Raw genomic sequence first — 56,974 nt, 5'->3', positions numbered from 1 at the left:
CGATATGCTCGGGCAGCGCGTCTTCCAGTTCGTTATGGCTGATGCCGTCCTTGCAGGGCACGAAGATCATGCCGGCCGGCGCGCGCCGCGCGACGTAGACCGCGTCGTGGCCCGCGCCGCTGACCACGTCCATGTGTGGCAGCCCAAGCATGGCCGCCGCGCGCCGCACGCTGTGGACGCATGCAGGCGCGAACTCGCACGGCGCGAACTTGACCACCTGGCGGCTCCCGACCTCGACGCCGCCGGCCGCGGCGATGTCTTCGAAGGCAGCGTGCATGGCCGCATCCATGCGATCGAGCCCGGCCTGCGACAGGTTGCGGAAATCCACTGAAAATTCGACGCGGCCCGGGATCACGTTGCGCGAGTTCGGCGTTACCTGGAGGTAGCCGACGGTGCCGCGCCCGTGCGGCGCCTCGTCGCGCGCGATCTGGTTGACCGCGTCGACCATGCGCGCGGCGGCCAGCATGGCGTCGTGGCGCAGCGCCAGCGGCGTGGGGCCGGCGTGCGCGTCCATGCCGGTCACGGTCACGTCGTACCACTGCTGCCCGAGCGCGCCGGTGACCACGCCGATCGGCAGCCCGGCTGCCTCCAGCACCGGCCCCTGCTCGATATGCGCTTCGAAGTACGCCGCGAACATGCCGCCCGGCACGTCGCCGGCCGGGTGCGCGCCGCGGTAGCCGATGGCCTGCAGCGCGTCGCCCACGCTGACGCCATCGAGATCGGTCTGCGCGCGCGCAAAGCCGGCATCGAACTCGCCGGCGAAGACGCCAGAGCCCATCATCACCGGCGTAAAGCGCGTGCCTTCCTCATTGGTCCAGAACACGACCTCCAGCGGCGCGCGCGTGGCGATGCCCAGGTCATTGAGCGTGCGCATGACCTCCAGGCCCGCCATCACGCCGAAGTTGCCATCGAACTTGCCGCCCGACGGCTGCGTGTCGATATGGCTGCCGGTGGCCACGGCGGGCGCGGCCGGGTCGGTGCCGGCACGCCGTGCAAACACGTTGCCGATCTCGTCGACGCGCACGTCGAGGCCGGCCTCGCGGCACCACTGCACCACCAGGTCGCGCCCTTTGCGGTCGGCGTCGGTCAGCGCGATGCGGCACACGCCGCCCTTGGGCGTGGCGCCAATCGCGGCGAGGTCCATCAGCGATTGCCACAGGCGGGCGCCATTGATGCGGGGAAGTTGAATCGGTTCCATGTCTGCTTGTTGGTGGGGGATGAAGTTTGCCGATTGATGAGGTCTCGGCCGGCGAATCAGCAAGAACAGCAAGAAGCAGGCCATCGCACACAGCAGCGCCACGGCCACAGGCGCAGCCGCCGCAGTGGCACATGACTTGCTTTGCCAACCTGCGTCCCTTCACTCGTGACCTCACGCCAAACCAGGAGCAAGCCTGTGCACCACGTCCCCTCCCCTCTCGCGAAAGGCCTCAAGTCCGCCGCTTCCCTGATGAGCGCCGCCGCGCTGACGCTGCTCGCAATGCCGGGCGCCGCGCATGCCGACAAGGTGCTGCGCATCGGCATGACCGCGGCCGATATCCCGCGCACGCTGGGCCAGCCCGACCAGGGCTTCGAAGGCAACCGCTTCTCCGGCATCCCCATGTACGACGGCCTGACGCAATGGGACCTGTCCAAGGGCAACGGCCCCAGCCTGCTGATCCCGGGCCTGGCCAGCGAATGGAAGGTCGATGCCAAGGACAAGACCAGGTGGGTGTTCAAGCTGCGCCCCGGCGTCAAATTCCATGACGGCACCCCGTTCAACGCCGACGCCGTGGTGTGGAACGTCGGCAAGGTCCTGGACAAGGCCGCGAAGCAGTTCGACCCGAGCCAGGTCGGGGTGACCGCGTCGCGCATGCCGACGCTGCGCTCGGCGAAGAAGATCGACGACCTCACGGTGGAACTGGTCACGTCCGAGCCGGACTCCTTCCTGCCTTACAACCTGACCAACCTGTTCATGGCCTCGCCCACGCAGTGGGAGAAGAAGTTCGCCGCGGTGCCGGCCTCGGTCACCGATCCGGTGGAGCGCTCCAAGCAGGCGTGGGTCGCCTTCGCCGCCGACGCCGCCGGCACCGGCCCGTTCAAGATGAGCCGCTTCATCCCGCGCGAGCGCCTGGAAGTGGTGCGCAATGCGCAATACTGGGACGCAAGGCGCGTGCCGAAGATCGACAAGGTGGTGATGGTGCCGATGCCAGAGGCCAACGCCCGCACCGCCGCGCTGCTGTCCGGCCAGGTCGACTGGATCGAGGCGCCCGCGCCCGACGCCATCGCCCAGATCAAGAGCCGCGGCTTCCAGGTCTATGCCAACACGCAGCCGCATATGTGGCCGTGGCAGCTGTCGTTTGCGCCCGGCTCGCCATGGCTGGACAAGCGCGTGCGCCAGGCCGCCAACCTGTGCGTCAACCGCGGCGGGCTGAAGACGCTGCTGGGCGGCTACATGGCCGAGGCCAAGGGCATCGTCGAGGCCGGCAACCCGTGGTGGGGCAATCCGAAGTTCGATATCAAGCACGACCCGGCCGCCGCGCGCAAGCTGATGCAGGAGGCCGGCTACTCGGCCGCCAAGCCGGTCAAGGTGAAGGTGCAGGTGTCGGCGTCGGGCTCCGGCCAGATGCAGCCGCTGCCGATGAACGAATACGTGCAGCAGAACCTGAAGGAATGCTTCATCGACGTCGATTTCGACGTGGTCGAGTGGAACACGCTCTTCACCAACTGGCGCGTCGGCGCCAAGGACGCCAGCGCACACGGCGCCAACGCCATCAACGTCAGCTTCGCGGCGATGGACCCGTTCTTTGCAATGGTGCGCTTCGTCAGCACGAAGACGCAGCCGCCGGTTTCCAACAACTGGGGCTACTTCGGCAATGCCGAGTTCGACAAGCTGATCGAGGACGCCCGCACTTCGTTCGACGAGAAATCGCGCGACGCGGCGCTGGCCAGGCTGCATGCACGCATCGTCGAGGAGTCGCCATTCGTGCTGATCGCGCATGACGTCGGCCCGCGCGCGATCTCGAAGAAGGTCAAGGGCGTGGTGCAGCCACAAAGCTGGTTTATCGACATCGCGACGATGTCGATGGACTGATCCACTTGCCGCCTGCACCGTCGTTCCCGCCTGCGCGGGAATGACGGAGCTTCCTCCGCAGCTTGCTTCGCCTGGATACCGCCAGCCATGCAATACCTGTTCCGCCGCATCCTCTATGCCATCCCGATCCTGCTCGGGGTGGCGCTGCTGTGCTTCTCGCTGGTCCACATCGCGCCGGGCGACCCGCTGGTGTCGGTGCTGCCGCCCGATGCATCCGAAGAACTGCGCCGCCAGCTCACCGCGCTCTATGGCTTCGACCAGCCTTTCCTGGAGCAATTCGCGCACTGGCTCTGGCGCGCTCTGCAGGGTGACCTGGGCACCTCGATCGCCACCAGCCGCCCGGTGATGGCTGAAGTCGGCAACGCCGTGGTCAATTCACTGCGGTTGGCGACCATTGCCACGCTGATCGGCTTCAGCTTCGGCTGCCTGTTCGGCTTCGTGGCGGGCTACCTGCGCGACTCGATCGCCGACCGCACCGCGTCGCTGCTGTCGGTGCTGGGCGTCAGCATCCCGCACTACTGGCTCGGCATGGTGCTGGTGATCGCGTTCTCGGTGCTGCTGGGCTGGCTGCCGGCCACTGGCGCGGGCCCGGGCGGGTCCGGCGACTGGACGTGGGACTGGGAGCACATGCAGTACATGCTGCTGCCGGCGGTGACCATGTCGGTGATCCCGATGGGCATCGTCGCGCGCACCGTGCGCGCGCTGGTGGCGGAAATCCTGTCCAACGAGTTCATCGTCGGCCTGCGGGCAAGAGGGCTTTCGGACCTGGCCGTATTCCGCCACGTGCTGAAGAACGTCGCGCCGACCGCGCTGTCGGTGATGGGCCTGCAGCTGGGCTACCTGCTTGGCGGCTCCATCCTGATCGAGACAGTGTTCTCGTGGCCGGGCACCGGCTTCCTGCTCAATTCCGCCATCTTCCAGCGTGACTTCCCGCTGCTGCAAGGCACGATCCTCGTGCTGGCGGTGTTCTTCGTGCTGCTCAACCTGCTGGTCGACACGCTACAGACGCTGTTCGACCCGCGCATCCAGCGCAGCTAGCGCGAGGGAGACCGCCATGCAAATGACGCTAGACCACACGCAAGCCGCGCCGGCGGTGCAGCGCTCGCCGGGCTACTGGGCCACGGTGGGCCGCCGCCTGTTGCGCAACAAGCTCGCCATGCTGGCCGCGCTGGTACTGCTGGCGCTGGTGCTGATGGCGCTGTTAGCGCCGATGCTGATGCCGGCCGACCCGTATGCCTCGTCCATCCTCAAGCGCCTGAAGCCCATCGGCACCGAGCATTTCCCGCTCGGTACCGATGAACTGGGCCGCGACATGCTGTCGCGCCTGATGCTGGGCGCAAGGCTGTCGCTGTTCATGGGCATCACGCCGGTGCTGCTGGCCTTTGTCATCGGCAGCGGGCTCGGCATCGTCGCCGGCTATGCCGGCGGCTGGACCAACACCGTGATCATGCGCGTCACCGACATCCTCTATGCCTTCCCGTCGGTGCTGCTGGCGATCGCGCTGTCCGGCACGCTGGGCGCCGGCGTGGGCAACGCGCTGCTGTCGCTGACCATCGTCTTCATCCCGCAGATCGTGCGCGTGGCGGAAAGCGTGACCACGCAGGTACGCAACCGCGAGTTCGTCGACGCGGCGCGTGCCTCGGGCGCCTCGTCGCTGGCGATCGTGCGCGCGCACGTGCTCAACAACGTGCTGGGGCCGATCTTCGTCTATGCCACCAGCCTGATCTCGGTGTCGATGATCCTGGCCTCCGGGCTGTCCTTCCTCGGCCTTGGCGTGAAGCCGCCCGAGCCCGAGTGGGGCCTGATGCTCAACACGCTGCGCACCGCGATCTACACCCAACCGTGGGTGGCCGCGCTGCCCGGCGCGATGATCTTCCTGACCTCGGTCTCGTTCAACCTGCTGGCCGACGGCATCCGCTCGGCCATGGAAATCAAGGACTGAACCATGCCAGCACTGATGCAGGCCCCTTCCCCCACTACTGCGACGCGCGACATCGGCGGCCCGGCCCAGCCGCTGGTGATCGCCCACCGGCTGGTCAAGCACTTCCCGATCAAAGCCGGCATACCCGGCCTGCGCTCGCGCGCGGCCGCGGTGCGCGCGGTCGACGGCGTCAGCTTCGACGTGCTCAAGGGCGAGACGCTTGGCGTGGTCGGCGAGTCCGGCTGCGGCAAATCCACCACCGCGCGGCTGCTGATGCAACTGACCGGGCAGGACAGCGGCGAGCTGATCTTCGACGCGCAAGGCGTCGGCTCGGCGCAGTTGCCGATGAAGCAGTTCCGCAGCCAGGTGCAGATGGTGTTCCAGGACAGCTATTCGTCGCTGAACCCGCGCCTCACCATCGAAGAGTCGATCGCCTTTACGCCGCGCGTGCACGGCGTGCCCGCGCGCGAGGCCACCGAGCGCGCGCGCTTCCTGCTGCAGCGCGTCGGGCTGGAGCCGGTGCGCTTTGCCGGGCGCTATCCGCACGAACTGTCGGGCGGCCAGCGCCAGCGCGTCAATATCGCCCGCGCGCTGGCCTTGCGCCCGCGGCTGGTGATCCTGGACGAGGCCGTGTCGGCGCTGGACAAATCCGTCGAGGCGCAGGTGCTGAACCTGTTGCTCGAACTGAAGGCCGAGTTCGATCTGACCTACGTCTTCATCAGCCACGACCTCAACGTGGTGCGCTATCTGTGCGACCGCGTGATGGTGATGTACCTGGGCAAGGTGGTGGAAATCGGCGACACCGAGACCCTCTACCGCAACCCCGCGCACCCCTACACGCGCGCGCTGCTGGCGTCGATGCCGTCGATGGATCCGGACCGCCGCACCGAGACCGCGCCGCTGGCCGGCGACCCGCCCAACCCGATCGACCCGCCTCCCGGCTGCAGTTTTCACCCGCGCTGCGCCATGGCGCAGGACGCCTGCGCGCGCAGGGAACCGCAGCTTGCCGAACTGGCGCCAGGCCATTCGGCGGCTTGCCTGCTGGCCACGGCGTCCTGAGGACTCCGATATGACTGCGACCCCACAACAAGCTTCCCTCGGCGCACCCATGGTCTCGGTGCGGGACCTCCACATCACCTTCTCCGGCGGCGGCAAGACTATCCGTGCGGTCAACGGTGTCTCGCTCGACGTCGGCGCCGGCGAGGCTGTGGCACTGATCGGCGAGTCGGGCTCGGGCAAGAGCGTCACGCTGCGCGCGCTGATGCGGCTGCACCCGCCGCGGCGCACCCGCATGGAAGGCGACATCCGCATCGACGGCGCCAACGTGATGGCGTTGGACAAGCGGGCGCTGGCACGCCTGCGCGGCGGCACCGTGGCGATGGTGTTCCAGGAACCGCTGCTGGCGCTGGATCCGGTCTACACGGTCGGCCAGCAGATCGTCGAGTGCATCCGCGCCCACGGCAAGGTTTCAGCCGCCGAGGCGCAAGAACGCGCGCTCAAGGCGCTCGAGGCAGTGCGCATCCCCAGCCCGGAGCGGCGCCTGGCCGCCTACCCGCACGAGATGTCAGGCGGCATGCGCCAGCGCGCGATGATCGCGCTGGCGCTGTCGGCACGCCCCAAGATCCTGCTGGCGGACGAGCCCACCACGGCGCTGGACGCCACCGTGCAGATCCAGGTGCTGATCCTGCTGCGCGAACTGCAGCGCGAGCTGGGCCTGTCGATCGTCTTTGTCACCCATGACATCGGCGCCGCGGTGGAAATTGCCGATCGCGTCGCGGTGATGTACGGCGGCCGCATCGTCGAGGAAGGCCCGATCCGCACGCTGCTGCGCGAGGCACGGCACCCGTACACCATTGCCCTGCTGCAAAGCCGCCAGCACGGCATGGCGCGCGGCCAGCAACTGCAGGCCATCGGCGGCGCCCCGCCCGACCTGGCGGCCCTGCCGCCCGGCTGCACCTTCGCGCCGCGCTGCCCGCATGCACGCCCGGCCTGCCTGGCCGCGGTGCCGGCACCGGTCAGCGTCGGCACCGGGCACCGCGTCAGCTGTGTGCTCGCTGCCGAGCCAGCCGTTGCCACTGCGGCGTAATCCCGTTGTCGCCAACCTCCCAAGAGATCATTCATGACGCTTGCCACCCATCCCGCCCGCGCCTTCATGCCATATCCGGACGTTGCCGTGCCCCATGCCGCCAGCGGTCCGCTTCAAGGGCTCACCTTTGCCGTCAAGGATCTGTTCGACGTGGCGGGTTATCCCACCGGCGGCGGCAATCCGCATGTGCTGGCGCGCTCGGGCATCAAGGCCACCACGGCGCCGGCAGTGCAGCGCCTGCTCGATGCCGGTGCCACCTTCGTCGGCAAGACCCATACCGACGAACTCGCGTTCTCGATGAACGGGCAGAACGCCCATTACGGCCGGCCGGTCAACGGCGCGGCGCCGGACCGGATCACCGGCGGCTCGTCGTCGGGCTCGGCGTCGGCGGTTTCCAACGGCCTGTGCGATTTCGCGCTCGGCTCCGATACCGGCGGCTCGGTGCGCGCGCCGGCCAGCCACTGCGGGCTGTATGGCATCCGGCCCACGCACGGCCGCATTTCGCTGGCACGCTGCCTGCCGCTGTCCGAGAGCCTGGATACCTGCGGCTTCTTCGCGCGGGACGCGGGCGCCTTTGCGCGCGTTGCCGAGGTGATGTTCGGCGCCGATCGCAAGCCGCTGCCTGCCTTGCCCCGCCTGCTGCTTGCGGCTGACTTGTTCACGCTTCCTACCCCCGAGGCCCGCGCCGCGCTGTCGCCGGCCATTGCCACGATCGAGGCAGCGCTGGGCAAGGCATCACCCGTGACGGTGGCCGACCGGCCCTTGTCCGAACTGTGGTGGGCCTTCCGCTACATCCAGGGTTGGGAAGCGTGGCAGAGCGACGGCGCGCTGATCGAGCAGTATGGGCTGGAGCTGGGTGCCGACGTGGCCGCGCGCTTCGCGTTCTCGAAGGGCGTGACGCGCTCACAGTTCGATGAGGCCAGCGCGGTGCGGCGCGACTTTACCGCGCATCTCGCCAGCCTGCTCGGCGACGACGGCGTGCTGGTGCTGCCGACCATGCCCGACATCGCCCCGCTGCGCGCCACGCCGATCGAAGCGCTGGAAAGCTACCGCAACCTGGCGTCGCACACGCTGTGCCTGACGCCGCTGAGCGGCTTCCCGCAGATCAGCCTGCCGCTGGCCAGCCGCGACGGCGCGCCGCTCGGCATTTCGCTGCTGGGGCCGGCCGGCAGCGACCGCAGCCTGGTCGCGCTGGCAGAGCGGATCGACGCCACGCCGGCCTGAGGCCGGCCGCCGCGGCCTGTCAGACTGCCAGCGCCCCAACCCCTGCTTCGGGCCGCCTGATGCGGAACCACGCCGCATACAGCGCCGGCAGGAACAGCAGCGTCAGCACGGTGGCGATGATCAGCCCGCCCATGATCGCCACCGCCATCGGCCCCCAGAACATCGAGCGCGACAGCGGGATCATCGCCAGCACCGCCGCGGCGGCGGTCAGGATGATCGGGCGGAAGCGGCGGACCGCGGCCTCGACGATGGCGGTCCAGGGCGGCACGCCCGCGCTGATGTCCTGCTCGATCTGGTCGACCAGGATCACCGAGTTGCGGATGATCATGCCCAGCAGCGCGGTAATGCCCAGCTGCGCCACAAACCCCATCGGCGCGCGCAGCAGCAACAGCGTCGCGGCGGCGCCGATCAGGCCCAGCGGGCCGGTCAGGAACACCATCAGCGCGCGCGAGAAGCTGTGCAGCTGCAGCATCAGCAGCGTAAAGATCAGGAAGATGCACAGCGGCAGCTGCGCGGCGATCGAGGCACCGGCCTTGCCGCTTTCTTCTTCCGCGCCGGCCACGGCGATGCGGTAGCCCGCCGGCAGCTGCGCGCGCAGCTTGTCCAGCTGCGGGTTGATCTGCGCGGTCACGGTCGGGCCCTGGATGCCGTCGACAACGTCCGCCTGCACGGTCACGCCGAAGTCGCGGTTCTCGCGCCAGACCACGCCGGGCTCGGACTTCAATGCCACGCGTGCCACCTGGGTCAACGGCACGGTGCGGCCGGCATTGGTCGGCACCAGCACGTTGTTCAGGTCGGAAATGGCGTCGCGCTCGCTGCGTGGCGTGCGCATCGAAATCTCGATCAGCTTGTCGCCGTCGCGGTACTGGCCTACCGGCACGCCGGTCAGCACGGTCTGCGTCACGCGCGCGATCGCGCTGGTGGACACGCCCAGCGCGCGCGCCTTGTCCTGGTCGATCTCCAGGCGCAGCATCTTGACGTTCTCGTTCCAGTTATCGTTGACGCCGACCGTGTTCGGGTTCGCGCGCATCACGGCCTTGACCTGGTCGGCCAGCTGGCGCACCGCGCCCGCCTCCGGACCGATTACGCGGAACTGGACCGGATACGCCACCGGCGGGCCGTTCGGCAGCAGCTTGACGCGGCCGCGCAGGTATGGGAATTCGGTGTCGAGCAGCGCGATGATGCGACGGCGCAACGCATCGCGCACCTCGGTACTGACCGGCATCACGATCACCTGCGCCACGTTGCTTTGCGGGAAGATCTGGTCGAGCGGCAGGTAGAAGCGCGGCGCGCCGGTGCCGACGAAGGTGGTCAGGCTTTCCACCTGCTTGTCCTTGCCCACCAGCCGCTCGAAGCGCTTGGCTTCGGCTTCCATCTGGGCAAAGCTGGTGCCTTCCGGCATCCACAGCTCCACCATCAGCTCGGGCCGGCTGGAGTCGGGGAAGAATTGCTTCTCGACGAACTTGAAGGCATAGATGCCCAGCACGAATGTCACCAGCGTGATGGCGATCACAGTCTTGCGCCAGGCCACGCACCAGTCCACCAGCCGGCGGAAGCGCGCGTAGAACGGCGTATCGAACACCTCATGATGCTCACCCGCGCCCGCGCCGTGCGTCTTGAGCAGCAGATAGCCGAGGTAAGGCGTGAAATACACCGCAGCCAGCCATGACAGCACCAGCGCCAGCGCGGTCACGGCAAAGATGGCGAAGGTGTACTCGCCCACCGTCGAGCGCGCCAGCCCAACCGGCAGGAAGCCCGCCGCCGTGATCAGCGTGCCGGTCAGCATCGGCATCGCCGTCGAGGTATAGGCAAAGGTGGCCGCCTCCATCTTGGAGAAGCCCTCTTCCAGCTTGCGCACCATCATTTCGACCGCGATGATGGCGTCGTCGACCAGCAGGCCCAGCGCCACGATCAGCGCGCCCAGCGAGATCTTGTGCAGGCCGATGCCGAAGATGTGCATGAACAGGAAGGTCACCGCCAGCACCAGCGGAATCGTCAGCGCCACCACCAGTCCGGGCCGCATATCCAGCCGGAGCGGCCGCGTATGCAAACCCAGCGCGACAAAACTGACCGCCAGCACGATCACCACGGCCTCGATCAGCACGCGCACGAACTCGCCCACCGATTGCCTGACCGCCTTGGGCTGGTCCTGGACCTGGTCCATCTCGATGCCGACCGGTAGCTGCCCGCGCAGCTTCTCGAAAGCCGCACGCAGGTCCTTGCCGAGCTGGATGATGTCTCCGCCCTTCTGCATCGAGATGCCCAGCCCGATCACGTCCTTGCCGTTGAAGCGCATCCGCGTCTGGGTCGGGTCGACATAGCCGCGGTACACGTGCGCGATGTCGCCGAGACGGATATTGGCGATGCCGTTGGGCCCGCGCAGCACCAGGTTCTCCAGGTCCTCGACGCTGGCGAACTGGCCAGACAGGCGTACCTGCAGGTTGTCGCTCGGCGTGACCAACACGCCGCTGCCGGTCAGGTTGTTCTGCTGCGAGATCTGTTCGGCGATGGCATTGATGTCCAGCCCGAGCTGGGCAAAGCGCGCCTGGTTGAATTCGATATAGACCTTCTCGTCCTGCAGCCCGATCAGCGACACCTTGGCCACCGACGGCACGCGCAGCAGTTCCTGCCGCACCAGGTCGGCGTACTCGCGCAGCTCCTTGTAGTTGAAGCCGTCGGCGGACAGCGCATAGATAGTGCCGTAGACGTCGCCGAACTCATCGTTGAAGAACGGCCCGCGCACGCCCGCTGGCAGCGTGTGCTGGATATCGCCGATCTTCTTGCGCACGGTGTACCAGATCTGCGCCGTCTCCTTCGCCGGCGAGGTGTCCTTGAGCTGAAAGATCACCGTGGTTTCGCCGGGCTTGGAGAAGCTGCGGATCTTGTCGGCGTAAGGCACTTCCTGCAGCTGGCGTTCGATCTTGTCAGTCACCTGCACCGCGATCTGCTCGGCGGTGGCACCCGGCCAGAACGCCTGCACCACCATCACGCGGAAGGTAAAGGGCGGGTCCTCGTCCTGGCCCAGCTGGAAGAACGCCAGCAGGCCACCCAGCAGCAGCACTACCAGCAGGTAGCGGGTCAGCGGCTGGTGCTCGAGCGCCCAGCGCGACAGGTTGAAGCGGGAATGATCCATGCCGCCCTCAGCCCTGCTTAGGCGTCGGGGCCGGGGCGGAAGCGGGCGCGACGGCCTGCAGCGGCCGCACCTTCTGGCCCGGGCGCAGCAGGTGCACGCCTGCGGTGACGATGGTCTGGCCCGGCGCCAGGCCCTGGCGCACCTCTACCTCGTTGCCGACCGCGTCGCCCAGCATCACCGTGACCGGCTTGACCGTGCCGGCGGCCGCGTCGTAGATCCACACCTGGTTGCGGCCCTGTTCCTGCAGCAGCGCTGTCAGCGGCACGCGGATCGCGGGGGTGGCCCCGGTCCGCACGAACGTCACCACGGCAGTCATGCCGAGCTTGAGGTCGGCGGGCGGATTGGGAATGGTGACGCGGGTGGCATAGGTGCGGGTGACGGGATCGGCAGCCGCGGCAATCTCCCGCACCCGGCCGGGCAGCGCGCGCTGCGGCTCGGCCCAGGTATGGATACTGACGTCGGTAATGCCGCGCAGCAGGTCGACCTGGTCTTCCGGCAGGCCGATCGCCACTTCCTTCTCCGCGGTCTGGGCCACGCGCACCACCGGCTGGCCGGGGGTGACGACCTGGCCCACCTCGGCGTCGATGGCCGTGACCACGCCGTCGGCGTCGGCATGTAGCACGGCGTAGGCGGTCTGGTTGGACTGGCTGCGCAGGCCGGCCTGGGCCTGGCGCAGGCGCGAGTCGGCCGCCTCGAAATTGGCCTGGCGCCGGTGCTGTTCGGCGGCGCTGATAAAGCCCTTGGCGAACAGGTCGTTGTAGCGCTTCAGGTCCGACGCGGCGAGGTCGCGGTCGGTCTTCGCGGCCTCGAACTGGGCGCGCGAACCGGCTTCGGCAAGGGACAGGTCAGTCGGATCCAGCCGGGCCAGTGGCTGGCCCCTGGTGACAACGTTACCCACGTCTACCAGGCGGGCCGCGATCTTGCCGCCCACGCGGAACCCCAACCTCGATTCGACGCGCGGGCGCACATCTCCGGAAAACTCGAAGGCGGTCTTGCCGCTGTGCTGGCTGAGGTGCATCAGGCGCACCGGACGGACCTCGGGCGCCGGCTCCGCCTTCTTGCCGCAGCCCGCGAGCGCGATGGCGGCGGCGGCCACCAGCGCGGCAACCCGTCCCGAACGCCCGAAACGCCCGAAACGCGCGCGGCGTAACGATTTTGTGTCAAAAAGAGTCGCTGCGGCCGCAACTTCCGGCACTGGGCAATGCACTGGCATCGGTAAGCTAGGAGTCGGATGGAACAGCTGGCAAGGCAGGCCGTCGGCCGCGGAGGCCAGTGCGGGGCAATAAATAACTGGCCGGTCAGTAATATAGCGAGCCCATGGGGGTGCGTCAAACGGCAGGCGACGAAACGTCTGGAATGCCCCCTCAGGTGCCGTTCCCGGCGGATGAGCTGTGATGAAATGTCTGTCACCCGGCCATCCGGCAGTGTCCGGCTGGCCGGATCGGCGATGCTACAATCGGCGCCCCGCGCTTCCCCCACCCCATCTTCAGACCGAGACCGGCGTGACGCCCGATCAGTATTGCCAAGAAAAAGTCGCCCAGAGCGGCTCCAGCTTCTATTACAGCTTCCTGTTCCTGCCGGCAGAGCGCCGGCGCGCCATCACTGCGCTGTACGCCTGGTGCCGCGAAGTCGACGACGTGGTCGACGATACGCATGATACGAGCCTGGCGCACCAGCAGCTGGACTGGTGGCGCGCGGAATTGCGGCGGCTGTTCGACGGCGCGCCCACGCACCCGACCACCCAGGCACTGCAGCCGCATATTGCCGGCGCCGGCCTGCCGCAGGTCGAAATGACCGAAGTGCTCGAAGGCATGGAGATGGACCTCACGCAGACGCGCTACCTGGATGAAGCCGGCCTGAACCGCTACTGCCATTGCGTGGCCGGCGTGGTCGGCACGCTCAGCGCTCGGCTGTTCGGCTACACCGACCCGAAGACGCTGGAATTTGCCGAGAAGCTCGGGCTGTCGCTGCAACTGGTCAATATCCTGCGCGACGTGGGCGAGGATGCCCGGCGCGGCCGCATCTACCTGCCCGTCGATACGCTGCAGCAGTTCCAGGTGCCGGCTTCCGAAATCCTCAAGGGCCAGCATTCCGAGCGCTTCGTCGCACTGATGCAATACCATGCCGAACGCGCCCGCAAGCTGTACCGCGAAGCGCTGGCGGCCCTGCCGCGCCAGGACCGCCGTGCCCAGCGCGCCGGCTTGCTGATGGGGGCGATCTACCATGCGCTGCTCGATGAGCTGGAAGCCAGCCAGTTTCAGGTCCTCAGCCAGCGGATCGCCCTGACGCCGCTGCGCAAGCTGTGGATCGCCTGGAAGACCTGGATCCGCAATGGTTGACACATAGTAAATAGACAGCCTAGTCACGACACCCGCCGACACCCGTTATGACCCAGACCACCGCTTCCCTCGGCCAGGCCATCCTCGACCACGCCGACCAGCTAGCCCGTTTCTCCGACATGGAAGACGGCCTGACCTGCGCCTACCTGACGCCGGCGCACCGTGCCGCGCAGGACCAGCTGGCGCAATGGATGGACGCTGCGGGCATGGAGGTGCGCATCGACGCCATCGGCAATGTCATCGGCCGCTACGCCGCCGACCCCGCCGTTACCGATGCCCGCGTGCTGATGACCGGCTCGCACTTCGATACGGTGCGCAATGGCGGCCGCTATGACGGGCGCCTCGGCATCCTGTTGCCGATCGCCGTGGTGGATGTGCTGAACCGGGCCGCGATCCGCCTGCCGTACCACTTGGAGGTGGTGGGATTCGCCGAGGAGGAAGGGCTGCGCTTCAAGACCAGCTTCCTGGCCAGCAGCGTGCTGGCGGGCCGCTTCGATCCCGCGCTGCTCACCCGCGTCGACGCTGACGGCATCACGCTGGCCGAGGCGCTGGCCACCTCCGGCCTGCCCGGTGCCGGCGATCTGCAAGCGCTGCGCGCGGCGGCACTGGATCCGGCGGCGCTGCTGGGCTTCGTCGAATTGCATATCGAACAGGGACCGGTGCTGCTGCACCACGACCTGCCGCTGGGCGTGGTCACGCAGATTGCCGGGAGCAGCCGCTTCCAGGTTCGGGTGGAAGGCCAGGCCAGCCATGCCGGAACGACGCCGATGGGCATGCGCAAGGACGCCGCCGCGGGTGCGGCCGAAATGATCCTGCTGGTGGAAGAGCGCTGCGCCGCCGCGCCCACGCTGGTCGGCACCGTGGGCCAGCTTCAGGTGCCGAACGGATCGAGCAACGTGATCCCGGCGGCCTGCACCTTCTCGATGGATATCCGCGCGGGCGCCGACGACATCCGCGAGGCAGCCATTGCGGACATCGTTGCCGGCATCGAACGGATCGCCGCGCGGCGCGGGCTGTCGGCTCAGGTCGAGCGCGTACCGCCGGTCAATAACGCGCCCTGCGCCCGCTGGCTGATGGAGCAGTTCGGCGCGGTACTGAAGAAGCGGGGGATGGAGGCGTTCGAGTTGCCTTCCGGCGCCGGCCACGACGCCATGATGATGCATCGCATCACCGACGTGGCGATGCTGTTCGTGCGTTGCGGCAATGGCGGGATCAGCCACAACCCGCTGGAGACCATCACCGCCGATGATGCACAGCTGGCGGCCGAAGTCTTCGTCGACTTCCTGCGCCACTTCCAGCCGCGCGGCTGACGGTAGACGGCAGCGCTCAGCTGCCGTCGTACATCTCCCGCCGGAAATCGTAGAGGCTCTTGCGCAGCCGGCGCCGCTCGTCCGGCGACAGCCGCGAACCGCCGCGCTCGCGGTCTTCCGCGCGGCGGCGGTCGGTCTCGCGCTGCTCGGCGCGATGGCGCTCCGCACGGGCACGCGCCTCGCGCTGGCCATTGCCCGGATCGCTCGCCTGCGCCGACGGATGGCGCTTGAGCAGGTTGGCCATGCCGGCCGACTGGGCCCGCGCTGGACCGGCCGGCCCAAGCAGCCATGCGGCAACCGCAAGCGCAATGCATGCGCCGGCGATACCATGCTGCGGATGCCCGTGCCGGGTTCGGTTCACTTTCATTGATAATGGCGGTCTTGGCTTCGGGAAAGGCGGTAGTTGAACCCGCCTTGAAGCCGGGAAATTTCGTTACCCCGTCTGATCCCCGTCTGGCACCGCTGTCCTCTGCAAGCATCGGGCCAGGGCCTGCGAGCCGGGTCGGCAGATGCCGTGGATCCTGCGGTGCAAATGCGCGGAAAATCGGCGCGCAAGGGACGCAAAAGGACGGGATGGCGCAGTGTAATCGCACGATTGATGCACGCCGCCATACCACGGGGTAAAGTATGTAACGTTTTGTTAAGCCATTTTGAGCGAAAGCGATAGTCGCTAAGATACCGCCATGGAAAATACCAGCCACAAGATTCTTGTCGTCGACGATGACCCGCGTCTGCGCGATTTGCTGCGCCGCTATCTGGGCGAACAGGGCTTTACCGTGCTGGTGGCGGAAAACGCCACCGCGATGAACAAGCTCTGGCTGCGCGAGCGTTTCGACCTGCTGGTGCTGGACCTGATGATGCCGGGCGAAGACGGCCTGTCGATCTGCCGCCGGCTGCGCGGCGCCAACGACCAGACCCCGATCATCATGCTCACCGCCAAGGGCGAGGACGTGGACCGCATCGTCGGCCTGGAAATGGGCGCCGACGATTACCTGCCCAAGCCGTTCAACCCGCGCGAGCTGATCGCGCGCATCCATGCGGTGCTGCGCCGCAAGGGCCCGGCAGAAGTGCCCGGCGCCCCGTCCGAAACGCCTGAGACGTTTGCCTTCGGCGACTTCGTGCTGAACCTGGCCACGCGCACGCTGACCAAGAACGACGAGGAGATCACGCTGACCACCGGTGAATTCTCGGTGCTCAAGGTGTTTGCCCGCCATCCGCGCCAGCCGCTGTCGCGCGAGAAGCTGATGGAAATGGCGCGCGGCCGCGAATATGAAGTGTTCGACCGCAGCCTGGACGTGCAGATCTCGCGCCTGCGCAAGCTGATCGAGCCGGACCCGAGCAACCCGCGTTTTATCCAGACGGTCTGGGGCCTGGGCTACGTCTTCATTCCCGATGGCGTGAAATAACCGATATCGGCCGCTGTTCCTATCGTGGCGACCGTTATCGGCAGAACTGCGACGCGGTTCTTTGGTTCGCTGTTCTGGCGAACCTTCATGCTTATCGCCCTGCTGCTGGCGATCTCGCTGGGTATCTGGTTCCAGAGCTACCGGCTGTTCGAACGCGCCCCGCGCGCGCAGCAGATCGCCATGCAGGTGGTCAGCGTGGTCAAGCTCACGCGCGCCGCGCTGCTCTACTCTGACCCCGCGCGGCGCCGCTTCCTGCTGCTCGACCTGGTGCAGAACGAAGGCATCAAGGTCTATCCGCGCGAGAAGGACGACGACTTCGCCGCGCCCACGGCCAATCCCTTCCTGACCTCGCTGGTGCAGCAGGAAATCCGCGGCCGCCTGGGCGAGGACACCGTGCTGGCCACCACCGTCAACGACATCCCCGGCGTGTGGGTCAGCTTCGAGATCGAGGGCGACGACTACTGGGTCGCTATCAGCCCCGAACGCTTCGAACGCGTGCCCGGCATCCAGTGGCTGTGGTGGAGTATTGCCGCGCTGCTGCTGTCGATCATCGGCGCGGCCTTTATCACCGCGCGCGTCAACTATCCGCTCAAGCGCCTGGCCAACGCCGCGCGCGCCATGGGCGCCGGCGGCGACCCGCCGCCGCTGCCCGAGCGCGGCGCCAGCGAAGTGGCGCTGGCCAACCACAGCTTCAACCAGATGGTGCAAGACCTGCGCCAGCTCGACGACGACCGCGTGGTGATGCTGGCCGGCATCTCGCATGACCTGCGCACGCCGCTGACGCGGCTGCGGCTGGAGACCGAGATGTCGCCGATGGACACGCCCACGCGCGACGCCATGATCGCCGATATCGAACAGATGGACGCGATCATCGGCCAGTTCCTCAACTATGCGCGGCCAGCGCTGGAAACCGTCGAACCGGTCGACCTGTCGGCGCTGGTGCACGATGCCGTGGGCGTCTACGCCGCGCATGACGACGTGCGCGTGCATGTGCGCGCCAAGGAGCCGGTGATGGCCGTAGCCAACCGCATGGAAGTCCAGCGCATCCTCGACAACCTGGTCGAGAACGCGCGCCGCTACGCCAAGGATGAGCAAAGCGGCATGGCGGTGGTCGAGATCTCCACCCGCGTCGACGACAAGGAAGCGGTGCTGACCGTGGCCGACCGCGGCAATGGCGTACCCGAAGGCCAGTTGTCGCTGCTGACGCGCCCGTTCTACCGGCTCGACAGCGCGCGCAGCGAAGCCAAGGGCGCGGGACTGGGCATGTCCATCGTCAACCGCATCATGCAGCGCAACGGCGGGCGGCTGCTGCTGGCCAACCGCGCCGCGCCGGATTCGGGCCTGGTGGTCAGCGCCTGCTTCCGCCGCGCGTGAGGGCCGCCCGGCGGCAACCGGCAGCCATACCAGCGCGTTGACAGGTTTTCGACAGCCATGGCCTACAGCCTGGCTACGGCGCAGTTCGGCGGCTTCACTCCGGCGATCTCGACCTACCTGATCAACGCCACCGGCAACAAGGCCGCGCCCGGCCTGTGGCTGATGTTCGCCGCCCTGCGCGGCCTGGTCGCCTCGCTGGTGACCGTCCGCGCGCGCCGCAGCGGTGCCGTGCTGCAAACGGCTTGAAACCCGGCCGATCGTCACCAACTTGCCATTTGCGTGCTTGCCTTGCATGGCATACTTGCCGCTCCGCAGCGCCCGGCCCTGCCTGGCGCTGCAGGCGGCACTGAACCACGCATGCCGTGCCTATCGGGCTCTTTGAGAATATCAATTAGCCCCATGCGGGATGTTCACGCATAATCACGTTTTGTCGCGGTGCACCGCAGCAAAGTGCCTGGCAGGATCCACGCCGGGCCCACAGCGGTGGCACTGTACTTATTGCAACGTATCTGGAGATAGTCTTATGAAGACCGTTGGTCAAAAGCTCGAAGCCTTCCACGTCGTCGGTGTCAAGCCGGGTTTCAACAATCACGAAGAGAACGGCCAATCGGCTTTCGAAGACATCACCGAAAAGTCGTTCGAAGGCAAGTGGAAGGTCATCTACTTCTACCCGAAGGACTTCACCTTCGTGTGCCCGACCGAAATCGTTGCCTTCGCCAAGCTGAACGGCGACTTCGCTGACCGCGACGCGATCGTGCTGGGCGGCTCGACCGACAACGAGTTCGTCAAGCTGGCATGGCGCCGCGAACACAAGGACCTGAACAAGCTGGACCAGTGGCAATTCGCCGACGTGACCGGCTCGCTGATCGACCAGCTGGGCGTGCGCGACCAGGCCGCTGGCGTGGCCCTGCGCGCGACCTTCATCGTCGACCCGGACAACGTGATCCAGCACGTTTCGGTGAACAACCTGAACGTCGGCCGCAACCCGGACGAAGTCCTGCGTATCCTGGACGGCCTGCAAACGGACGAGCTGTGCCCGTGCAACCGTGCCGTTGGTGGCGCAACGCTGTAATTTGCAGTTCTTCGCCAGACACCGTGGCGATCCGCAGAGGGCCCCGCCCTCCGCTCCGAAACCCGCTTGCGCGGGTTTTTTGGGCCCCGATCGATAGGAGAAATAAATGGAATTCCTCAGCACGATTAAAAACCTGATCCCCGATTTCGCCAAGGACATCCGCCTGAACGTGGACGGCACTATTGCCCGCTCCTCGCTGGAAGGCAACGATGCGGTCGGCGTGGCGCTGGCGGCGGCATTCGCGGCGCAGAGCAAGGTGCTGGTGGATGCCATCCGCAACGCCGGCGTGCTGTCGCCCGAGGAAACCAACGGCGCGCTGACCGCCGCGGCGCTGATGGGCATGAACAACACCTGGTACCCGTACGTCGAGATGGCGGACGACACCGACCTGTCGACCCAGCCGGCCGGCCTGCGCATGAACGCCTACGCCACCCATGGCGGCGTCGACAAGCGCCGTTTCGAGATGTACGCGCTGGCAGCGTCGATCGTGGGCAAGTGCCACTTCTGCGTAAAGTCGCACTACCAGCTGCTGAAGAACGAACAGGGCATGACCGCGCAGCAGTTGCGGGACGTGGGCCGCATCGCCGCGGTGATTGTGGCCGCAGCCAACGTGATCGCCGCCCAGTAAGCGCATAGCGCGCCCCCGCGCCTCCAAAGGGCCGTTCGACGGCCCCTGTAGCACAGCAGCCGGCAGCTTCCCAGCGGGAATTGCCGGCTGTTTCCGTCTTGCAACCGGGCTCGCGCCGGCACTGCACTCGCGCGGCGATCGGCCTACAATCCAGGCAGGATATGCACTTTCAGCCTGCCATGACCCTGCCTTCGCCGACTTCTCCCCGTTTCCACTACCGCCTTGCCGCGGTGCACGACTGGGGCGACATCGCTGCCGTCACGCAGCAAGCCTATGGCCAGTATGAGCTGGAAATCATGGAAGACTGCCGGGCCTCGTTCCAGCGCGGCATGCAGGCGGTGCTGGCGACCAGCAATCCCGACATGGAATGGTGGGTGGCGGAAACCGATCACGGCATCATGGGTGCCGTGCTGTTCTGCCATCCCGGGGCAACGCTGCCCGCGCTCGACGGCAGCACCATCACGCTGACGCAGCCGGAGGCGCGGCTGCTGTCGGTCAGCCCGCAGGCGCGCGGTCTGGGGCTTGGGCGCACGCTGATGCAGATCTGCATCCAGCGCGCGCGCGATATCGGCTCGCCTACGCTGCTGGTAAGGACCATGCCGGAGATGGCCTCGGCCAACCGGCTGGTGCAGCAGATGGGCTTCACCAAGCGCACCGAGGCCGGTGCGCGCTCAGGCGCCATGGCGCGGCTGATCGACTACACCTACGCCATTCCGCCGGAAAACGCCCCGGCGGCGGACGCGCCGCGCAGCTAGCAGCGCCGTCTCGACCTACTGCGCCCGCCACAGCGCGCTCAGTCCTGCGCGCCCGTCACCGAGCCGCGCCAGACCAGCACCGCGGCCTGTGCCACGATCCCTTCCTGCCGTCCTTCGAAGCCCAGCTTTTCGTTGGTCTTTGCCTTGACGTTGCAGCGTCCGGGCGCCAGCCCCAGGTCTTCCGCCAGGTTGGCCACCATCGCGCCAATGTGCGGCGCCAGCTTGGGCGCCTGCGCAATCACGGTGGCATCGACATTGCCGATCTCATAGCCCGCCTCGCGCACGCGGCGCGCGGCCTCGCGCAGCAGTACGCGGCTGTCGGCGCCGGCGAATTGCGCGTCGGTATCGGGGAAATGGCGGCCGATATCGCCCAGCGCGGCCGCGCCGAGCAACGCGTCGGTGACCGCATGCAGCAGCGCGTCGGCATCGGAATGGCCCAGCAGGCCGCGGTCGTGCGGGATCTCCACGCCGCCCAGGATCAGCTTGCGGCCCGGCACCAGCGCGTGGACGTCATAGCCCTGGCCCACGCGGATATCGAAAGGCATCATGCGGTTACGCTCCTTATGCTCCATTGGCTCCATTGGCTCCAGTCCCCAGCAGCACTTCGGCTAGCGCGAAGTCTTCCGGGTATGTCACCTTGAAATTGCGCAGCGAGCCGTTGACCAGCCGCGGATGCAGCCCCAGCCGTTCGATCGCGCTGGCTTCATCGGTCACCACCGCGCCCGCCGCCATGGCATCCTGCAGCGCCTGGCGCAGCACGCCCAGCCGGAACATCTGCGGGGTCTGCGCCTGCCACAGCCCTTCGCGCGGCACGGTACCGCCGATGCGGGCATCGTCCTGCGCGCGCTTGAGGGTGTCGGGCACCGGCACCGCCAGGATGCCGCCGATGGCCGCATCCGGATCGTCGTCGCCGTCGCTTTCCACCGCGCGTACCAGCGCGTGGATCATCGCCGGGGTCAGGCCCGGGCGCGCCGCGTCATGCACCAGCACCCAGTCCGTATCGGTGGCGCCGAGCTGGGCCAAGTGATGCAGTCCCGCCAGCACCGATGCATGCCGCGTGTCGCCGCCAACGAAGGCGGTGTCGAAGCGCAGTCCGGCGAACGCGGCGGCGCCGAAGCGCGATTCCAGCGGCATGTCGTCGGGCGCCAGCACCAGCGCGGTGGCGTTGATCGCGTCGCACGCCGAGAATGCCGCCAGCGCGTACCAGATCATCGGCCGGCCGGCCACGGTCTGGTATTGCTTGGGAACGGTGCCGCCGGCGCGGCTGCCGGTACCGGCACAGGGGATCAGGGCAAAGCGGCGAGCGGACACGGCTTGGGCAGGAAGTGAATGACGAAGTGAAACTGCGGAACTGGGCAAGCGCCAGCGTTTTGCCGCCAGCGGGACAACCGGGTCGCATTCTATAATACGGCCCTTGCCCGTCGCCATGGCGCATGCGTGCCTGGCGGCGTGGGCGGGTGCCGCCATGTGCCCGCAGCAATCTGTCCGACCCCCGCCCGCGATGCCGGCGGGGTGTCGTCGTTTTGAACGCCCCGTTGCCGACATGCCTGACGCCACGCCCTCCCTGCCCTTCGCCAACCTGCCACTGATCAAGCCGGGCCTGCGCCACACCGTGGCCGGCCTGCGTGGTTCCGCCGATGCCCTGGCTATTGCCGCCTACGCGCGGCAGCACCGGGCGCGCGTGCCGATGCTGGCAGTGGTGTGCGCCAATGCCGTCGACGCCCAGCGCCTGGCCGAGGAAATCCCCTGGTTCGCGCCCGAGCTGCGCGTGCGCCTGCTGCCCGACTGGGAAACGCTGCCCTACGACAGCTTCTCGCCGCACCAGGACCTGGTCTCCGAGCGCCTGGCCACGCTGCACGATATCCAGGGCGGGCAATGCGATGTGATGCTGGTGCCGGCCAGCACCGCGCTGTACCGGCTTGCGCCGCCGTCCTTCCTGGCGGCCTACACCTTCTTCTTCAAGCAGGGCGAGCGCCTGGACGAGGCCGCGCTAAAGGCGCAGTTCACGCTGGCGGGCTACGAGCACGTCAGCGCCGTGATGCGCCCGGGCGAATACAGCGTGCGCGGCGGCCTGATCGACCTGTACCCGATGGGCTCCGCGCTGCCGTACCGGATCGACCTGTTCGGAGACGAGATCGAGACCATCCGCGCCTTTGACCCGGACACGCAGCGCAGCCTGTACCCGGTCAAGGAAGTGCGCCTGTTGCCGGGCCGCGAGTTCCCGCTCGACGAAGCCGCGCGCACCGCGTTCCGCGGCCGCTGGCGCGAAATCTTCGAGGGTGACCCGACCAAGTCGCCGATCTACAAGGACATCGGCAATGGCGTGCCGTCGGCAGGCATCGAGTACTACCTGCCGCTGTTTTTCGAAGACAGCGCGACGCTGTTCGACTACCTGCCGGCGGATACGCAGCTCGCCTTCGCGGGCAACATCGATGAAGCGATCCGCCGCTTCTGGGCCGACACCACGCAGCGCTACAACTTCATGCGGCACGACCGCGAGCGCCCGCTGCTGCCGCCGGCCGACCTGTTCCTGTCCGAGGAGCAGTTCTTTGTCGGCGCCAAGCCGATGGCGCGACTGGTGCTGCAGGCCGAGCCCGGCGCGGACCAGACACCGTTCTCGGCGATCCTGCCCGATGTCTCGGTCAACCGGCGAGCCGAAGACCCGCTGGTCAACCTCGAATCGCTGCTGCTCGACAGGCAGACCCGCGTGCTGATGTGCGCCGACTCCGCCGGCCGGCGCGAGACGCTACTGCAGCTGTTTGCCGAAAGCGGCCTGCGCCCGCAGCCGGTGGACGACTTTGCGGCGTTCCTTGCCGGCGAATCGCATTTCTCGATCGCGGTGGCGCCCTTGCAGAGCGGCTTCGCGCTGCCCATTGGGCTGCCACAGGGGCAACTCGCCTTCGTCACCGAGGCCGAGCTGTACGCCGGCACCGCGCGCCGCACCGGCCGCCGCAAGCAGGAACAGGCGACCGCGGTCGACTCGATGGTGCGCGACCTGGCCGAACTGAAGATCGGCGATCCGGTGGTGCACAGCGAACACGGCATCGGCCGCTACCATGGCCTGGTGTCGCTCGACATGGGCCAGGGCGAGGAGGAATTCCTGCACCTCGAATACGACAAGAGCAGCAAGCTGTATGTGCCGGTGCACCAGTTGCACGTGATTTCCCGCTACTCCGGCGCCGATCCGGATACCGCACCTTTGCACCACCTGGGCTCGGGCCAGTGGGACAAGGCCAAGCGCCGCGCCGCGCAGCAGATCCGCGATACCGCTGCTGAGTTGCTCAACCTCTACGCGCGCCGCGCCGCGCGCGAGGGCTTCGCCTTCCCGCTGTCGCCGAAGGACTACGAGACCTTCGCCGAGAGCTTCGGCTTCGAGGAAACGCCGGACCAGGCCGCCGCCATCGCCGCGGTGATCGCCGACATGACCTCGGGAAAGCCGATGGACCGGCTGGTGTGCGGCGACGTCGGCTTCGGCAAGACCGAAGTCGCGCTGCGCGCCGCCTTCGTCGCGGTGCTGGGCGGCAAGCAGGTGGCAATGCTCGCGCCGACCACGCTGCTGGCGGAGCAGCATTTCCAGACGCTGTCGGACCGCTTCGCCGAATGGCCGGTGCGCATCGTCGAACTGTCGCGCTTCAAGACCAAGAAAGAGATCGACGCGGCCATCAAGCAGATCAACGAGGGCAGCGTCGATATCGTCATCGGCACGCACAAGATCCTGTCCGACCAGGTCAAGTTCCAGCGCCTGGGCCTGGTCATCATCGACGAGGAACACCGCTTCGGCGTGCGCCAGAAAGAAGCGCTGAAGACGCTGCGCGCCGAGGTCGACATACTGACGCTGACCGCCACGCCGATCCCGCGCACGCTGGGCATGGCATTGGAAGGCCTGCGCGATTTTTCGGTCATCGCCACTGCGCCGCAGAAGCGGCTGGCGATCAAGACCTTCGTACGGCGCGAGGAAGACGGCGTGATCCGCGAGGCCATCCTGCGCGAGCTCAAGCGCGGCGGCCAGATCTACTTCCTGCACAACGAAGTCGAGACCATCGAGAACAAACGCGCCAGGCTGTCCGAGCTGGTGCCCGAGGCGCGCATCGCGGTGGCGCACGGCCAGATGCACGAGCGCGAGCTGGAGCGCGTCATGCGTGACTTCGTCTCGCGCCGCGACAACATCCTGCTGTGCACGACCATCATCGAGACCGGCATCGACGTGCCGACCGCGAACACCATCCTGATCCACCGTTCCGACAAGTTCGGGCTGGCGCAGCTGCACCAGCTGCGCGGCCGCGTCGGGCGTTCGCACCACCAGGCCTATGCCTACCTGCTGGTGCAGGATGTCGACGGCCTGACCAAGCAGGCGCAGCGCCGGCTGGAAGCGATCCAGCAGATGGAGGAACTGGGCTCGGGCTTCTACCTGGCCATGCACGACCTGGAAATCCGCGGCGCCGGCGAGGTGCTGGGCGACAAGCAGTCGGGCGAGATCCACGAAATCGGCTTCCAGCTCTACACCGACATGCTCAACCACGCGGTCAAGGCGCTGAAGGCCGGCAAGGAGCCCGACCTGATGGCGCCGCTGGCCGCAACCACCGAAATCAACCTCGGCACGCCGGCGCTGCTGCCCAACGACTACTGCGGGGATGTGCACGAACGCCTGTCGCTGTACAAGCGCCTGGCCAACTGCGAGACCGCCGAGCGTGTCGACGATATCCAGGAAGAACTGATCGACCGCTTCGGCAGGCTGCCGGCGCAGGCGCAGGCGCTGGTGGAAACGCACCGGCTGCGCATCGCCGCGGCGCCGCTGGGCGTGCGCAAGATCGATGCAGGCGAGGCCACCATCAGCGTGCAGTTCGTGCCCAATCCGCCAATCGATGCCATGCGCATCATCGACCTGGTGCAGAAGAACCGGCATATCAAGCTGGCCGGGCAGGACAAGTTGCGCATCGAGGCCAAGATGCCGGACGTGACGGTGCGCGCGCAGACGATCAAGCATACGCTGCGACAACTGGCGTAAAGCTGCCGGGGCGGGTGTCATGCGCCGCTTGCATGGACTCGACATGCGACCGGGTGTAGCATCGGACTCTTGATCGGTTAGTGATAGCGCCCCATGCCAGCCCAAGCCGCCGCCCCGAACCAGACCGCAGGCCAGACCGCCAATGACCACGCCGCGCGAGGCAGCGCGCTCGAATGGATCCAGCGGCTGGTCGCGTACGACACCACCAGCCGCCACTCCAACCTCGGCCTGATCGAGACCGTACGCGACCACTTCCTGGCCAAGGGCTTGAAGCCGCATCTGAGCTACAACCCGCAGCAGGACAAGGCCAATCTCTTTGTCACGGTGCCCGCGGCCAGTGGCGACACCAACGGCGGCATCGTGCTGTCGGGCCACACCGACGTGGTGCCGGTGGACGGCCAGAACTGGACCACCGATCCGTTCAAGGCGACGATCCGCGACGGCAAGCTGTATGGCCGCGGCACCTGCGACATGAAGGGCTTCATCGGCACCAGCCTGTCGCTGCTGCCGGCCATCCTCGACGCAAGGCTGCGCGAGCCGGTGCACTACGCCCTCTCCTTCGATGAAGAGATCGGCTGCATGGGCGCGCCGTACCTGCTGGCCGAACTGCGCGACCGCGGCGTGACGCCCGGCGGCTGCATCGTCGGCGAGCCGACCAGCATGCGCGTGATCGTCGCGCACAAGGGCATCAACGCCTACCGCTGCTGCGTCCGGGGCCAGGCCGCGCACTCGTCGCTGACGCCGCGCGGCGTCAATGCCATCGAATACGCGGCGCGGCTGATCTGCTTCATCCGCGATATCGCCGATGAATTCAAGGCCAACGGCCCTTACGACCAGGCCTTCGACGTGCCCTATACCACCGCGCAGACCGGCACGATCCAGGGCGGGATCGCGCTCAACACCATCCCGGCGCTGTGCGAGTTCGTGTTCGAGTTCCGCAATTTGCCCGGGGTGGACCCGGAAGCGATCTACGCGCGGATCCATGCGTATGCCAACGATGTGCTGCTGCCGAAGATGCGCGCCGAGCATGCCGATGCCGACCTGACGCTGAGCAAGATCGCCGCCGCGCCGTCGCTGGACGTTGCCGAGCAGGCCGCGATCACGCAGCTGGTGCGGGCACTGACGGCGGATCGCGAGACCAACAAGGTCGCCTATGGCACCGAGGCCGGCCTGTTCCAGCGTGCCGGCATTCCGGCGGTGGTGTGTGGGCCTGGCGATATCCAGCAGGCGCACAAGCCGGATGAGTATGTCGCGCTGGAGCAGCTGGCGGCGTGCGAAGGGTTCTTGCATAAGGTGGTGGATAGCCTGCGGGTTACGGCCTGATTTGGTCCACAGCGGCTTTGTTGTCCGCACTGCGTCGATACGCTGGCCCTCACCCCAACCCTCTCCCGCAAGCGGGAGAGGGAGCACGGCCTCGGCGTTCGACAGTATCGTAGTCATCCCCTCCCGCTTGTTTGCTCCCCTCTCCCGCCTGCGGGAGAGGGGCGGGGGTGAGGGCCGGAGCCTGCAGTACTCCAGCGCCCCACTCACCAAGCAGCCAACCACTCTGCCAGCATCAAACCAACAATAACGAAGGAGATCCTGCATGGCCGTCCGTTCCACCGCATCCCGTTCCACCGTCCGCATTGCTTTCGCCAGCCTCGCACTCGCGGCCGGCCTGCTCTGCAACCCCGCGCAGGCACAGACCACGCCTGCCCCGGCCGGCGCCGCCACCGACGCCCTCCACGCCCTCCACGCCCTCCACGCCCAGATCGAAACCCGCGCCAAGGCTGTCGAAGCCCGGCTGATCGCCTGGCGCCGCGACATCCACCAGCATCCGGAACTCGGCAACTACGAGACCCGTACCGCGAAGCTGGTCGCGGACCACCTGCGCAAGCTCGGCATGGAAGTGAAAACCGGCGTGGCCAAGACCGGCGTGGTGGGCGTGCTCAAGGGCGGCAAGCCCGGCCCGGTGGTTGCGCTGCGCGCCGACATGGACGCGCTGCCGGTAAAGGAACGCGTCGACGTGCCGTTTGCGTCGAAGGCCAAGGGCCAGTACCTCGGCAAGGAAGTCGACGTGATGCACGCCTGCGGCCATGACACGCACGTGGCGATTTTGATGGCCACGGCGGAAGTGCTCGCCGGCATGAAGGACCAGTTGCCCGGCACGGTCAAGTTCATCTTCCAGCCGGCCGAGGAAAGCCCGGCGGACTTCGAACCCAACGGCTCGAACATGTGGGGCGCCAAGCAGATGGTGTCCGAGGGCGTGCTGGACAATCCGAAGGTCGATGCGATCTTCGGCCTGCATGTCAGCAGCGGCATCGAATCCGGCAAGCTTGGCTGGCGCAGCGGCGCGTCGATGGCCGCGGCGGACCAGTTCTGGATCGACGTCAAAGGCCGCCAGACCCATGGCGCGCGCCCGTGGGGCGGCATCGATCCGATCGTGGTGGCATCGCAGATCGTGATGGGGCTGCAGACCATCCAGAGCCGCCAGGTCAATGCCATGCTGGAGCCGTCGGTGATTACCGTGGGCACCATCCACGGCGGCAACCGCATGAACATCGTGCCGGAGAAGGTCGAGATGATGGGCACCATCCGCACTTATGATGAAGGCATGAAGAAGGACATCCATGCCCGCATGAAGCGCACCACCGAGGCCATCGCCACCAGTGCCGGGGCGGAAGCCAGTTTCCGCGTGGTCGAGCTGTATAACGCGACCATCAACCAGCCGGCGCTGACCGACCAGATGGCGCCCACGCTCAGGCGCGTGGCCGGCGAAGGCAACTGGATGATCACGCCCAAGGCAACGGCGTCGGAAGACTTTTCGTTCTACCAGGAGAAGGTGCCCGGCCTGTTCTTCAACCTGGGGGTGACGCCGAAGGGCCAGGATGTGACCAAGGCGCCCTCCAATCACTCACCCGAGTTCTATGTGGACGAGCCGGCGCTGATCAACGGCGTGCGCGCGCTGTCCAACCTGACGGTGGACTACATGCTGATGGCACAGCGCTGAGCGCGCTGCAAGTTGGCCGGGGCGGCTACAATAGCGGTTTTTCCGCCTCGCCGCCCTGCTTCCCTGCCCTGAGGCGCGCCCGATCCTCGCCTGTCATGCCCCTGATTCTCCAGAGCACCGCCCCGCTTTCCGCCGCCGACCTCGACACCGTCCGGTCCCTCGCCCGCGCCTCCGAACTGGTGCTGCGCAGCGCCACCGTGGCCGCCGCCGAGGACTGCGCGCCGCTGACGCCGGCGCTGCGCGATGCGCTGGACGATTTCTGCGGTCCGCGCGCGATCGACTGGGCCGTGGTTCCGGCCGGCAGCAAGCTGTCGGACTTCCGGCTGGTGGCAATGGACATGGACTCGACGCTGATCACGATCGAGTGCATCGACGAGATCGCCGACTTCTGCGGCCTCAAGGCCGAAGTCTCCGCCATCACCGAAGCGGCGATGCGCGGCGAGATCACCGACTTCAACGAAAGCCTGCGACGCCGCGTGGCGCTGCTCAAGGGGCTGGACGCCAGCGTGCTCGACCGCGTCTACGCGGAGCGCCTGCGCCTGTCGCCCGGCGCCGAGCGCATGCTGCAGGCCGTCCAGGCGCTGGGCATCAAGACGCTGCTGGTGTCGGGCGGTTTCGTCCACTTCACCGACCAGCTCAAGCCACGCCTGAAGCTGGACTTCACCCGCGCCAATACGCTGGAGATCGTCGACGGCAAGCTGACCGGCAACGTGGTCGGCGAAATCGTCAACGCCGACGTCAAGGCCCGCACCGTGCAGGAAGTCTGCGCGCAGATCGGCGCCACGCCGGACCAGGCCATCGTCATGGGCGACGGCTCCAACGACCTCAAGATGATGGCGGTAGCCGGCCTGTCGGTGGCCTTCCGGGCCAAGCCCGTAGTGCGCGCGCAGGCCAGCGTGGCGTTCAATCACGTCGGGCTGGACGGACTGCTGGAACTGTTCCCGCACTGAAACGCTGAGCGCTGCCGGCGGCGTTCGGCTGGGGCGTTGCCGATCGGGTCGGCCTGAATTGCGGCGGATGCGCCGCATTTTGATTTGGCGCTCCAACATTCCGCTTGCAGCAACAAATGCGAATCATTATCATTAATGTTTTGATTCGCTAACATTTCCCCTCATGCAAGTTCTGGCCGTTTTCCTGGGCCTGGCGGCGGCTGCCTGCCTGTACCTGGCTGCGCCTAACCAGGTCCTGCTGCCACCCGGACGCGGTTCGCAGCCGCGCGTATTCGGCTGGCTTGGCCTGGCGCTGGTGATCGCCAGCACCTGGCTGTGGAGCATGACCGACGGATGGCCGGTGGCGATCGCGGCCAGCCTGACGACGGTGCCGTGCGCGCTGTCGGCCTGGCCCCTCGTCGGCACCTATGTCCACCGCAAGCGCCTGGCGGCGGCACAGGGCCAGAGAGGGCAACGGGCATGAACGCTGTCACCGATACCATGGGCACCAAGTGGCTGGCTGGCACCCTGCTCGGCCTGCCCCTCGCCGTGGCGCTATGCACGCTTTCGATCCTTTGGCTGCCCGGTGGCTGGGAAACCGGCATCGTCGCGGCTGTCGTCGCCTGCTTGCCGGTGTGGGTGACGATCATCAGCTGCAGCCTGCTGTTCCGCACCAGCCGCTCGGCCTGGCTGTGGCTGTGCGGCGCCAACCTGCTCTGTTTCGGCGCGCTCTGGGCGCTGCGCCTGGCAGGCCTCGCCCCGGCCGCCCTGCCCGTCTCCTGAGAATGCCATCATGAAAACCGCAACCCTGCGCCTGTACCAGACGCTGCATACCTGGGTCGGCCTGATGGCCGGCTGGGCCCTGTTTATCGCCTTCTTTGCCGGCGCTGTGACCGTGTTCCACCACGAGCTGCATGTCTGGCAGTCGCCCACGCGCCTGAAGGGCAACGCGCCGGTCGAAGCCAAGACCGACCCGGCAGCGGTCGACCGCTTCATGCACAAGCTGGTCGTGCTCCACCCTGAGGCCGCCGCCAGCGCCTATGTGATCATGCCGTCCGAAGGCGAGCCCAATATCGCCGCCTACTGGCAGGACAAGGCCGGCGAATGGCAGATGACCACCGACGCGCGCCTGGCCGGCGACGCCGCGATGCAGCGCGACACCTCGCGCGACCAGGTGATCGGTGAACTCTCGGCGTTCCTGAACAGCCTGCACTATTCGCTCGGCATTCCGGTCGGCGGGATCTACTTCATGGGCGCGATCTCGGTGCTGTACGGGCTGGCGCTGGTGTCGGGCGTGCTGCTGCACCTGCCGCGCCTCAAGAAGGACCTGTTCGCGGTGCGTCCGGGCCGCAACCTCAAGCGCTTCTGGATGGATGCGCACAATGTGTTGGGACTGTTCAGCCTGCCCTTCCACCTGGTCTTTGCCATCACCGGCGCGCTGTTCTGCCTGTCGCTGGTGCTGATGATGGTGTTCAACACGCTGACCTTCGACGGCCGCCTGTTCGAAGCCGTGCCGCGCGCCACCACCGCGGTGCCGGAGGTGGCTGCCGCCGGCCGCGCGGTGCCGACGATGCCGGCCGAGACCCTGGTGCGGATCGCGCAACAGCATGGCGGCGAACGCTTCACTCCGGAATCGTTCCGCTTCCAGCGCTTCGGCGACGCCAATGCGGTGGTCGAAGTGCGCGGCACCAGCACCAAGGCGCTCGGGAATCTCGGCTCAGTCGGCATCCACGCCGCGCAGGGCGAGCCCAACGCGGGCCAGCTGACCGCCAACCAGACTGCCGGCGCGCGCGACAGCAATCACGGGCTGTACAGCGCGCTGTACGCGCTGCATTTCGGCACCTTTGGCGAGCTGCCGGTGCGGCTGGTCTACCTGCTGGCCGGCCTGGCGGGCGCGTTCCTGTTCTACTCGGGCAACCTGCTGTGGATCGAGTCGCGGCGCAAGCTGCGCCAGGCCGAACAGCCGCGCGTGCACCGCCTGCTGGCGCAGGCAACCGTCGGCGTCTGCATCGGCTGCTGCATCGGCGTGGCGCTGTGCTTCCCCGCAGCGCTGCTGTGGCCCGAACGCGCGGTGAGCTACACCTACTTTACGGTGTTCGGCATTGCCTGTGCGTGGGCATTGTTGCGCCCGCCGGTACGCGGGGCGATCGAGCTGCTATACGTGGCGGCGCTGGCGGCGCTGACCATACCGCTATCCAACGCCCTCCTGACCGGCGACCACCTGCTGCACAGCATCTCCAGCGGGCACTGGATCATCGCCGGCTTCGATATCGGCGCCATCGCGCTGGCGGCGGGCTTTGTCGCGCTCGCCCGCGCCACCCAGCGGCGTGCGCGCAGCGGACAGGCCGAGTCGGTCTGGGCGATGCCGCGTGCCGCCGCGGCAACGGCCGCCGCCGGCGCCAAGCCGATGTCCAGCGCCGACGCCCGCTGAGCGGGAGCTCGCCTACACTACATGAGCCCCCAACCATCGAGCCCGACCGCCATGGAATCTACCTTCCACCAGTTTTCCGAACTGTTCGCACAACTCGGCCTGGCCTCCGATGAAGCCAGCATCCGCAGCTTCATCGACCAGCATGCGCCGCTGCCAGATGATGTGGAACTGGCGGAGGCGCCATTCTGGACGCCGGCCCAGTCCGCGCTCCTGCACGACGAACTGCTTGACGACGCCGACTGGGCCGAAGTGGTCGACCAGCTCAACCTGGCGCTGCGCAAGCCTGCCTGAAACGGCGCGGGGCACCTGCGCGCCCCGCCGCCTGCTTGCATCCCTTAGACCGCACCCAGCTTCGCCTCCATCGCCTGCCGCAGGTCGGCGATCAGGTCGCGCGTGTCTTCGAGGCCGATATAGAGCCGCACGAGTTCGCCGGTGTCCTGCCAGCCGGCCGGCGGCCAGGTGCCTGCCGGGCGCATGCCCTGCACGTGATAAGGCACGGCCAGGCTGTGCGCGCCGCCCCACGACCAGCCAATCGCGAACAACTGCAGCGCTTCGACAAAGGCATCGACCTGCTGGCGCGAGTAGCGCGCGCGCAGGATGATGGCGAACAGGCCGGTGGCGCCGGTAAAGTCGCGCCGCCAGTTGGCATGGCCCAGGCAGTCGGGCAGCGCGGGATGCAGCACGCGCGCCACCTCGGGCCGCTGGCGCAGCCATTCTGCGACTTCGCGCGCGCCGCGGTCGTGCGCCGCCAGCCGCACCGGCAGGCTCGGCAGCCCGCGCAGCACCAGGTGGCAGTCATCGGCGGACACGCCCCAGCCCATCAGCATGCGGGTGCGCCGCAGTCGGGCATGCAGCGCATCGTCGCGCGTCATCACGGCGCCCATCAGCACATCGCTGCCGCCTGACTGGTACTTGGTCAGCGCCTGTACCGAGATATCGATGCCCTTGTCGAAGGGTTGGAAGTAGACGCCGCCCGACCAGGTGTTGTCGATCGCCGTCAGCACGCCATGCGCCTGCGCGGCGGCGACGATGGCATCGGTGTCCGCCACTTCCATCGTCACCGAACCCGGCGATTCCATCCAGATCAGGCGCGTCTCGGGACGGATCATTGCGGCCATGCCGGCGGCGTCCATCGGGTCGTAGTAGCGCACCGACACGCCGTAGTCGCGCGCCAGCCACTCGCCATGGTCGCGGTTGGGGCCGTAGACGTTGTCCGGCACCAGCACGTCGCCGCCGCTCTTCAGCAGCGCGAAGTAGACCAGCGAAATTGCCGCCAGCCCAGATGGCAGCAACAAGGTATGGCGCGCGCCTTCGATCAGCGCCAGGTGCTGGCACAGCGCCTCGCTGGTCGGGGTGGCGTGCAGGCCGTAGCGCCAGTAAGTGGTGGCACCGTCGCCCTGCGCACGCAGTTCGGCCAGGTTGCGGAAGACCACGGTCGAGCCGCGGTGGGTGGCGGGCGAGAACGAGGCAAAGCCGGGCGCGATGTCCAGCTCAGGCTGGACCGCGACGGTCTGCAGGTAATGGGGGCGGGATACGGGCTTGTCGGGCTTGTCGGACGGCGAATCGGACACGGCAGATTCCTTGCTGGCTACTAGCGACTGCTGGCCGGCGCTTCCGCGATGCCAAGCAGGCATCACGCTGTCCGGCCAGGAATGAGAATCGGTGAGCCTTCGAGCTTACCAGCAAATGCCGGCCGCGCCACCGGGAACGGTGGCGGTCCGCTTGTCACGCGGAAAATGCTGCCGGATTACCAGCCCGAGATCGACGACTTGGGCGGCGGCGGTGCGTAGGTGACGCCACTGTTGGGCGTCATGTCGAACGGCGGGATGACCAGCACGCCCAGCGGGCGGATAAGGAACGGCAGCACGATGGCGGGGTTGAAGGCATCGGTCCAGGTGCCGCGCACGGCGCCGCTGGCGTCGATGTTGCCTTCCCAGTTGCCGGTTACGCGCGTACCGTCGTCGGACTCTTCCATCAGGAAAGCGCCGTTTTCCCATTCGCCGGCGAGCAGGCGCACACCGGCGCCGCGGCCGGTGTATTCGCCGCGCACGCTGTCGCGCTCGTCGGGCTTGGGGCCGAGCCGCAGCCGCACGGGCTGGTCGCCGACCTTGCCGACATAGACGGGAAGCTTTGCGTACTCCGGCCGGGGTGCCAGCGGCCTGGCAGTTGTGGTGGACAGTGCGTTGCCTCGCCGCGCCTCGCCATCGCGGATGGCCTGGTTGATACCCAGGCCTTCGCCGCCTCGCGATACCGCCCCAACCGGGCCGGTCGACAACTCGGTCGCCGGTGCGGCTTGCGCCGTGCCCGCCAGGGCGAGCACGGCAGCCAGCGCCGGGATAAACGCAGGGATAAACGTTTTCAGCAGCACACGGCGCAAGGCAAGCCTCAGATCCGTTCGAAGATGGCGGCGATGCCCTGCCCGCCGCCGATGCACATCGTCACCAGCGCGTAGCGACCTTGCACCCGTTGCAACTCGTACAGTGCCTTGACCGTGATCAGCGCGCCGGTGGCACCGATCGGGTGGCCCAGCGAGATGCCCGAGCCGTTCGGGTTGACCTTGGCCGGATCCAGGCCCAGGGCCTTGGTCACGGCGCAAGCCTGCGCGGCGAAGGCTTCGTTGGCTTCGATCACGTCCAGGTCCGACACCTGCAGGCCGGCACGTTCCAACGCGATCCTGGTCGCCGGCACGGGGCCAATGCCCATGGTCTTCGGATCGACGCCGGCATGGCCGTACGACACCAGGCGCGCCAGCGGCTTCAGGCCGCGGCGCTCGGCCTCGGCACGCTCCATCATCACCACTGCGGCGGCGGCGTCGTTCAGGCCCGAGGCATTGCCGGCCGTGACCGTACCGTTTTCCTTGACGAAGACCGGCTTGAGCTTGGTCATGTCGTCCATGGTGGCGTCATGGCGCACATGCTCGTCGGTGTCGAAGGTAACTTCGCCCTTGCGGCCCTTGCTCACCACCGGGACGATCTGGTCCTTGAAGTAGCCAGCCTTGATCGCGGCGGACGCGCGGCGGTGCGATTCCAGTGCGGCCTCGTCCTGCTGCGTGCGCGAGATGTCGTATTCCTTGGCCACATTCTCGGCAGTTACGCCCATGTGGATGCGGTGGAACGGGTCGTGCAGCGCGCCCAGCATCATGTCGACCAGGCCGGCATCGCCCATGCGAGCGCCCCAGCGGGCCGCCGGCGCCAGGTACGGGGCGCGGCTCATGCTTTCGGCACCGCCGCCGATGGCCACGTTGGCATCACCCAGCAGGATGGTCTGCGCGGCGCTGACGATGGCCTGCAGACCCGAGCCGCACAGGCGGTTCACGGTCAGCGCCGGCGCGTTGGTCGAGACACCACCGTTGACCGCGGCAACGCGGCCCAGGTACATGTCGCGCGGCTCGGTCTGGATCACGTTGCCGAACACCACGTGGCCGACGTCGTCGCCGGACACCTGCGCACGGGCCAGCGCCTCGCGCACGACCAGCGCGCCAAGTTCTGCCGGCGCCACGTCCTTCAAGCTGCCACCAAAGGTTCCGATCGCGGTACGGACACCGCTCACCACTACGACTTCACGCGTCATGACTTGTCTCCAGGAGGTATGTTGCACCGCACAGTATAGCGGCGCATCCGCCAAAACGAACGATCGTACTTTTACCTAATCGCCGCCGCGCCGGCCTCGTCCGACAGGACTAGCTCAGGCCTCGCCCCACAGGTCGTGGCCGTCGGCGCCGGTGATCTTCACGTCGACGAACTCGCCCGCACGGTAGCGCTGCGAGGTACGTTCCGGCGGCGCAATGTAGACCAGGCCGTCGATCTCCGGCGCATCCGCCGACGAACGGCCGATGCCGCCGTCCTGGTTGACCTCGTCGACCAGCACGCGCAGGGTCTGGCCGACCTTGCGCTGCAGGCGGCGCGCGGACACTTCCTCGGCCACTTCCATGAAGCGGGCGCGGCGTTCCTCGCGCACCTCGTCGGGCAGTGCGCCCGGCAGGTCGTTGGCCGTGGCACCCTCTACCGGCGAGTATGCAAAGCAGCCGACGCGGTCCAGTTCGGCCTCGGCGATAAAGTCCAGCAGCGTCTGGAACTCGGCCTCGGTCTCCCCGGGGAAACCGGCGATAAACGTGCTGCGGATGGTCAGCTCAGGGCAGATCTCGCGCCAGGCGCGGATGCGATCCATGGTCTTTTCGGCGTTGGCGGGGCGCTTCATGCGCTTGAGCACGTCCGGGTGGGCGTGCTGCAGCGGCACGTCCAGGTACGGCAGCACATGGCCCTGCGACATCAGCGGGATGATCTCGTCGACGTGCGGGTACGGGTAGACGTAGTGCAGGCGCACCCAGGCGCCGTACTGTGCGGCCAGCTCGCCCAGCGCCGCCACCAGCTCGGTCATGCGGGTCTTGAGCGGGCGGCCGTCCCAGAAGCCGGTGCGGTACTTGACGTCGACGCCATAGGCACTGGTGTCCTGCGAGATCACCAGCAGTTCCTTGACGCCGGCCTTGAACAGGTTTTCGGCCTCCAGCATGACCTCGGCCACCGGGCGCGAGACCAGGTCGCCGCGCATCGACGGGATGATGCAGAACGAGCAGCGGTGGTTGCAACCCTCGGAAATCTTCAGGTAGGCGTAGTGCTTGGGCGTCAGCTTGATGCCGGCGGCCGGTACCAGGTCGGTGAACGGGTCATGCGGCTTCGGCAGGTGTGTGTGCACGGCCTGCATCACCTCGCCCAGCGCATGCGGACCCGTCACGGCCAGCACCTTGGGGTGCACCGACGACACGATGTCGTGCCCCGCCGCATCCTTCTTGGCGCCGAGGCAGCCGGTCACGATGACCTTGCCGTTCTCGGTCAGCGCCTCGCCGATGGCGTCCAGGCTTTCCTGCACGGCCTCGTCGATAAAGCCGCAGGTATTGACCACCACCAGGTCGGCGCCGTCATAGGTGCCGCTGATGGCATAGCCCTCGGCGCGGAGCTGGGTGATGATCTGCTCGGAGTCGACCAGGGCCTTGGGACAGCCAAGCGAAACGAAACCCACGCGCGGATTATGATCTTTCGGGGTCGTTGATTCTGAAGGGTTTTTCACGGTGCGATACGAATGTGGGGCAGGCGCGGCGGAGTATATCCGGTTATCGCGCGGGCGATCGGGCGCCAGGCGATGCAGGCCAATCGTGTATTTTACCCGTTTGCCATGCTTTGCCGGCGCCTGACGCCACACTTGTCCGCCAGGTCAGCGGCGGGCTTGGTCAGTCAGGAATCGGAGAGGCGCCGGGGATACTTGGCAGCAGTCGCGCGATCTCGGCCGAATCGTGCATGCGCCGGATCGCGGCATGCAGTTCGCCGGCCTGTGGCCAGGTCCGCTTCAGGTAGCTGAGCCACAGCTTGACCCGCCCATGCTCATGGCAGGACGAGATCCGTTCGTGCAGCTTCTTCAGGTAAAGCGAGATCTGGCCCAGGACCAGCGGCCATTCGGCGGCGGACGGCGTGTTCGCCATCTGCCCGCGGATGCGCTGGGCCAGGAAAGGATCGGAGACGGCGCCACGCCCGATCATCACATCGTCGCAGCCGGTCACTGCGCGACAGCGCTCCCAGTCGGCGACGGTCCAGACCTCGCCGTTGGCAATGACCGGAGTGTCGATGGCCTCAGCGATCCGCGCGATCCACTCCCAATGCGCAGGCGGGCGGTAACCATCGTCGCGCGTGCGGGCATGCACCACCAGCGACGCCGCCCCACCCTCCGCCAGCGCGGCGGCGCAGTCCAGCGCAAGTGCGGTATCGGAAATGCCCAGCCGCATCTTGGCGGTCACGGCAATATGCGCCGGCACCGCGGCGCGCACGGCGGCAACGATGCGGTTCAGCAGTTCAGGTTGCCCGAGCAGCATGGCGCCGCCGCCATGCCGGTTGACCACCTTCGCCGGACAACCGAAGTTCAGGTCGATGCCATGCGGCGACAAGCTCGCGGCATAGGCCGCATTGCGCGCCAGCCATTCGGGGTCGCTGCCCAGCAGCTGGATCACCATTGGGGTACCGCTGTTGGTGTAACCGCCCTGCAGGGTTTCGGGCGTATCCCGCTCATAGACACGCGCGGGAAGCAGCGAGCCCGTCACCCGGACAAACTCCGACACGCAGCCATCGTAGCCGCCCAGGCCGGTCAGCACGTCGCGCAATACATAGTCCGCAAGCCCCTCCATCGGAGCGAGGAATAGCCGGCTCATATTCAGGAGTGCGCCTGACGGCGCGCACCGGCTTGGCGGGCACGCAAATGGCAATGACGGTGGGTTCTGGAAGGCATCGGGATTCGCGCTTTGCAGGCGAGTCCGCAAAATGAGCCGCCAGTTCAGGAGGGACGCATTTTACCTGCTTTGGGGGATGCGTCGCTTGTCGAACGGAGAACGGCGGAGCATGCATGCAAGTGGCGGACCAGGCGGCCCGCCACTGATAACCCTTACTTCTTGTCCGGCTGGTTGAACGGGAACGTCCCGAACATATTTTTGGCCTGGTTCTGCATTTGTTCCTGCATCTGCACGAACAGATTCTTGCTCTGCTCAATGTAGTTGCTCATCATCCCCTGCATCATCGGGCCCTGCATGTTCATGAACTGCGACCACATGTCGGGGCTGAAAGCTTCGCCGGAATACAGACCCTTGGAATTCTCGGCCAGCTTGCTCTGGATATCGATAAAGGCCTGGATATTTTTTTCCAGGTAAGTACCCATCATGCCCTGCATGGCATGACCGTAGAACCGGATGATCTGCGACAGCATGGCACTGGAGAACATCGGCACGCCGCCGGTCTCTTCTTCAAGGATGATCTGCAGCAGGATGCTGCGGGTCAGTTCATCCCCCGACTTGGCGTCCACGACCTTGAATTCCTCGGAATCCATGACCAGCTGCTTGACGTCAGCCAAGGTGATATAGGTGCTGGTCTGGGTGTCGTAGAGCCTGCGGTTCGGATACTTCTTGATCAGTCGCTCTGCGCCTTTTTTGGTCGTGGCCATCGGTGCTCTGTCCTTGTGTCGTCGCTGATTGCGCGCTGCTGCACCGCATGGGGTGCAGTGCGCAAATCGGTACCGCCTGCGCCATCTGTGATTGTCGTCTCGGCTTGCTGCGGCCTGCTCGCGCGTGGCTGCGCGTTGCGGCTTCGCCACCTCGCCCCCGCGAGGGCCGCGCTGCACGACTATGGTGCTGGCTGCGCCGCTGCCCTGATTCTATGCCCAACAAAGCACTAAGAAAAGCGACCCAGCTTAAGGAAAACCCGGTAAGCCGGCGCCAGAACAGCAAATAAACCGCCGCGCAGAAACGATTCGCGGGCCATTGCGGCCCGCGAAAGAGACAGCGAAACGAAACCTCCGCCACCTTGTGCGCTGCGCTGGCTGCACCGCAAAATGCGGCCGCCGGCACGCTCGCCGATCACGCCGGCAGGTCAGCCCATGTGCAGGCCGCCGTTCAGCGAGAAGTCGGCGCCGGTGGAGAAACCGGACTCATCGGAAGACAGCCACGCGCAGATCGAAGCGATCTCGTCCGGCTCGCCCAGGCGCTTCACCGGGATCGTGCCGACGATCTTGTCGAGCACATCCTGGCGGATCGCCTTGACCATGTCGGTGGCGATATAGCCGGGCGAAACGGTGTTGACCGTCACGCCCTTGGTCGCCACTTCCTGCGCCAGCGCCATGGTGAAGCCGTGCAGGCCGGCCTTGGCGGTGGAGTAGTTGGTCTGGCCGAACTGGCCCTTCTGGCCGTTCACCGACGAGATGTTGACGATCCGGCCCCAGCCGCGGTCGGCCATGCCGTCGATCACCTGCTTGGTCACGTTGAACAGCGAGGTCAGGTTAGTGTCGATCACCGCATCCCAGTCGGCGCGGGTCATCTTGCGGAACACCACGTCGCGCGTGATGCCGGCGTTGTTGATCAGCACATCGACCTCGCCAACCTCGGCCTTGACCTTGTCGAAGGCTGCCTTGGTCGAATCCCAGTCAGCGACGTTGCCTTCCGAGGCAACGAAATCGAAACCGAGCGCCTTCTGCTGCTCGATCCATTTTTCACGGCGCGGCGAGTTGGGGCCGCAGCCGGCCACCACACGAAAGCCATCCTTGGCCAGGCGCTGGCAAATGGCGGTCCCGATGCCGCCCATGCCGCCGGTCACATACGCAATGCGCTGAGTCATGTCCACTCCTTGATTGGCTCTTCGTTTTCGTTGCCGGACCGCGAGGACCGCTGGCCCGGCCTACTGCTGATTTGTTGCCGCCTGGTTGCGGATCAGTTGCGCTCAACCGCCAGTGCCACGCCCATGCCGCCGCCGATGCAAAGCGAGGCCAGGCCCTTCTTGGCGTCACGGCGCTTCATCTCGTGCAGCAGCGTCACCAGGATACGGCAGCCCGATGCACCAATCGGGTGACCGATGGCGATGGCGCCACCGTTGACGTTGACCTTGGAGGTATCCCAGCCCATCTGCTGATGCACGGCCAGCGCCTGCGCGGCAAAGGCTTCGTTGATTTCCATCAGGTCGAGATCCTGCGGCGTCCAGCCGGCACGCGACAGCGCGCGCTTGGAAGCCGGCACCGGGCCCATGCCCATCACCTTCGGATCGACGCCTGCATTGGCGAAGCTCTTGATCGTGGCCAGCGGCGTCAGGCCCAGTTCCTTGGCCTTGGCGGCCGACATCACCACCACCGCGGCGGCGCCGTCGTTCAGGCCCGAGGCGTTTGCCGCGGTCACCGAGCCGGCCTTGTCGAAGGCGGGCTTCAGGCCGGACATGCTGTCCAGCGTGGCGCCCTGGCGGACAAACTCGTCGGTCTTGAACGCCACCGGGTCGCCCTTGCGCTGCGGGATCAGCACCGGCACGATCTCTTCGTCGAACTTGCCGGCCTTTTGCGCAGCCTCGGCCTTGTTCTGCGAGCCGACCGCGAACTCATCCTGAGCTTCGCGCGTGATGCCATATTCCTTGGCGACGTTCTCGGCGGTAATGCCCATGTGGTACTGGTTGTACACGTCCCACAGGCCGTCGACGATCATGGTATCGACCAGCTTGGTGTCACCCATGCGGAAGCCGTCGCGCGAGCCCGGCAGCACGTGCGGCGCAGCGCTCATGTTTTCCTGGCCGCCGGCCACCACGATCTCGGCGTCGCCGGAAGCGATGGCGTTGGCCGCCAGCATCACGGCCTTCAGGCCCGAGCCGCAAACCTTGTTGATGGTCATGGCCGGCACCATGGCCGGCAAGCCGGCCTTGATCGACGCCTGGCGCGCCGGGTTCTGGCCCGAGCCGGCGGTCAGCACCTGGCCCATGATGACTTCGCTGACTTGTTCCGGCTTGATGCCGGCGCGCTCCAGCGCCGCCTTGATGACCACGGCGCCCAGCTCCGGGGCCGGGATCTTGGCCAGCGATCCGCCAAATTTGCCTACTGCGGTACGGGCCGCGGAAACGATGACAACGTCAGTCATGGTGTAGTCCTTTCGATGGAAATGGAAAGCCTGCACGGCGGCCGGCGTCGCCAGTGTGGCGACTCGGCCTTCATGCAAGCGTCATGCCTTGGCTTTGACGTAACGCCCAGGCGCAGGTTCGATCACGGGGTAGCGCGCGTTGCCGTACTCGGCGGGCGCGGCGCGCTTGGCGCCGGCATGGCCGGCGAGCCATGCCATCCAGTCCGGCCACCAGCTGCCGTGGTGCTCGGTGGCACCGGCCAGCCATTGCTGCGGCGATGCCGGCAGCGAGTCATTGATCCAGTGGCTGCGCTTGTTCTTGGCCGGCGGGTTGATCACGCCGGCGATGTGCCCGGATGCGCCCAGCACGAAGCGCAGCTTGTTCTTCAGCAGCGCGGTCGAGGCATAGGCGGCGGTCCACGGCACGATATGGTCCTCGCGCGAGCCGTAGAGATACGTCGGTGTGTCGATGCTGCCCAGGTCGACCGGCACGTTGGCCACGGTCAGCTTGTTGGGCACCTTCAGTTCGTCCTGCAGGTAGGTGTGGCGCAGGTACCAGCAGTACCATGGGCCCGGCAGGTTGGTGGCGTCGCCGTTCCAGTACAGCAGGTCGAACGGCACCGGCGTGTTGCCCTTCAGGTAGTTGTCGACCACGTAGTTCCACACCAGGTCGTTCGGGCGCAGGAACGAGAACGTATTGGCCAGCTCCAGCCCGCGCAGCAGCGAGCACGGCGCGCCGGCAGCGCCACCCAGCGTGGCTTCGCGCAGCTGCACATGGGCTTCGTCGACGAACACGTCGAGGATGCCTGTATCGGCAAAATCGAGCAGCGTGGTCAGCAGCGTCAGGCTCGAGGCCGGCTGCTCGCCGCGCGCGGCCAGCACCGCCAGCGCGGTCGAGACAATGGTGCCGCCCACGCAGAAGCCCAGCACGTTGATCTGGTCCTGGCCGCCGATATCACGCGCGACCTCGATGGCGCGGATCGCACCGTGCTCGATGTAATCGTCCCAGGTTGCCGCCGCGAGGCTGGCATCGGGGTTGCGCCACGACACCAGGAACACCGTATGTCCCTGCTCCACCGCATGCCGCACCAGCGAGCTTTCCGGCTGCAGGTCGAGGATGTAGTACTTGTTGATGCACGGCGGCACCAGCAGCAGCGGCCGCGCGTGGACCTTGGCCGTCAGCGGATTGTATTGCAGCAGCTGGAAGAATTCGTTTTCATAGACCACGGCGCCTTCGGTCACGGCGACGTTGCGGCCGACCTCGAACGCGGTCTCGTCGGTCTGCGAGATCTTGCCGCGCGTCAGGTCTTCGAGCATGTTGCGCACGCCGGCGCGCAGCGATTCGCCGCCCGATTCGATCAACAGCCGCTGCGCTTCGGGGTTGGTGACCAGGAAATTGGCCGGCGACATCGCATCGACCCATTGCGAGATCGCAAAGCGGATGCGCTGGCGCGTCTTGGCGTCCGCCTCGACGGCGTCGGCGAGTTCCGTCATGGCGCGTGCGTTGAGCAGGTAGAACGCCGCCGCAAAGCGGTAAGGAACATTATTGCGCCACGCTTCGCCGGCAAAGCGCCGGTCATGCAGCGGCCCCGCGGCGTCGGGATTGCCCTCGGCCATGGCCTGCCACAGGGCTACGAAGTCGTTCATGTAGCGCTTCTGGATATCGCCCAGTTGCGCCGGGGCAATCTTCACGCCTGCGAGCGCGTCCAGGCCCGGAATGCCTGCGCCGGCCGCATGGCCGTTACCTTCTGTGCCCTGCCACTGGCGGGACCATTCCAGCCATGTGGCTGGATCGAATGGCCCCGGCGTGAACTTGAACGGTTGGGACTTGCCTTCCTGGGTGGAAGCTGCCGCACCTTTGCCGGTCGCCATGATGTGAATTGTCTCTCTGCCGTCACTATATGAACCGGCTCCGGGCGCTGCCCTGGCCGGCACTTTTGCATAGGGAGATGCTATCCGGATAGGCCCGGCGCGCGCCTCCCCGAATTGGGCAGGCTAGCCAGATCATTTCGCCGGAACCTCTGCCGCGCTCGCGCGGCGGGCTCCGCCCATCCCGATAGCAACTCCCTTTTTTACCGGTTACCGCGGCGCTCTGGCTGGCAACGCCATGCGGTATGCTTGCCGGCAAAAAACCTTGGAATCGTCAGCGATCCCGAGACATTTGAGGCCATTGTTGCCTTGCAACGCACGCGCTGTCAATGCGGAAATCCGTCCCGGGGCAGCGCGCTTCCCGACCTACCGGACGGTATGCCGCGCCTACCTCCGCCGAGGCTCCGCAGGATAGACGAGAAGGATGAAAATTTTATGTACATCGTGGCCATTGGCTGGCTCTATGTCGCGCTGATGATGGCGATCACCGAGCACACGGTGGTGGCGGGCGTCGCCACGTTCGTGTTCTATGGCCTGGCGCCGGTGGCGCTGGTGCTGTACATCCTGGGCACGCCCGCGCGGCGGCGGCGCAAAGCGCAAGCCGAGCGCGCCGCGCAGGCCGGCGCCAATGCGCCGCCGGCGGCGGAAACACCGCCGCAGAGAAAGGATTGATGCCTCAGTCGGCCAGCCAGGTCAGGCTGGCCATGCGGCCGGTCACGCCGTCGCGGCGATAGGAGTAGAAGCGCGCTGCATCGGTGACGGTGCAGGCGTCACCGCCATACACATCAGTGCAGCCGGCGCGTGCCAGCCGCGTGCGCGCGAGCGCATAAATGTCGGCGAGGTACTTGCCCGGGGCGCCGGCACGGAACGCCGCGGCAACAGCGGCCCGCTCGCCGGCAAGCGCCTGCGCCAGGAAGGCGTCGCGCACCTCGGCGCCGACTTCAAACGCATCCGGCCCGATGGCCGGCCCCAGCCACGCCAGCCAGCGCTGGCCCTGACCGCCGGCCGCGGCCTGCATGCGTGCCAGCGTGGCCTCGATGACGCCGTTGCACAGCCCACGCCAGCCGGCGTGCGCAGCGCCCACCACCGTACCTTGCGCATCGCACAGCAGGACCGGCAGGCAGTCCGCCGTCATCACGGCGCAGACATGGCCCGGTGCGATCGCGACGCTGGCATCGGCCTGCGGGGCGGGATCCTTTGCACCGGCCACGTGGTCGGCCGTGACCACGGCGCAGCCATGCACCTGGTCAAGCCACCGCGGCATCGACGGCAGGTGCGCCGCCAGGCGTTGGCGATTGCGCGCGACGTCCGACGGGTCGTCACCGACATGCGTGCCCAGGTTGAGGCCGCCCGGCGCGCCGCCGGCAAGCCCGTACGGCCCCTGGCTGACGCCGCCAAGGCGTGTGGTCGAGAGCGCGCGCACGCGCGCCGGCGACGGCCAGTCGGGCACCAGCCACTGGGAATCAGGCGTCGCGCTCATCGTGTTCATCGTCGTCACCATCCTCGTCACCGTCCTCGTCAGCGTCCTCGTCACCCCGGCCGGCATATTCCCAGTGCGCTTCACCGCCCTCCCACACTTCGTCCCAGGCCTCTTCTTCGTCCTCGTCCTGCGCGCTTTCGAAGTCGAGCGCATCGACCAGCGCCTGCAGGTCTGCCGGCGGCTGCGCGGTCCACGACATGTTGCGTCCGGTAGCCGGATGCACCAGCCCGAGCTTGTGCGCATGCAGCGCCTGGCGCTCGAACGGCACCGGCAGCGGCACGCGGATCGCCGGACGCTGGCCGCGCTGCGTCGCGCGGAAGTAGACCGGATCGCCCACCAGCGGATGGCCGATCGATTCAAAGTGCACGCGGATCTGGTGCGTGCGCCCGGTCTCGAGCTTGCACATCACCATCGAGACAAAGCTGCGGCCCAGCGGCACCGTGGCCAGCGTGCGGAAATGCGTGCGCGAGGGCTTGCCGCTGGCCGTGTGAACGACCGCCATGCGTGTGCGTTCGCGCGCGTCGCGGCCGATCGGCGCATCGATGGTGCCCTCGTCGTAAGTGCGGCCCCAGACCAGCGCAATGTACGTGCGCTTGACCGTGCGCGCCTGCAACTGGCGCACCAGGTCAGTCTGCGCGGTCAGCGTGCGCGCGACCACCATCAAGCCGGAAGTTTCCTTGTCGAGCCGGTGCACGATGCCCGCGCGCGGCAGCGCAGCGGCGGCCGGGTCGCGATGCAGCAGCCCGTTGAGCACGGTGCCGCTCCAGTTGCCGGCGGCCGGATGCACCACCAGCCCGGCGGGCTTGTTGATGACCAGCAGCGTGCCATCTTCATAGACCACGTCCAGCGGCACATCCTCCGGCGCAAAGGCAGAGGATTCGGGCGCGGCCTGCGGCTGCACCTCGATGCGGTTGCCCATCTGCACGGCATCGCGCGGGCGGCGCACCTGTCCGTCGACGCGCACCGCGCCGCTTTCGATCCACTGCTGCAGCCGGCTGCGCGAAAATTCGCTGAAGTGACGCGCCAGCAATTTGTCGAGACGTTCGCCATGCGCCGCACTGTCCACCTCCAGGGACAGCATCACGCCCGCCTCGGCGCCTGGCGCGGCATTGGCCGGCACGGCATCGGCAAGGTCTTCGAACTCCTCGGAATCAGCCACGGCTGCGGCGGCGCGCACCTGTTCGGGTGGCAGTCCTCCCACCCCTGCGCCCGGTCGGGCTTGAGGTTGAGGGCTTGGGCTATAATGCTTGACGCTATTTTTTTTCATCCGGGATACGATTGCCCATGCAATTGCAGAGCATGAAACGCGCGCCGTGGCGCGCGACAATTGGAGCGGTTCTGCTCGCAGGCAGCTGCGTCATGCTGTCGGCATGCGGCCTGCTGGCGGACCAGCCCGACGAGACCGCCGGCTGGTCGGCCAACAAATTATATTCGGAAGCCAAGGACGCACTGGATGGCGGCGACTACACACGCGCCGTCAAGCTCTACGAAAAGCTCGAAGGCCGCTATCCGTTCGGCCGCTATGCGCAGCAGGCGCAGATCGACACCGCCTACGCCAACTACAAGGACGGCGAGACGGCCGCCGCGCTGGCCGCGGTGGACCGCTTTATCCAACTGCACCCGAACCACCCCAACATCGATTACGCCTACTACCTCAAGGGGCTGATCAACTTCAACGACAACCTCGGCTGGCTGGGCCGCTTCTCGGGCCAGGACCTGAGCGAGCGCGACCCCAAGGCCGCGCGCGCCGCCTACGACGCGTTCAATACGCTGGTCACCAAGTACCCGGACAGCAAGTACACCGCCGACGCCGCGCTGCGCATGCAGTACATCGTCAACTCGCTGGCCCAGCATGAGGTGCATGCCGCGCGCTACTACTACAAGCGCGGCGCCTACCTGGCCGCGGTGAACCGCGCACAGCAGGCACTGAAGGACTATGACGGCGCGCCGGCCAACGAGGAAGCGCTGTACATCATGATCCGTTCGTACGATGCGATGGGCATGAAGGACCTGCGCGACGACACCGCCCGCGTGATGGAGAAGAACTTCCCGGAAAGCGACTTCATCAAGTACGGCGAGCGCCGCAAGGACAAGTCATGGTGGGAAGTGTTCTGAGCTTCGCCCACGCCCACCGGTGGCGATAAAAAACGGGACGTGTCGCAGGACCATCCCGTTTTTGTTTTCCAGGGGCGCCCTTCAGTCTTCCGCGCCCGCTTCCCCGGCGGGCGCTGCCTTGCCCTCGCCGCGCAGCGATTCCAGGAAGCGCACCGCCGTGGCTGCCTCGCGCGTACGTGTGAATGGCGGCAGGCTCTGCCAGATCTGGCGGCCATAGGGTTTCTCCACCAGCCGGGTGTCGAAGATGGCCAGCACGCCACGGTCGGACTCCGAGCGAATCAACCGCCCCGCGCCCTGCTTCAGCGTGATCACCGCGTGCGGCAGCTGGTGCACGGCAAACGGGCTCAGTCCCTTCTTCTGCAGCACTTCCATGCGCGCGGCCAGCACCGGGTCGTCCGGCGGCGCGAACGGCAGCTTGTCGATGATCACCAGCGACAGCGCCTCGCCACGCACGTCCACCCCTTCCCAGAAGCTCTGACTGCCAACCAGCACGGCGTTGCCCAGCTCGCGGAAGCGGTCGAGCAGCTCGGTACGGCTGGCCTGACCCTGCACCAGCAGCGGCAGGTTCAGGCCGCGCTCGGCGAAGGCATCATAGAGCAGGTCAGATGCGCGCTGCACCGCACGCAGCGTGGTGCACAGCAGGAAGGTTCGCCCGCCGGCCGCTTCGATCAGCGGCAGAGCCGCCTGCACCACGGCATCGGTGAACTGTGGCGACTGCGGCGCGGGCATTTCGCGCGGCACGTACAGCAGCCCCTGCTTCGCGTAGTCGAACGGGCTCGGCAGCGTCAGCGAACGATCCTTGTCCAGCCCAAGCTGGGCCGCATAGTGCGTAAAGTTGCCCTTGACCGACAGCGTGGCCGAGGTAAAGACCCACGCACGTGGATGGCCGCCGCGCTGGCGCGAGAAGATCGGCGCGATCGACAGCGGCGTGCGGTGCAGTTGCACGGTATGGGAAAACACTTCGACCCAGCGTACTGTTTCTGTGGGCGCCGGTGCCTGGGCTGCCGCGCCGCCCTCGCCGCCCTCGGCGCCCTCGCTTCCCTCGCCTGCCGGTGCGGCGGGCACGGGCGCGGCAACAACATCGCTGCGCCATGCCGCCAGCCGCTCGGCCAGCTCCAGCGCGCGCCGATGGCACTGCTGCAGCGATTCGGCGCGCTCCGCCTGGCTTTCCAGCATCTCGACGAAGGCGGACAGCGCCTCGTCCAGCGCATCGAGCGTTTCGTTGAAGGGCTCGGCAATGCGGCGATCGGCCTCGATCTGGCCCAGCGCCAGCCGCGCGTTGTCCTTGCCGAACGCGAGCCGCAAGTCGCGCGCGGCACGCTCCAGCGGCGCGCCCAGCGCGACCCAGTCGACCGCATCGCGCGCATGCGACAGGCCTTCGGCCACGGTGTCGCGGGCCAGTTCGAGCAGCTGGCTGGTCGACAGCGTCTCGCCGAAGAACAGCGTCGCGGTCTCGGGCAACTGGTGTGCCTCGTCGAAGATCACGGTGTTGGCGGCGGGCAGCAGTTCGGCCATGCCGGTATCGCGCAGCACCACATCGGCGAAGAACAGGTGATGGTTGACCACCACCACGTCGGCCTGCTGCGCTTCCTTGCGCGCGCGCATCACGAAGCAGTCCTTGTAGTACGGGCACTCCGAACCCAGGCAGTTGTCGCGCGTCGACGTCACCATCTGCCACACCGGCGCGTTCTCAGGCACGGCAGCCAGCTCGGCCTTGTCGCCGGTCTTGGTTTCCTTGACGAAGCGGCCGATGTCGCGCAGCCACGCGGCGTCCTGGCGCGATGCCAGCCGCCCGGCCGCCTGCGCGCGTTCCAGGTGATAGTGGCAGACGTAGTTGGCGCGGCCTTTGAGCAATGCCACCGAGACAGGCACCTTCAGCGCATGGCGCACCGTCGGGATATCGCGCAGGAACAGCTGGTCCTGCAGGTTCTTGGTGCCAGTGGACAGGATGACCTTGCCGCCCCACAGCATGGCCGGCACCAGGTAGGCGTAGGTCTTGCCGGTGCCCGTGCCGGCCTCGACGATCACGGTGTCGTTGGACGCGATCGCCTCGGCGACGGCGTCGGCCATCTTGTGCTGCGAAGCGCGCGGGCGGTAGCCCGGGATGGCCTGCGCCAGCGTGCCGGTATCGGCGAAGATGGCGCCAAGTTCGGCGCTGCGGCTGGCGCTGGCGTCGACGGCACTGGCGGCGCTCGCGGCGACGTCATGCAGGTCCGTTGCGTCGACCGCGCTGGCGTCGTCTTGCTCGGGGGAATCGGAAAGGTCGGACAAGGTGGGGGAATACTTTGTGTAAGCCGCCGGTCGGTCGCCGGCGGCATTTGGTGCGGCGGCCCGGATGCTCAGGCCGGCACGTCGGGTTCCAGCTGCAACTGCAGCAGCGTGATGGCGTCCTTCAGCTTCAGTCGGCGCTTCTTCAGGCGGCGCAGTTGCAGCTCGTCATGGACGACATCGCTGGTGAGCCGGTCGATCAGGAAGTCCAGGTCGCGGTGCTCGATCTGCAACTCCATGATGCGCCGCTCCAGGGTATTCAGGTTGCTGTCCATGTGCGCCTCCGCTGTACGGTCACACTGCGATCGGCTCAGAAGCCGAACGGGCGCGGCGCCGACGCCTGGCCCTGCTGTTCCTTGGCCTTGGCGCGCCGCTCTTCCAGTTCCTTCTGGCGCCGCTCGAGGTCGCGCTGCTTGGCGTCGTACGCCTTCACGTTTTCCTCGCGCTGGCGAGCCTGATCGGCGCCCTTCTGCTGCGCCTCTTTCATCCTGGCGTCAAAGTCGGACTGCTTCTGCTGGTACGCCTGCGCATTGGCGGCGCGCTGCGGCGCTTCGCCCTGGCGTTGCGCGTCGCGCAGCTGCTGTTCCTGTTGCTTCTTCTCGAACGCGGCGCGGCTGGACTGCTCGCTGGTGGCGCGCTGCGGCTGGCTGGCCTCGAATTCGGCACGGCGCAGCGCCTGCTCGCGGTCACGCTCGGCGGCGCGGTGCGCGCGTTCGGCCTCGCCGACTTCCAGTTCGCGCTTGCGCAGCACCTGCAGCTCCTGGCGCTGGGCTTCCTTGGCCTTGTCGATGCAGCTGTTGACGAAGAACTTGCTGTAGCACTCGTGCTCGGCCGCGGAGAAGCGGTAGTTGGTCCAGGCGCGCGAATCGCCGATGGCCTTGCGTTCGGCACCGAAGTCGCGCGTCGCCCCGGCGGCCGGTGCGGAAGCTTGCGCCAACGCCGGTCGCACCGGCATCAGCGCGGCGCCGGCGGCGAGCGCCAGCACTGCGAGGCTGGCAGCCTGGAAAAGGATGGATTTCGGCACGTTGGCGACAGTTGGCATGGCCGGCGAGGAGGCGGGCGAGAAGGCGGGTGAGAAAGCGGGCGAAGGTACCACTGAAGTGGCCTGGGCGGCGGCCGGACGGGGCTTGACGATCATGACGGGATTCTAGCATCCGGGCCGCCTGGCGGCCTGCCCCGCACATGCCGGTAACGCCCCTTGCGCGATGCCGGCGCTCAGCGTGGCCGAACGGCGCCGCGCTTGTGGCAAAATGCCCCGCTTTCGACCGACTGCGTTTTCAGATGTCCAACCTGCCCGCTTCCGTCTCGCAAAAAATCGTGTCGCTCATCGCGGCTGAACTGTCCGTGCAGCCACGCCAGGTCGCGGCCGCCGTGGACCTGCTCGACGAGGGCGCCACCGTCCCGTTCATCGCCCGCTACCGCAAAGAAGTAACCGGCAACCTGGACGACACGCAGCTGCGCAACCTGGAAGAGCGCCTGCTCTACCTGCGCGACATGGAAGACCGCCGCGCGACCATCCTGGCGTCGATCCAGGAGCAAGGCAAGCTCACGCCCGAACTGCAGGCCGCCATCGAGGCCGCCGAAACCAAGCAGGCGCTGGAAGACCTCTACCTCCCCTACAAGCCCAAGCGCCGCACCCGCGCCCAGATCGCGCGCGAATGCGGCCTGGAGCCGCTGGCGCTGGCACTGCTTGCCGATCCCACGCTGGACCCGCAGGCCGAGGCCGCCAAGTACGTCAACGGCAACCCGACCGCCGACGGCGGCGTCCCCGACGTGAAGGCCGCGCTGGACGGCGCGCGCGACATCCTGTCCGAGCAGTTCGGCGAAACCGCCGAACTGCTGGGCAAGCTGCGCGAGCACCTGTGGAGCAATGGCGTGGTCGCGTCGACCGTGATGGAAGGCAAGGAAACCGCCGAGGAAGAGAAATTCCGCGACTACTACGCCTACAGCGAAACCATCCGCACGGTGCCGTCGCACCGCGCGCTGGCGCTGTTCCGCGGCCGCAACGCGGGCGTGCTGATGGTCAAGCTGGGCCTCGGCGAAGAGCAGGACGCGATGGTGCCGCACCCGTGCGAAGGCATGATCGCGCGCCATGTCGGCATCCAGAACCTGGGCCGCCCCGCCGACAAGTGGCTCGGCGATGTGTGCCGCTGGTGCTGGCGCGTCAAGGTGCAGCCGCACCTGGAAACCGAGCTGCTGACGCAGCTGCGCGAAACCGCGGAAGGCGAAGCCATCAAGGTGTTCGGCCGCAACCTGCATGAGCTGCTGCTGGCCGCGCCGGCCGGCCCGAAGGCCGTGATGGGCGTCGACCCCGGCATCCGCACCGGCTGCAAGATCGCGGTGGTCGACAGCACCGGCAAGCTGCTCGACACCGCCACCATCTACCCGCACGAGCCGCGCCGCGACTGGAACGGTTCGCTCGCCACGCTGGCGCGCCTGGCCAAGCAACACGACGTCGCGCTGGTTTCGATCGGCAACGGCACCGCCAGCCGCGAGACCGACAAGCTGGTACAGGACCTGATGAAGCAGATGCCCGAGCTGAAGCTGACCAAGATCGTCGTCAGCGAGGCCGGCGCCTCGGTCTACTCCGCTTCGGAGCTGGCCGCCAAGGAATTCCCGGACCTGGATGTGTCGCTGCGCGGCGCCGTGTCGATCGCGCGGCGCCTGCAGGATCCGCTGGCCGAGTTGGTCAAGATCGATCCCAAGTCGATCGGCGTGGGCCAGTACCAGCATGATGTGAACCAGCGCGAACTGGCGCGCACGCTGGACGCAGTGGTGGAAGACTGTGTGAACGCAGTCGGCGTTGACGTCAATACCGCCTCGGCACCGCTGCTGGCGCGCGTGTCCGGCCTGAACACGGTGCTGGCGCGCAATATCGTCGAATTCCGTGATGCCAACGGCGCCTTCCCCAACCGCGCCGCGCTGAAGAAGGTGCCGCGTCTCGGCGACAAGACCTTCGAGCAGGCCGCGGGCTTCCTGCGCATCAACGACGGCGACAACCCGCTGGACCGCTCGTCGGTGCACCCGGAAGCGTACCCGGTGGTGCAGCGCATCCTGGACCACATCAAGAAGGGCCTGCGGGACGTGATGGGCAACCGCGAATCACTGCGCGGCCTGTCGCCGGAAAAGTTCACCGACGAGTCGTTCGGCCTGCCGACCGTGCGCGACATCCTGTCCGAACTGGAAAAGCCCGGCCGCGACCCGCGCCCCGAGTTCAAGACTGCGACCTTCCAGGAAGGCGTGGAAGACGTGAAGGACCTGCAGCCCGGCATGGTGCTGGAAGGCGTGGTGACCAACGTGGCCGCGTTCGGCGCCTTTGTCGATATCGGCGTGCACCAGGACGGCTTGGTCCACATTTCGGCGCTGTCGAACAAGTTCGTCAAGGACGCGCACGAGGTGGTCAAGGCTGGCCAGATCGTCAAGGTCAAGGTGATGGAGGTCGACGTCAAGCGCAACCGTATCGGCCTGTCGATGCGGCTGGATGACGAGCCGGGCCAGGCTGCACCGCGAAGCGGCGGCGCTGACCGCGGCGGCCAGCGCAACGGCGGCAAGGGCTTCGGCGGCGGCCGCCGCGAGCCGGAGCCGGCGGGCGCGATGGCAGCGGCATTTGCCAAGCTCAAGCGCTGAACGGCGCGCGCCACGCAAAACCCGGGACGCCCCGCACGAAGCAGTGCGGGGCGTTTTTCATTGCGTGCCGCCGCGGGCAATCGTCACGACCAGTCCCGTTGCGCCGTCGGTCCGGTTGGTGAAGGCAAGGTCGAGCCCGTGCAGCCTCGCCACGCGCAGGGCGATGGAAACGCCGAGGCCATGCCCATGCTCACGGTGCGCCCCGCCCCCGCGGAGGAACCGGTCGCCCAGCCGCGCCAGCACATCGGGCGCGATGCCCGGCCCCTGGTCGCGCACGGAAATGCCGTCCGGCTCGAAATCCACCGTGACCAGCGCTCCCGGCGGGCTGTAGCGGATGGCATTGTCGAGCAGGTTGCGCAACAGCAAGGACAGCAGGTTGGCATCGCCCGCGACCGGCAGCGGGTCCCCGCCCTGCTCCGGCCATTCGAGTTCCACGTCGACCTGCTTCTGCTGCGCCAGCGCCAGGCAGTCCGACAGCGCCTGCTGGGCCACCGGCAGCCAGCTGACCGGCTGGCGCGACGGCAGCGCCGAGGCATCCTCCAGCCGGCTCAGCGTCAGCAGCTGCGATACCAGCCGGCTGATGCGGTCGATGCCGGCGGCGACGTTGGCGCGGGCCAGGTTGCGCTCCGCGGCGTCCGGCGAGCGCTCGGCAAGCTCCCATTGCGCCTTCAGCGCGGCCAGCGGCGTGCGCATCTCGTGCGCCGCGTCGGCGGTCAGGCGGCGCTCATGCTCGATCGAATCCGACACGCGCGCCAGCAGCCGGTTCATCGCGTGGACCAGCGGCACCAGCTCGCCCGGCACTGCGGCCAGGCTGAGCGGCTGGCGGTCGTCGGGCGCGCGCCGTTCGATGTCGGCCGACAATGCCCGCACCGGCGTCATCGCGCGGCGCGTGAACCAGATCAGCAGCGCGATCAGCACTGGCAGGCCCGCAGCCCATGGCAGCACCTGCGCAGCGATATAGGAAAGGATCAACTCGTTGCGCTCGGCCAGTTGCTGGCCGACGCAGACACGCCAGCCGGTATCCGGATCGTCGAGGTAGTAGAGCCGCCAGCGCCGGTGGCCGAGGACGGTATCGGTAAAGCCCTTCACGCCTGGTCCGCGCGGCAGCAGGTCGCCCTCCGGATCGATGTGCAGCGGCTGCCCGTTCGGCAGCCACGCGGCGATGGCGAGGTCGCCCAGGCCCGCAGCGCCCTGGTCGCCTTCCACCAGCTGCGGCGGCCGGGTGCGCGACGGCCCGGCGGCAAGGTCGACCATCGGCACCACCGAGTGCATCTGCAGCGCCATGCGCACCATGTCGGTGTCGTACAGCTCGTTGATCTCATGCCGGGCGCGCACGTAGGTCAGGCCGATGGTCAGCAGCCAGACCACCGGCGTGGCGATCAGCACGGCAAGGATAAGCCGGCGCTGCAGCGTCATTGGCAGTCCTCGGCCGCGCCCAGCGTGTAGCCCGCGCCGCGGAAGGTGCGCACGATCTTGGGATGGATCTTGCGGCGCAGGTGGTGGATATGGACTTCAAAGGCATTGCTTTCCACGCCGCCCTGCCAGTCATAGAGCTTGTCGCGCAGGAAGTCGCGCGTCAGCAAGCGGTTGGGATGTGCCAGCAGCAGTTCAAGCAGCATGGCTTCGCGGCTGGTCAGCTCCACCGGCGTGCCGGCCCAGTATGCCTGCCTACCGGCGGGATGGAATTCCAGCGCACCGTGCTTCCACACCGGCGACGACATCCCGACGGCCCGGCGTGTCACGGCGCGCAGGCGCGCGGCCAGCTCGTCCAGCGCGATCGGCTTGACCAGGTAGTCGTCCGCGCCCGCGTCGAGCCCGCCGATGCGGCTTTCGATCGCATCCCGCGCGGTCAGCACGATCACGGGAATGCGGCAGCCGCGCGCGCGCCAGCGCGCCAGCAGCGCCATGCCGTCCTCGCCAGGCAGGCCAAGGTCCAGGACCACGGCGTCATAGCCGGCCATCTCGAGCGCATGGTCGGCTTCCGTGGCGGTGCTGAACCAGTCGACCGCGTTGTCCAGCAGTTGCAGCCCGCGCCGCAGGCCGTCGCCGAGCATGGGGTCGTCTTCAATGATAAGGATTCTCATGTTCCGGGTGTTATGCGGGTGTTATGCGGGTGTTATGCGGCCGTCACGCCGCGCAGGACATCGATTGTGCGCCCGCAGCCTTAATGTGCCATTAAGGTTGGCGGCTTATCCTCGCGCTCACATTGCCAGGCCTTGTCCTGTTCAACGCCGCGCCTGGCGCCGGCGCCGACAAGGCCGTCAACACTTCCGCCCGCGCCGCCTTGCCGTCACACCTGCCCTCCAGCCCTGCCACTCCCGCCGTGCTGCCACACGCCGATCGCCTAGCCGCGGGGCCCGTGCATGCCGTCCGCGTGGCAGGCGTCCCCGCGATTGCGCTCGCGCTCGCCGCGCTGGCGTTCGCGCTGCTGTGGTTCGGCACGCTGGGCGCGCGCCACTTGCAGGGACCGGACGAGGGCCGCTACGCCGAGATCGCGCGCGAGATGCTGGTCACCGGCGACTGGGTAACGATCCGCTATGACGGCTTGAAGTACTTTGAAAAGCCGCCCTTCCACATGTGGGTGACGGCGCTCTCGTACACGCTGTTCGGCATCGGCGAATGGCAGGCGCGCCTGTGCGTGGCGCTTGCGGGCCTGGCCGGCGTGGCGGCGTCGATGCTGGCGGCGGCTCGCTGGTTCGGTGCGCGCGCAGGATGGCTGGCCGGGCTGGTGCTGGCATCGGCGCCGATGTGGAATGCGGCGGCACACTTCAATACCCTCGACATGACCCTCTCCGGGGTCATGGCCTGCGTTCTGGCGAGCATGTTGCTGGCGCAGCACCCTCGCACCACGCCATCGGCGCGACGCAGCTGGATGCTGGCATGCTGGACGGCGATGGGCATTGCGCTGCTGACCAAGGGACTGGTCGGGCTGGTGCTGCCGGGGCTGGTGCTGGTGGCATACACCTGCGTCACGCGCGACCTTGCGCTGTGGCGGCGCCTGCATGCGCCTGCGGGCATCGCGCTGCTGCTCGGGGTGGCGGTGCCGTGGTATTGGCTGGTGGCACGGCGCAATCCCGAGTTCCTGCACTTCTTCTTCGTCCACGAGCACTGGCAGCGCTACACGTCGACCGTGCATTCGCGACAAGGTCCGCTGTGGTACTTCGTCCCGCTGGCGCTGGGCGGCTTCCTGCCGTGGCTTGGGCTGCTGCCCGCGATGGTCCGCGCCGTCAGGTATCGCGCCGGAACCACCGGGGGCACCGGGACCACCGGGACGGCCAGGACAACTGGCCCGGCACCCTTCCAGCCCGCGCTGATGTGCGCCCTGTGGGCACTATCGATCTTCGCCTTCTTCAGCCTGTCAGGTTCCAAGCTGCCCGGCTACATCCTGCCGGTGTTCCCGGCGCTGGCGATCCTCGCCGGTGCCGCGCTGACGCAAACCGGCGTGCCGGCGTGGCGCACGCAGCTTTGGGCGATGCTGGCGATCGGCGCACTCGGGCTGCTGGCAAGCCCTGTGGTGGCGACGCTCGATTCCAACAACACACCGAACATGCTCTATCGCGCCTACTCCGTGTGGGTGGCGATATCGTTTGCCGCCGTCTGTGCCGGCGCGCTCGCCGCGCTGTGGCTGCTGCGACGGCACGGGCGCATTGCAAGCATCACGGCTTATGCGCTGAGCATGCTGCTGGCATTCACGGTTGCCCTGCTCGGCCATGAGGCCATCGGCCGCTCGGCATCGGGTATCGCCCTGGCTGGGCCGATCGAGCGCGTGCTGCGGCCCGGCATGCCGCTCTATGGCGTGGGCATGCTTGACCATACGCTGCCCTTCTACCTGCGACATCCGCTCACCATGGTGGCGCAGCCCGATGAACTGGCCTTCGGCACGGAGCAGGAACCGCAGAAATGGCTGCCGACCATCGACGCCTTTGTCGATGCGTGGCAACACGGCCCGCGTGCCGTGGCGCTGCTGTCGCCACGGACGTTTGCCGAACTGAGCGCGCGCGCGCCGATGCACGTGATCGCGCGCGACTGGCGGCGAGTGGCCGTGGCCAACTTCCCCGTAGCCGGCGTGCGCTAGTGTCATGAGTTGCAATTTCGTTGCGGAAATAAGTCTGTCGAGAAGGCGTACGAGACTAGGAGCGAAGCGCAGCAAGGCTGGAGCCTTGCGAGCATTCGCGACGACGGATCGTGCGTCTTATCGGCAGACTTATGCAACGAACTTGCAACTCATGACACTAACGTGCTGCCGGTGTTTCGTGCCGCGCTCGCGCGGCACGCCTTCTTTACCATGCGATCGTCAAAGCAATGCAAGGCAAGAAAGTACTGATTCTCGGCGTCAACGGCTTCATCGGCCATCACCTGACGCGCCGCATCCTGGAAACCACGCCGTGGGAGGTCTACGGCATGGACATGAACACGGACCGCCTGGGTGACCTCGTCGACCACCCGCGCATGCGCTTCTTCGAAGGTGACATCACCATCAACAAGGAGTGGATCGAGTACAACATCCGCAAGTGCGACGTGGTGCTGCCGCTGGTCGCCATCGCCACGC

The 56,974-nt window shown here is 67.3% G+C and carries 48 protein-coding genes and 1 pseudogene (1 of these 49 cut by a window edge); 27 read left to right on the top strand and 22 right to left on the bottom strand.

The window, feature by feature from the left end; genetic code table 11:
• A protein-coding gene (locus tag ACIP1U_RS19680) for a Zn-dependent hydrolase (RefSeq protein ID WP_400318144.1) crosses the window boundary here: on the bottom strand, nucleotides 1-1,198 show its 5' portion. 50 nt of this gene lie to the left of the window's left edge; the window shows 1,198 of its 1,248 coding nt (coding positions 1-1,198); its start codon is at nucleotides 1,196-1,198; its stop codon lies beyond the left edge, outside the window.
• Nucleotides 1,199-1,447: 249 nt separating this feature from the next.
• On the opposite strand from ACIP1U_RS19680, the gene ACIP1U_RS19675 reads away from it, so the two are divergent.
• The 6 genes from ACIP1U_RS19675 to ACIP1U_RS19650 all read left to right on the top strand — a co-directional run bounded on the left by ACIP1U_RS19675 (nucleotide 1,448) and on the right by ACIP1U_RS19650 (nucleotide 8,301).
• Entirely contained in the window at nucleotides 1,448-3,070 is a 1,623-nt protein-coding gene (locus tag ACIP1U_RS19675) for an ABC transporter substrate-binding protein (protein ID WP_400318458.1), read from the top strand.
• Nucleotides 3,071-3,157: 87 nt separating this feature from the next.
• Nucleotides 3,158-4,108 carry an ABC transporter permease gene (locus tag ACIP1U_RS19670; protein ID WP_400318141.1) on the top strand — a complete coding sequence of 317 codons (951 nt, stop codon included), beginning with the start codon at nucleotides 3,158-3,160 and terminating at the stop codon, nucleotides 4,106-4,108.
• Between the two features lie 16 nt (nucleotides 4,109-4,124).
• Complete coding sequence (locus ACIP1U_RS19665) at nucleotides 4,125-5,012, top strand: ABC transporter permease (protein ID WP_400318139.1); 888 nt, start codon at nucleotides 4,125-4,127, stop codon at nucleotides 5,010-5,012.
• A 3-nt stretch (nucleotides 5,013-5,015) separates the two neighbouring features.
• Complete coding sequence (locus tag ACIP1U_RS19660) at nucleotides 5,016-6,050, top strand: ABC transporter ATP-binding protein (RefSeq protein ID WP_400318136.1); 1,035 nt, start codon at nucleotides 5,016-5,018, stop codon at nucleotides 6,048-6,050.
• A gap of 10 nt (nucleotides 6,051-6,060) precedes the next feature.
• Nucleotides 6,061-7,077 (top strand): ABC transporter ATP-binding protein, encoded by a 1,017-nt coding sequence (locus ACIP1U_RS19655; protein WP_400318133.1) that lies wholly within the window; start codon nucleotides 6,061-6,063, stop codon nucleotides 7,075-7,077.
• A gap of 33 nt (nucleotides 7,078-7,110) precedes the next feature.
• Entirely contained in the window at nucleotides 7,111-8,301 is a 1,191-nt protein-coding gene (locus ACIP1U_RS19650) for an amidase (RefSeq protein ID WP_400318130.1), read from the top strand.
• 19 nt (nucleotides 8,302-8,320) lie between these two features.
• Here the strand turns inward: ACIP1U_RS19650 and ACIP1U_RS19645 are convergent, their stop codons facing one another.
• Nucleotides 8,321-11,434, bottom strand: coding sequence for an efflux RND transporter permease subunit (locus tag ACIP1U_RS19645; RefSeq protein WP_400318127.1), 3,114 nt, complete (start codon nucleotides 11,432-11,434; stop codon nucleotides 8,321-8,323).
• A 7-nt stretch (nucleotides 11,435-11,441) separates the two neighbouring features.
• Entirely contained in the window at nucleotides 11,442-12,647 is a 1,206-nt protein-coding gene (locus ACIP1U_RS19640; RefSeq protein ID WP_400318124.1) for an efflux RND transporter periplasmic adaptor subunit, read from the bottom strand.
• Between the two features lie 289 nt (nucleotides 12,648-12,936).
• Here ACIP1U_RS19640 and hpnD point away from each other — a divergent pair, with 289 nt between their 5' ends.
• Nucleotides 12,937-13,773: a presqualene diphosphate synthase HpnD gene (hpnD, locus tag ACIP1U_RS19635; protein ID WP_400318122.1), complete on the top strand. Its 837-nt coding sequence runs from the start codon at nucleotides 12,937-12,939 to the stop codon at nucleotides 13,771-13,773.
• Nucleotides 13,774-13,820: 47 nt separating this feature from the next.
• Nucleotides 13,821-15,083, top strand: a complete 1,263-nt coding sequence (locus ACIP1U_RS19630) for a Zn-dependent hydrolase (RefSeq protein WP_400318119.1) — start codon at nucleotides 13,821-13,823, stop codon at nucleotides 15,081-15,083.
• A 16-nt stretch (nucleotides 15,084-15,099) separates the two neighbouring features.
• Here ACIP1U_RS19630 and ACIP1U_RS19625 read toward each other — a convergent pair whose 3' ends face one another.
• On the bottom strand, nucleotides 15,100-15,450 hold the full coding sequence (locus ACIP1U_RS19625) for a hypothetical protein (RefSeq protein ID WP_400318116.1): 351 nt from the start codon (nucleotides 15,448-15,450) through the stop codon (nucleotides 15,100-15,102).
• A 316-nt stretch (nucleotides 15,451-15,766) separates the two neighbouring features.
• Between ACIP1U_RS19625 and ompR the strand changes: the two genes are divergently transcribed.
• The 6 genes and pseudogenes from ompR to ACIP1U_RS19595 all read left to right on the top strand — a co-directional run bounded on the left by ompR (nucleotide 15,767) and on the right by ACIP1U_RS19595 (nucleotide 20,318).
• A complete protein-coding gene (gene ompR, locus ACIP1U_RS19620; protein ID WP_010810107.1) occupies nucleotides 15,767-16,489 on the top strand; it encodes a two-component system response regulator OmpR in 723 nt (240 codons plus the stop codon).
• Between the two features lie 24 nt (nucleotides 16,490-16,513).
• Nucleotides 16,514-17,863, top strand: coding sequence for an ATP-binding protein (locus ACIP1U_RS19615; protein ID WP_400318111.1), 1,350 nt, complete (start codon nucleotides 16,514-16,516; stop codon nucleotides 17,861-17,863).
• 57 nt (nucleotides 17,864-17,920) lie between these two features.
• Nucleotides 17,921-18,109: pseudogene (locus ACIP1U_RS19610) on the top strand (citrate-proton symporter); the annotation flags it as partial.
• Nucleotides 18,110-18,386: 277 nt separating this feature from the next.
• Nucleotides 18,387-18,935 (top strand): peroxiredoxin, encoded by a 549-nt coding sequence (locus ACIP1U_RS19605; protein WP_400318108.1) that lies wholly within the window; start codon nucleotides 18,387-18,389, stop codon nucleotides 18,933-18,935.
• 106 nt (nucleotides 18,936-19,041) lie between these two features.
• The gene (locus ACIP1U_RS19600; protein ID WP_063238667.1) at nucleotides 19,042-19,563 is read left to right on the top strand and encodes a carboxymuconolactone decarboxylase family protein; all 522 of its coding nucleotides are present in this window, start codon (nucleotides 19,042-19,044) and stop codon (nucleotides 19,561-19,563) included.
• Nucleotides 19,564-19,742: 179 nt separating this feature from the next.
• Nucleotides 19,743-20,318 (top strand): GNAT family N-acetyltransferase, encoded by a 576-nt coding sequence (locus ACIP1U_RS19595; protein WP_029049282.1) that lies wholly within the window; start codon nucleotides 19,743-19,745, stop codon nucleotides 20,316-20,318.
• A gap of 38 nt (nucleotides 20,319-20,356) precedes the next feature.
• On the opposite strand, the gene ispF is transcribed toward ACIP1U_RS19595, so the two are convergent.
• Both ispF and ispD read right to left on the bottom strand, forming a co-directional pair.
• Nucleotides 20,357-20,866, bottom strand: a complete 510-nt coding sequence (gene ispF / locus ACIP1U_RS19590) for a 2-C-methyl-D-erythritol 2,4-cyclodiphosphate synthase (RefSeq protein ID WP_400318103.1) — start codon at nucleotides 20,864-20,866, stop codon at nucleotides 20,357-20,359.
• 13 nt (nucleotides 20,867-20,879) lie between these two features.
• Nucleotides 20,880-21,629, bottom strand: a complete 750-nt coding sequence (gene ispD / locus ACIP1U_RS19585; RefSeq protein WP_400318100.1) for a 2-C-methyl-D-erythritol 4-phosphate cytidylyltransferase — start codon at nucleotides 21,627-21,629, stop codon at nucleotides 20,880-20,882.
• Nucleotides 21,630-21,861: 232 nt separating this feature from the next.
• On the opposite strand from ispD, the gene mfd reads away from it, so the two are divergent.
• The 8 genes from mfd to ACIP1U_RS19545 all read left to right on the top strand — a co-directional run bounded on the left by mfd (nucleotide 21,862) and on the right by ACIP1U_RS19545 (nucleotide 31,963).
• The gene (gene mfd / locus ACIP1U_RS19580) at nucleotides 21,862-25,323 is read left to right on the top strand and encodes a transcription-repair coupling factor (protein ID WP_400318097.1); all 3,462 of its coding nucleotides are present in this window, start codon (nucleotides 21,862-21,864) and stop codon (nucleotides 25,321-25,323) included.
• A 93-nt stretch (nucleotides 25,324-25,416) separates the two neighbouring features.
• Nucleotides 25,417-26,646, top strand: coding sequence for an acetylornithine deacetylase (gene argE / locus ACIP1U_RS19575; protein WP_400318094.1), 1,230 nt, complete (start codon nucleotides 25,417-25,419; stop codon nucleotides 26,644-26,646).
• A gap of 262 nt (nucleotides 26,647-26,908) precedes the next feature.
• Nucleotides 26,909-28,312 (top strand): amidohydrolase, encoded by a 1,404-nt coding sequence (locus tag ACIP1U_RS19570; RefSeq protein ID WP_400318091.1) that lies wholly within the window; start codon nucleotides 26,909-26,911, stop codon nucleotides 28,310-28,312.
• 95 nt (nucleotides 28,313-28,407) lie between these two features.
• Nucleotides 28,408-29,262: a phosphoserine phosphatase SerB gene (gene serB / locus ACIP1U_RS19565; protein WP_400318088.1), complete on the top strand. Its 855-nt coding sequence runs from the start codon at nucleotides 28,408-28,410 to the stop codon at nucleotides 29,260-29,262.
• Between the two features lie 163 nt (nucleotides 29,263-29,425).
• Entirely contained in the window at nucleotides 29,426-29,725 is a 300-nt protein-coding gene (locus ACIP1U_RS19560; protein WP_400318087.1) for a hypothetical protein, read from the top strand.
• The gene (locus tag ACIP1U_RS19555) at nucleotides 29,722-30,024 is read left to right on the top strand and encodes a hypothetical protein (protein ID WP_400318083.1); all 303 of its coding nucleotides are present in this window, start codon (nucleotides 29,722-29,724) and stop codon (nucleotides 30,022-30,024) included. The genes ACIP1U_RS19560 and ACIP1U_RS19555 overlap by 4 nt, the downstream gene beginning before the upstream one ends.
• Nucleotides 30,025-30,034: 10 nt before the next feature.
• Nucleotides 30,035-31,672 carry a PepSY-associated TM helix domain-containing protein gene (locus ACIP1U_RS19550; protein WP_400318080.1) on the top strand — a complete coding sequence of 546 codons (1,638 nt, stop codon included), beginning with the start codon at nucleotides 30,035-30,037 and terminating at the stop codon, nucleotides 31,670-31,672.
• 51 nt (nucleotides 31,673-31,723) lie between these two features.
• On the top strand, nucleotides 31,724-31,963 hold the full coding sequence (locus ACIP1U_RS19545) for a DUF2789 domain-containing protein (RefSeq protein WP_400318455.1): 240 nt from the start codon (nucleotides 31,724-31,726) through the stop codon (nucleotides 31,961-31,963).
• A gap of 44 nt (nucleotides 31,964-32,007) precedes the next feature.
• Here ACIP1U_RS19545 and ACIP1U_RS19540 read toward each other — a convergent pair whose 3' ends face one another.
• The 9 genes from ACIP1U_RS19540 to phaC all read right to left on the bottom strand — a co-directional run bounded on the left by ACIP1U_RS19540 (nucleotide 32,008) and on the right by phaC (nucleotide 42,938).
• Complete coding sequence (locus ACIP1U_RS19540; protein ID WP_400318077.1) at nucleotides 32,008-33,243, bottom strand: cystathionine beta-lyase; 1,236 nt, start codon at nucleotides 33,241-33,243, stop codon at nucleotides 32,008-32,010.
• A gap of 176 nt (nucleotides 33,244-33,419) precedes the next feature.
• The gene (locus ACIP1U_RS19535) at nucleotides 33,420-34,040 is read right to left on the bottom strand and encodes a hypothetical protein (RefSeq protein ID WP_400318453.1); all 621 of its coding nucleotides are present in this window, start codon (nucleotides 34,038-34,040) and stop codon (nucleotides 33,420-33,422) included.
• 17 nt (nucleotides 34,041-34,057) lie between these two features.
• On the bottom strand, nucleotides 34,058-35,242 hold the full coding sequence (bktB, locus tag ACIP1U_RS19530) for a beta-ketothiolase BktB (RefSeq protein WP_400318075.1): 1,185 nt from the start codon (nucleotides 35,240-35,242) through the stop codon (nucleotides 34,058-34,060).
• Nucleotides 35,243-35,356: 114 nt separating this feature from the next.
• Nucleotides 35,357-36,736: a 30S ribosomal protein S12 methylthiotransferase RimO gene (rimO, locus tag ACIP1U_RS19525; protein ID WP_400318072.1), complete on the bottom strand. Its 1,380-nt coding sequence runs from the start codon at nucleotides 36,734-36,736 to the stop codon at nucleotides 35,357-35,359.
• Nucleotides 36,737-36,896: 160 nt separating this feature from the next.
• Nucleotides 36,897-37,865, bottom strand: coding sequence for a tRNA dihydrouridine synthase (locus ACIP1U_RS19520; RefSeq protein WP_400318070.1), 969 nt, complete (start codon nucleotides 37,863-37,865; stop codon nucleotides 36,897-36,899).
• A 230-nt stretch (nucleotides 37,866-38,095) separates the two neighbouring features.
• Entirely contained in the window at nucleotides 38,096-38,647 is a 552-nt protein-coding gene (gene phaR, locus ACIP1U_RS19515; protein ID WP_400318067.1) for a polyhydroxyalkanoate synthesis repressor PhaR, read from the bottom strand.
• Nucleotides 38,648-39,072: 425 nt separating this feature from the next.
• The gene (locus tag ACIP1U_RS19510; protein ID WP_400318065.1) at nucleotides 39,073-39,813 is read right to left on the bottom strand and encodes a 3-ketoacyl-ACP reductase; all 741 of its coding nucleotides are present in this window, start codon (nucleotides 39,811-39,813) and stop codon (nucleotides 39,073-39,075) included.
• Nucleotides 39,814-39,905: 92 nt separating this feature from the next.
• The gene (locus ACIP1U_RS19505) at nucleotides 39,906-41,087 is read right to left on the bottom strand and encodes an acetyl-CoA C-acetyltransferase (protein ID WP_400318062.1); all 1,182 of its coding nucleotides are present in this window, start codon (nucleotides 41,085-41,087) and stop codon (nucleotides 39,906-39,908) included.
• An 81-nt stretch (nucleotides 41,088-41,168) separates the two neighbouring features.
• On the bottom strand, nucleotides 41,169-42,938 hold the full coding sequence (gene phaC / locus ACIP1U_RS19500; protein ID WP_400318060.1) for a class I poly(R)-hydroxyalkanoic acid synthase: 1,770 nt from the start codon (nucleotides 42,936-42,938) through the stop codon (nucleotides 41,169-41,171).
• A 432-nt stretch (nucleotides 42,939-43,370) separates the two neighbouring features.
• On the opposite strand from phaC, the gene ACIP1U_RS19495 reads away from it, so the two are divergent.
• Complete coding sequence (locus ACIP1U_RS19495) at nucleotides 43,371-43,607, top strand: hypothetical protein (protein WP_400318058.1); 237 nt, start codon at nucleotides 43,371-43,373, stop codon at nucleotides 43,605-43,607.
• Between the two features lie 4 nt (nucleotides 43,608-43,611).
• Here the strand turns inward: ACIP1U_RS19495 and pgeF are convergent, their stop codons facing one another.
• Both pgeF and ACIP1U_RS19485 read right to left on the bottom strand, forming a co-directional pair.
• A complete protein-coding gene (gene pgeF, locus ACIP1U_RS19490; RefSeq protein WP_400318450.1) occupies nucleotides 43,612-44,415 on the bottom strand; it encodes a peptidoglycan editing factor PgeF in 804 nt (267 codons plus the stop codon).
• Complete coding sequence (locus ACIP1U_RS19485) at nucleotides 44,399-45,682, bottom strand: RluA family pseudouridine synthase (protein WP_400318056.1); 1,284 nt, start codon at nucleotides 45,680-45,682, stop codon at nucleotides 44,399-44,401. Before ACIP1U_RS19485 ends, pgeF begins: the two co-directional genes overlap by 17 nt.
• Nucleotides 45,683-45,699: 17 nt before the next feature.
• Here ACIP1U_RS19485 and ACIP1U_RS19480 point away from each other — a divergent pair, with 17 nt between their 5' ends.
• Nucleotides 45,700-46,530 carry an outer membrane protein assembly factor BamD gene (locus ACIP1U_RS19480; protein WP_400318053.1) on the top strand — a complete coding sequence of 277 codons (831 nt, stop codon included), beginning with the start codon at nucleotides 45,700-45,702 and terminating at the stop codon, nucleotides 46,528-46,530.
• Nucleotides 46,531-46,611: 81 nt separating this feature from the next.
• On the opposite strand, the gene ACIP1U_RS19475 is transcribed toward ACIP1U_RS19480, so the two are convergent.
• From ACIP1U_RS19475 to ACIP1U_RS19465, 3 genes are all read right to left on the bottom strand, one after another.
• Entirely contained in the window at nucleotides 46,612-48,801 is a 2,190-nt protein-coding gene (locus ACIP1U_RS19475) for an ATP-dependent DNA helicase (RefSeq protein WP_400318051.1), read from the bottom strand.
• 68 nt (nucleotides 48,802-48,869) lie between these two features.
• Nucleotides 48,870-49,073: a DUF465 domain-containing protein gene (locus ACIP1U_RS19470; RefSeq protein ID WP_400318048.1), complete on the bottom strand. Its 204-nt coding sequence runs from the start codon at nucleotides 49,071-49,073 to the stop codon at nucleotides 48,870-48,872.
• A gap of 35 nt (nucleotides 49,074-49,108) precedes the next feature.
• Nucleotides 49,109-49,936: a hypothetical protein gene (locus ACIP1U_RS19465; protein WP_400318045.1), complete on the bottom strand. Its 828-nt coding sequence runs from the start codon at nucleotides 49,934-49,936 to the stop codon at nucleotides 49,109-49,111.
• A 143-nt stretch (nucleotides 49,937-50,079) separates the two neighbouring features.
• On the opposite strand from ACIP1U_RS19465, the gene ACIP1U_RS19460 reads away from it, so the two are divergent.
• Nucleotides 50,080-52,425 carry a Tex family protein gene (locus ACIP1U_RS19460; protein ID WP_400318042.1) on the top strand — a complete coding sequence of 782 codons (2,346 nt, stop codon included), beginning with the start codon at nucleotides 50,080-50,082 and terminating at the stop codon, nucleotides 52,423-52,425.
• A 57-nt stretch (nucleotides 52,426-52,482) separates the two neighbouring features.
• Here ACIP1U_RS19460 and ACIP1U_RS19455 read toward each other — a convergent pair whose 3' ends face one another.
• Together ACIP1U_RS19455 and ACIP1U_RS19450 are read right to left on the bottom strand one after the other, a co-directional pair.
• Complete coding sequence (locus ACIP1U_RS19455) at nucleotides 52,483-53,841, bottom strand: ATP-binding protein (protein ID WP_400318039.1); 1,359 nt, start codon at nucleotides 53,839-53,841, stop codon at nucleotides 52,483-52,485.
• Nucleotides 53,838-54,509, bottom strand: coding sequence for a response regulator (locus ACIP1U_RS19450; protein WP_400318037.1), 672 nt, complete (start codon nucleotides 54,507-54,509; stop codon nucleotides 53,838-53,840). The genes ACIP1U_RS19455 and ACIP1U_RS19450 overlap by 4 nt, the downstream gene beginning before the upstream one ends.
• A gap of 239 nt (nucleotides 54,510-54,748) precedes the next feature.
• Here ACIP1U_RS19450 and ACIP1U_RS19445 point away from each other — a divergent pair, with 239 nt between their 5' ends.
• Both ACIP1U_RS19445 and ACIP1U_RS19440 read left to right on the top strand, forming a co-directional pair.
• A complete protein-coding gene (locus ACIP1U_RS19445) occupies nucleotides 54,749-56,500 on the top strand; it encodes a glycosyltransferase family 39 protein (RefSeq protein ID WP_400318448.1) in 1,752 nt (583 codons plus the stop codon).
• Between the two features lie 227 nt (nucleotides 56,501-56,727).
• Nucleotides 56,728-56,974: NAD-dependent epimerase/dehydratase family protein (locus tag ACIP1U_RS19440; protein WP_400318035.1), on the top strand; the 247-nt coding region annotated here is incomplete at its 3' end.

This window comes from Cupriavidus sp. NPDC089707 (assembly GCF_044748965.1).
Lineage (GTDB): Bacteria > Pseudomonadota > Gammaproteobacteria > Burkholderiales > Burkholderiaceae > Cupriavidus.
The sequence above is the reverse complement of the archived record's forward strand: the minus strand, read 5'-3'. Positions and strand labels throughout refer to the sequence as shown.

Excerpts from the sequence above, each read along its gene's own strand:
- ACIP1U_RS19570 (WP_400318091.1), top strand. The coding sequence starts at position 26,909 with ATGGCCGTCCGTTCCACCGCATCCCGTTCCACCGTCCGCATTGCTTTC.
- ACIP1U_RS19520 (WP_400318070.1), bottom strand. The coding sequence starts at position 37,865 with ATGAGCCGGCTATTCCTCGCTCCGATGGAGGGGCTTGCGGACTATGTA.
- ispF (WP_400318103.1), bottom strand. The coding sequence starts at position 20,866 with ATGATGCCTTTCGATATCCGCGTGGGCCAGGGCTATGACGTCCACGCG.
- serB (WP_400318088.1), top strand. The coding sequence starts at position 28,408 with ATGCCCCTGATTCTCCAGAGCACCGCCCCGCTTTCCGCCGCCGACCTC.
- ACIP1U_RS19545 (WP_400318455.1), top strand. The coding sequence starts at position 31,724 with ATGGAATCTACCTTCCACCAGTTTTCCGAACTGTTCGCACAACTCGGC.
- ACIP1U_RS19510 (WP_400318065.1), bottom strand. The coding sequence starts at position 39,813 with ATGACTCAGCGCATTGCGTATGTGACCGGCGGCATGGGCGGCATCGGG.
- ACIP1U_RS19550 (WP_400318080.1), top strand. The coding sequence starts at position 30,035 with ATGAAAACCGCAACCCTGCGCCTGTACCAGACGCTGCATACCTGGGTC.
- argE (WP_400318094.1), top strand. The coding sequence starts at position 25,417 with ATGCCAGCCCAAGCCGCCGCCCCGAACCAGACCGCAGGCCAGACCGCC.
- ACIP1U_RS19660 (WP_400318136.1), top strand. The coding sequence starts at position 5,016 with ATGCCAGCACTGATGCAGGCCCCTTCCCCCACTACTGCGACGCGCGAC.
- ACIP1U_RS19665 (WP_400318139.1), top strand. The coding sequence starts at position 4,125 with ATGCAAATGACGCTAGACCACACGCAAGCCGCGCCGGCGGTGCAGCGC.
- ACIP1U_RS19505 (WP_400318062.1), bottom strand. The coding sequence starts at position 41,087 with ATGACTGACGTTGTCATCGTTTCCGCGGCCCGTACCGCAGTAGGCAAA.
- ACIP1U_RS19485 (WP_400318056.1), bottom strand. The coding sequence starts at position 45,682 with ATGAAAAAAAATAGCGTCAAGCATTATAGCCCAAGCCCTCAACCTCAA.
- bktB (WP_400318075.1), bottom strand. The coding sequence starts at position 35,242 with ATGACGCGTGAAGTCGTAGTGGTGAGCGGTGTCCGTACCGCGATCGGA.
- ACIP1U_RS19650 (WP_400318130.1), top strand. The coding sequence starts at position 7,111 with ATGACGCTTGCCACCCATCCCGCCCGCGCCTTCATGCCATATCCGGAC.
- ACIP1U_RS19460 (WP_400318042.1), top strand. The coding sequence starts at position 50,080 with ATGTCCAACCTGCCCGCTTCCGTCTCGCAAAAAATCGTGTCGCTCATC.
- ACIP1U_RS19675 (WP_400318458.1), top strand. The coding sequence starts at position 1,448 with ATGAGCGCCGCCGCGCTGACGCTGCTCGCAATGCCGGGCGCCGCGCAT.
- ACIP1U_RS19555 (WP_400318083.1), top strand. The coding sequence starts at position 29,722 with ATGAACGCTGTCACCGATACCATGGGCACCAAGTGGCTGGCTGGCACC.
- ACIP1U_RS19465 (WP_400318045.1), bottom strand. The coding sequence starts at position 49,936 with ATGATCGTCAAGCCCCGTCCGGCCGCCGCCCAGGCCACTTCAGTGGTA.
- ACIP1U_RS19455 (WP_400318039.1), bottom strand. The coding sequence starts at position 53,841 with ATGACGCTGCAGCGCCGGCTTATCCTTGCCGTGCTGATCGCCACGCCG.
- ACIP1U_RS19495 (WP_400318058.1), top strand. The coding sequence starts at position 43,371 with ATGTACATCGTGGCCATTGGCTGGCTCTATGTCGCGCTGATGATGGCG.
- ACIP1U_RS19480 (WP_400318053.1), top strand. The coding sequence starts at position 45,700 with ATGCAATTGCAGAGCATGAAACGCGCGCCGTGGCGCGCGACAATTGGA.
- ACIP1U_RS19640 (WP_400318124.1), bottom strand. The coding sequence starts at position 12,647 with ATGCCAGTGCATTGCCCAGTGCCGGAAGTTGCGGCCGCAGCGACTCTT.
- ACIP1U_RS19470 (WP_400318048.1), bottom strand. The coding sequence starts at position 49,073 with ATGGACAGCAACCTGAATACCCTGGAGCGGCGCATCATGGAGTTGCAG.
- ACIP1U_RS19655 (WP_400318133.1), top strand. The coding sequence starts at position 6,061 with ATGACTGCGACCCCACAACAAGCTTCCCTCGGCGCACCCATGGTCTCG.
- ompR (WP_010810107.1), top strand. The coding sequence starts at position 15,767 with ATGGAAAATACCAGCCACAAGATTCTTGTCGTCGACGATGACCCGCGT.
- phaC (WP_400318060.1), bottom strand. The coding sequence starts at position 42,938 with ATGGCGACCGGCAAAGGTGCGGCAGCTTCCACCCAGGAAGGCAAGTCC.
- ACIP1U_RS19630 (WP_400318119.1), top strand. The coding sequence starts at position 13,821 with ATGACCCAGACCACCGCTTCCCTCGGCCAGGCCATCCTCGACCACGCC.
- ACIP1U_RS19625 (WP_400318116.1), bottom strand. The coding sequence starts at position 15,450 with ATGAAAGTGAACCGAACCCGGCACGGGCATCCGCAGCATGGTATCGCC.
- ACIP1U_RS19595 (WP_029049282.1), top strand. The coding sequence starts at position 19,743 with ATGACCCTGCCTTCGCCGACTTCTCCCCGTTTCCACTACCGCCTTGCC.
- ACIP1U_RS19670 (WP_400318141.1), top strand. The coding sequence starts at position 3,158 with ATGCAATACCTGTTCCGCCGCATCCTCTATGCCATCCCGATCCTGCTC.
- ACIP1U_RS19645 (WP_400318127.1), bottom strand. The coding sequence starts at position 11,434 with ATGGATCATTCCCGCTTCAACCTGTCGCGCTGGGCGCTCGAGCACCAG.
- mfd (WP_400318097.1), top strand. The coding sequence starts at position 21,862 with ATGCCTGACGCCACGCCCTCCCTGCCCTTCGCCAACCTGCCACTGATC.
- ACIP1U_RS19600 (WP_063238667.1), top strand. The coding sequence starts at position 19,042 with ATGGAATTCCTCAGCACGATTAAAAACCTGATCCCCGATTTCGCCAAG.
- ACIP1U_RS19450 (WP_400318037.1), bottom strand. The coding sequence starts at position 54,509 with ATGAGAATCCTTATCATTGAAGACGACCCCATGCTCGGCGACGGCCTG.
- phaR (WP_400318067.1), bottom strand. The coding sequence starts at position 38,647 with ATGGCCACGACCAAAAAAGGCGCAGAGCGACTGATCAAGAAGTATCCG.
- ACIP1U_RS19560 (WP_400318087.1), top strand. The coding sequence starts at position 29,426 with ATGCAAGTTCTGGCCGTTTTCCTGGGCCTGGCGGCGGCTGCCTGCCTG.
- ACIP1U_RS19605 (WP_400318108.1), top strand. The coding sequence starts at position 18,387 with ATGAAGACCGTTGGTCAAAAGCTCGAAGCCTTCCACGTCGTCGGTGTC.
- pgeF (WP_400318450.1), bottom strand. The coding sequence starts at position 44,415 with ATGAGCGCGACGCCTGATTCCCAGTGGCTGGTGCCCGACTGGCCGTCG.